The organism is Myxococcus sp. CA005 (assembly GCF_006518205.1).
Classification (GTDB): domain Bacteria; phylum Myxococcota; class Myxococcia; order Myxococcales; family Myxococcaceae; genus Myxococcus; species Myxococcus xanthus.
Window position 1 is genome coordinate 1 of record NZ_SRLV01000071.1, and the last position, 45588, is coordinate 45588.

Here is a 45588-nt window from a genome sequence, read left to right on the forward strand (position 1 = left end):
CTCTCCCCGGGGGGCGCCGTCCCCCGTCATTGCCGAGCCCTCGCGCTTGTTTACGTTTCCAGAGGGCCCCGCAGGGTCTCCGGAAACGAGGCGGCCATGGCGCTCAATTCTTCCCACGATACGGCCCGCGCCGGCGCGGACCGGCCAGCACTGCACGGCGGAGGCGGTTGGCACCGGTTGGGCAATACGCTCAAGACGACCGTGCTGCTGGCCGGGCTCACGGCCCTGGTGCTCGTCATCGGCGACCGGCTGGGCGGCCCGCAAGGCCTGCTCTTCGCCGGCCTTTTCGCGGTGGTGATGAACTTCGGCTCCTACTGGTTCAGCGACCGGATTGCCTTGGCCATCCACGGCGCCAGGCCGTTGCCCTACGAGCAGGCGCCCTGGCTGCACGACATGGTGGCGCGGCTGGCCTCCCGCGCGGGCATGCCGAAGCCCAAGGTCTACATCCTCCCCACGGCGGCGCCCAACGCGTTCGCCACGGGCCGCAACCCGAGCCACGCCGCCATCGCGGTGACGGCGGGCCTGATGGAGCTGCTCGACCGGCGCGAGCTGGAAGGCGTGCTGGCCCATGAACTGGGGCACGTTCGCAACCGGGACACCCTCATCGGCACGGTGGCGGCGACCCTGGCCGGCATCATCAGCTACGCCGCGCAGATGCTCTTCTGGTTCGGCGGCTCCATGCTCAGCCGGGGCGACAACGACGAGCGCGGCGGACTGGGCAGCGCCTTCGCCAACCTGGGTCTGCTGCTGGTGGCCCCCATCGCCGCCACGCTGCTCCAGCTCGCCGTCAGCCGCTCACGGGAGTACGGAGCGGACCAGACGGGCGCCGAGCTGGCGGGCGACCCGGACGCGCTCGCCAATGCCCTGCTGAAGTTGGAACGCAGCGCGGAGGCCATTCCCTACGACAAGGCCCCGGCCACCTCCCACCTCTTCATCGTCAACCCGCTCCACCGAGGCGGAGTCATGGCCCTGTTCTCCACCCACCCGCCCATCCCCGAGCGGGTCCGCCGGCTGCGGGAGCTGGGCGCCCGCCTGGGAGCCCGCACCGGTGGGCGCGGCGGCTGGGAGTACGCGTACTGAGGCGACGGACGGCGCCCCGGACGCTCGCCGGGCCGCTGGCCGGGGCGACGCAGGGAGTGAACCGAAGCACGTCTAGCAGTGGACCCTTGACGCCCCGGGGGCTGACGGTAGGCTGCCCCGCTTTTTGCATTTCCCCGTGGAGGTCGTTCCCGTGCTGGTCCTGGTCCTCGCCCTTGCTGTCGGGCTCGCCATCTCGCTCTATTTCAATCTCTTCGCCGGCCCCAAGCACGCCGCGCTTCCGTCGTCGTCCACGTCGTCGTCGGCGCCCCGCGCCGAGCTGGTGACGGACACCCAGGCGCGTGCCAAGGCCGAGGCGGAGCTGCAGCGCAAGCAGAAGGAGCTGGACGAGCAGCGCACTCAACTTCAGGACGTGAAGGAGCAGCTGAAGCAGGCCAAGCGCAAGCTCTACGAGCAGAAGGAGTCCGACAAGAGCGCGCAGGACCTGGCCAAGGCGCGCGCCGAGGTGGAGCGCAACGCCTCCACGCAGCTCGAGCGGACCCGTGAGGAGCTGTCCCACGCGCTGGTGGAGAACCAGCGGCTGAAGGCGGAGATGGAGTCCAAGGGCCGCCGCCCGCAGCCCGCGCCGGCCGCCCCCATCGCAGCGCCCGCCACGCAGGTCGCCGCGCCCGCCCAGGAGGGCGAGGCCGTCATCGCCGCGGTGGTGCCGGTGGTGCCCACGGCGACGGAGACGGTGCCGCAGGAGCGTGGCCAGCGCCGCTACCGCGAGCTGAACGACGCCGACCGCGAGAAGATGGAGCGGCTGGAGCAGGCGGCGAACAAGGACCGCCTCCGCGCAGTGGAGCTGGAGAAGGAGCTGCGCCGGGTGAAGGGCCGCAACGAGACGCAGCAGCGCGTCTATGCCGCCACCAAGCACGACCTGGACCTGAGCCGCGACAAGTACAAGGCCCTGGAGAAGCGCCTCAACCGCACGCTCCTGGAGCGCGACCTGATTCGCCGGGCCATCAAGGACCTGGAAAAGAAGACGGGCATGCTCGCAGACCGCACGGAGCTGACGCCCGAGGAGGTCGCCGCCAGCGACCAGCGCACCGAGGAGACGTCGCGCGTGCGCGCCGAGGCCGAGGCCCAGGCCACGCCCAAGACGGAGGCCCCGGCCGACACCGAGCAGCAGGCGCCCGAGAGCGCTCCGGCCGACGCGGAGTCCAAGCCCGCGCAGGCCTGACGCACCCGCCCTCCCATGGGCACATTGAAGGGCTCGGCATCCTGGAGGACCTCCAGGGCCGGGCCCTTCGTCATTTCCACATCAGGTGTCGGACGGGCCGCAGCCGCCTTCCAGCGGCACCGGCCCCCGGGCCTGGAGGAGGCCCGTCAGGAGCTTGACCGTGAGGCGCTTGAACTCCGCCATCTCCTGCACCGTGAGGTAGCGAAGCAGCTCCACGTCCGTCCAGATGAGCGCGTCGCGCAGCAGGTTCAGCTCCGTCTGCCCGGCCGGGGACAGCTCCAGGCGCGCGCACCGGCGATCTTCCGCGATGCTTCGCTTCACCAGGCCGTCCTCCTCCAGGCGCGCGACGAGCCGGCTCACCGAGGGTGCGTCCACGAGCATCCGCTCCGCGATGGCGGACTGGCTGCGCACACCGTCGGCGATGGATTTCAGCGCCAACAACTGCATGAAGGGTCTGCTGGTCTGCTCGCCTAGCCGCTCGGTGAGGAGGCGACGGATGGCGCGCCGCAGCGAGGCCATTTGCTCCGGGACAGTCATCTCCCCCTAAAGATGGTTGCAGACATCAACCATTGTCAATTACATCGACGCGACGCGTTTGGTCACAACGGGGGGGAAGTTTTCAGCCCACACGCAGTTCCCTCATTTCTTCCTCCTCGTATGGCATCCCCTTCCGTCATTCTCTTGGCGCTCGTCGCAGCGTCGACGCTGACCGAGCCGTCACCGTCCATTCCTGCGCCCGTCCCCTTCCAGCCGAAGGTGGAGGACGCGATGCTCACCCCCGTTGCCCCCGCCCAGCGGCAGGTAACGACCTGGGACGAGGCGCTCGCGCTCGTCCGGGAGCGATCCACCAACCTCCGAAGCGCCGAAGCCGGCGTGGAACGCGCCGCGGGCCGCTCCCGGCAGGCCCTGGCCGCGCTGCTCCCCAATGCACGTCTGTCGTCCAGTGTCGGTGTGGACCTCCTCAACCCCGACCTCCCCGTGGGCGCTGGCGGTACGCCGCTGGTGGGCATTGGTGGCGGCGACACCCGCGGTCCCTCCACGCCGCTGCTCACCGCCACGGCGAACGTGACGCAATCCCTGGTGGACGTCAGCGCCTGGCGCGGGCGCGCCTCGGCCGTGGCCGCCGAGGAAGGCGCGGCGGCGACGCTGGGCGAGACGCGGCGGCTGCTCACGCGGGGGCTGGCCCAGGTGCTGGTGTCCACGGTGGCGGCGGAGCGGGCGGCGGAGATCAACCGCGTGGGCCTGCGGCAGGCCTTGGAGCGCTTCGCGCTCGCGCAGCGCACCTATGAACTGGGCGCGGGCAACCAGTTGGACGTGGTGCGCGTGGAGCAGGACGTGGCGGTGGCACGCAGCGCCCTCGTCGCGGGAGACGAGCAGTTGCGGCGCAGCCGTGAGGCCCTGGGTCTGGCGGTGGGCTTCGGCAACGCCGTTGGCGTCAGCCGGGACTTCAACCTCCAGGGGCTGGTGAACGAGACGCAGCGGGCCTGCACGCCCTTGAAGGACATGAACGAGCGGACGGACCTCGTGGCCTCGCGCGCGCAGTTGGAGTCCGCGCGTGACAGCCGCCAACAAGCCACCGCCGGATACCTGCCCACGCTGGGCCTGTCGAGCACCGCAGTGGGCCTCACCACGGACCCCGGCTTCGGCCGCGTGGCCATCTGGAGTGTGTCCGCGGTGCTCTCCGTCCCCATCTGGGAAGGTGGCCTGCGCGGCGGCTTGATTCGCGAGCGAGAGGGGCTCGAGCGCCAGGCGGCGGAGGCGCTGGAGAGCACCCGCCGCGACGTGTCGATTCAGGTGGCCCAGGCCCGGCGCGCCGTGGAGGTGGCCGAGGCCCTGGTGACGACGGCGGTGGCGTCCCGCGACCTCGCGGACCGGACCGACCGCCTCACCCGCCGTTCTTTTGAAGTGGGCCGCGGCAGCAGCCTCGAGCTGGTGCAGAGCGGAGCGGCCCTGCGCCAGGCGGAGCTGACCCTGGTGCTGCGTGAATTCGAGCTCGTCCAGGCGCGCCTGGACGCATTCCTGACGGAGGCGCGGTGCGACTGGTGAATCAGATGAAGGCGATGTGGGGTGTCACCCTGCTGGCGGTGGTGGCGGGCTGTTCGGCCCAGAAGGCCGCCCCGCCGGCCCCTCCGCCCCGCGAGGTGGAAATCGTGACGCTCACCCCGCGCGAGGTGCGCGAAACGGGGGAGTACCTGGGCTCGCTGATGTCGCGGCAGAGCGTCAACGTGCTGCCCCAGGTCGCGGGCTACGTGCGCAAGATTCACGTGCGTCCCGGTGACAAGGTGGAGGCCGGCGCCGCGCTCATCGAGGTGGACTCGCGCGAAGGCACCGCCGCGCTCGACAGCGCGCAGGCGCAGCTCAGCTCCACCCAGGTGAGCCTGGAGCTGGCGCGCCGCACGCTGGAGCGCACCGAGGCGCTCTACAAGGAAGGGCTCGCGAGCGCGCAGGAGCTGGAGCAGGGCCGCGCGCAGGTGGAGGCAGCCCAGGCCGCGGCGCGTTCATCCGCCGCGCAGGTGACGCAGCGCCAGGTGCAGCTCCAGTACCACGTGGTGCGCGCGCCCTTCGCCGGCACGATGGGCGACGTGCTGGTGCGGCTGGGTGACTACGTGGGCATGACGACGCCGCTCACCAGCGTGGCGCAGTCGGACGTGCTCGAGGTGAGCGTGTCGGTGCCGTCGCCGCGCGCCCGGTCGATGAAGCCCGACACCGCGCTCGAAATCCTCGACAGCACGGGCAAGGTGCTGATCACCAGCAACGTCTTCTACATCGCGCCCCAGGCGGACCCCCGTACCCAGTTGGTGGAGGTGAAGGCCGCCTTCCGCAACACCGTGGGCCTGCGGCCCAGCGAGCTGGTGCGCGCGCGGCTCGTGTACTCGGCCCGGGATGCGCTGCAGATTCCCGCGCTCGCCATCGTGCGGCAGAGCGGTCAGCCCTTCGCGCTGGTGGTCCTGGCGAAGGACGGGAAGACGGTGGTGGAGCGCCGCCCCATCACGCTCGGCGCGCTGGGCGAGATGGCCTACGTGGTGGAGAGCGGGCTCCAGTCGGGCGACCAGGTCGCCGTGTCCTCGCTGCAAGCGCTGCGTGACGGCATGGCGGTGAAACCCAAGCAGGCCAACGCCCCCAACGCCCCCACTGGCAGCGGCCCGCCCCGGGCCTCTGGCAATGGTGGCGGCACTGTCGGCGGGAGCCGCTGAACGAAGGGCCGGATAGAGCACCATGTTCGTCGATTTCTTCATCCGTAGGCCCGTCTTCGCCATCGTCTGCTCCATCCTGCTGACGCTGGTGGGGCTGATTGCCATCCCCACGCTGCCCATCGCCCAGTACCCGGACCTGGCGCCGCCACAAGTCACCGTGACGAGCACCTACGTGGGTGCGAGCGCCGAGGTGGTGGAGAGCGCCGTCACCATCCCGCTGGAGCAGGAGCTCAACGGCGTGGAGGGCATGCGCTACATCACCTCCACCAGCAGCAACGACGGCACCAGCCAGATCACCATCACCTTCGAGGCCACGCGCGACATCGAGGTGGCCGCCGTCGACGTGCAGAACCGCGTCAGCCGCGCCGCGGCGCGCCTGCCCTCGCAGGTGAACCAGACGGGCATCGTCGTCAACAAGGCCTCCAGCCAGATGCTGCTGACGGTGGGCCTGTTCAGCGAGGACAACCGCTACGACGCCAAGTTCCTCAGCAACTACGCCGACGTGAGCCTGAAGGACGCCATCAAGCGCGTGCCCGGCGTGGGTGACGTCCGCATCTTCGGCGAGCGCAAGTTCTCCATGCGCCTGTGGCTGGACCCCACGGAGCTGGCGCGGCGCAAGCTCACGCCCCAGGACGTGACGCGCGCGCTCCAGGAGCAGAACCTCCAGGTGGCCGCGGGTCAGATTGGCCAGCCGCCGTCCACCGAGGACCAGCCCTACCAGATCGCGGTGCGGGCCCGGGGCCGACTGGTGGAGCCGGCGGAGTTCGGCGACATCGTCCTGATGCGGGACACGGATGGCACGAGCATCCGGGTGAAGGACGTGGGCCGCGTGGAGCTGGGCGCGGAGAACTACGGCTCCGTCCTGCGCTTCAACGGCAAGACGGGCGTGGGCCTGGGCATCTTCCAGTTGCCCACCGCCAACGCGCTGGACGTGCGCGACGGCGTGTACGCGGAGCTCGAGCGGCTGTCGAAGCAGTTCCCGCCCGGCATGCAGTTCCAGACGGGCACCGACACCACCCTGGCCGTCCGCGCCTCCATCAACGAGGTCATCAAAACGCTGGTGGAAGCCATCGTCCTCGTCATCCTCGTCATCTTCCTGTTCCTGCACGGCTGGCGCAGCGTGCTCATCACCGCCTTCACCCTCCCCGTCTCACTGATTGGCACCTTCGCCTTCGTCCACCTGATGGGCTTCTCCATCAACACCCTCACCCTCTTCGGCCTCACGCTGGCCACGGGCCTGGTGGTGGACGACGCCATCGTCGTCATCGAGAACATCGAGCGGTTGATGGTGGAGCGGCGCCTGTCCCCCGTACAGGCCGCGCGCGAGGGCATGAAGGAGGTGACCGGCGCGGTCATCGCCATCTCCGTGGTGCTGGTGGCGGTGTTTGTCCCGGTGGCGCTCTTCCCGGGCACCACTGGCGCCATCTACCGGCAGTTCGCGCTGACCATCGCCGCCTCCGTGGCGCTGTCCACCTTCTGCGCCCTCACCCTCACCCCGGCGCTCAGCGCGAAGATGCTGAAGCACCACGAGGGACCGAAGTGGGTCTTCTTCCGCTGGGTGGACACGGTGCTGGACGGGACAAAGGCGCTCTACGGCCGGGGCCTGCGCAAGCTGCTGAAGCATCCGGTCCTGGTCCTGCTCGCCTTCCTGGCGTGCATCGGCGGCACGGCGCTGCTGTTCCGCGCCGCGCCCACGGGCTTCATCCCCGACGAGGACCAGGGCTATCTCATCATCTCCATCCAGGGCCCCGAGGGCATGTCGCTCGCCCAGACGGAGAAGGTGCTGGCAGAGGCGGAGGCCGTCCTACAGGCGCAGCCCGAGGTGCGCGCCATGTTCGCCATTGGCGGCTTCTCCATGATGGGCAGCGGCCCCAACATGGGCACCATCTTCTCGTCGCTGACGTCCTGGGAGGAGCGCAAGGGCAAGGACCAGTCGGTGGCCGCGCTGGTGGAGCGGCTGCGTGCCCCGCTGAGCCGCATCGGCGGAGCGCGCGTGATGCCCTTCCAGCCGCCCGCCATCCGAGGCGTCGGCAGCGTGGGCGGCTTCCAGTACATCGTCGAGGACATCGACGGCACCAGCTCGCTGGATGACCTGGCCGCGGCCACGCAGATGCTGGTGGCGAAGGCCAACGAGCACGAGCAACTGCGCGGTGCCTTCAGCACCTTCAACGCGGACACGCCGCTGCTCGACGTGGAGGTGGACCGGCAGAAGGCGAAGGCGCTCGGCGTGCCGATTGAGCAGGTGTTCGGCACCATGCAGGTCTACATGGGCAGCCAGTACGTCAACGACTTCAACTACGCCAACCGCACCTACCGGGTGTACGTCCAGGCGGAGCAGCAATTCCGCGACAGCCCGTCGGACATCGGCGCCTTCTACGTGCGCAGCGACACCGGGGACATGATTCCGCTGGAGTCGCTGGTGAAGGTGGAGCCCACCGTGTCCGCCCAGGTCATCCGCCACTACAACCTGTTCCGCTCGGCGGAGATCAACGGGCAGCCGGCGCCGGACGTGTCCTCCGGACAGGCGCTGGAGGCCATGGAAACGCTGGCCACGCAGCACCTGCCTCAGGGCATGAGCGCGGAGTGGACGGGCATCAGCCTGGAACAGAAGGAGAGCGGCGGGCAGACGGCCATCATCTTCGCGCTGGGTCTGCTGTTCGTCTTCCTGGTGCTCGCGGCGCAGTACGAGAGCTTCAGCCTGCCGCTGGTCATCATCTTCTCCGTGCCCCTGGCCATCATGGGCGCGTTGGGGCTGCAGTTGGCGCGCGGGTTCGCCAACGACGTGTTCTGCCAGGTGGGACTGGTGATGCTGGTCGGCCTGGCCAGCAAGAACGCCATCCTCATCGTGGAGTTCGCCGAGCAGCTCCGGGAGGGCGGGAAGAGCGCCATCGACGCGGTGGTGGAGGCGGCGGAGGTCCGCCTGCGCCCCATCCTGATGACGTCCATCGCCTTCCTCCTGGGCGTGGTGCCGCTGATGACGGCCTCCGGCGCCGGCGCGGCGTCCCGCAACTCCCTGGGGACGGCGGTGTTCGGCGGCATGCTGGTGTCCACGGTGGTGAACTTCGTGTTCATCCCCGGGCTCTACGTGCTGATGCAGAAGCTCCGCGGCGACGCGAAGCGGGCCACCGGTGAGGACGAAGCGGTGCCCACGCCCGCCGCGTCCCACTGAGGTCCGCGGGCGCTGGAAGAAAAACGGCCCGGCTCCTCACATGAGGGGCCGGGCCGAATGCTATCTGGGCATCAAGCGAACAGTGGCGCTAGCGCCTCCCCGTCGCGGATGAGCCGCGCCTCAGGTCTCGGAGATGGGATACCCGCCACCGCACCCGCACGTCCTGGCGCGATCAAACCGGAATTCCGTGCAGGTTCCACCCTGCGAGTTGGAGCACACGCGATAGCTGTTGCGATCCTGGTACTCGGTACCAGTCGTCACCAACTGCCCGTCGACGCGCGTCTTGCAGATAGGGTTCAGCGGGTCGCAAGCCGTCTTCGGTGCGCACTCGTATTGAGCAGACCAGTCAGTACAGACCAGGTAGCCAGCGCCAATGCAGTTCCCTTCGCTCGCGGGCTGGCATGAACTCGTCAGCGCCTGCAACATCTCCGCATCGGGAACCGGAATGACGGAGCTCAACTCAATGCTGCTTGAGGAGAGTTCACCATCGCCAGAAAGCTGCTCTTCCGCAGGACCACACGCGGACAGCATCACCAGCACCGCCGCTCCAACAAAACCCCTGAGCTTCGTCATATGCAACACCATCAAGCTTCCGCCGCCAGAAGCCAGTTTGACGACCCGTCGCCATCTGCCTTCAGGTCATAGTTGTCGTGACAGAGGATGCGGCAATTTGCTCCAACCGGAGATCCCAGACACGACATAGCACAATCCACATCAAGCAACTCAAACTACCCTCCAAACAAGAACCTACACAAAGACAGACACAAACACCTTGACACCCACCGAAAAGCCAAACAAGGCCATGCGAAATTGAAATTTCCACCACCCCTGCAATCACCTATACAAATCCACACGCCATCTGTTTGGAGTTTGTACCGAGAAACCAGTCCGACGTCCCGGTGGACAAGATCTCGCACAAACCAAGCTCTTGACCTTCCCGAGCCCCGGGTCCTGGAAGACCGAGTCAGCACAGTCGAGACGTGTCGGGATGCTCCCCCTGGAGTACGCTGAGGCCCACTGGAGGTAGCCCCTCCCCCTCGGCGGCCCCCGAGCAGGCGCCTGCGCCCCCTGGAGACGAGACTTGCGGTTGGACGGCCCGCCACGTAGCGAGGAATGCCCGTGAAGCTCTCTCTCGCGACACGCATCTTCCTGGGCTACGCCGTGGTGCTCGGCACCTTCGGGCTGGTGTCCCTGTTCAGCGTGACGGAGCTCCACCGCAACCGGCTGGAAATCCGGCTGGTGAGCCAGGGCTACCTCCAGCTCTCCCAGGACGCCGCGGAGCTGGAGACCTTCCACGCCACCCAGGAGAAGGACACCGAGCGCCTGATTCAAGAAGGCAACGTCGAAATCCGCCGCGCCTTCATCCGGCTGGCCCGGACCTACAACTCGCCCCTCATGACCCAGCGGCTCGCCGCCGCCCAGGCCAAGGCGCATGAGGTGCTGGCCTCCGCCCCCGACAGCGAGGGGCCCTTCATCCGGGGCCTGGAGGACCGCTTCGGCGAGCTCCAGGCCCGCTACCGCGACTACGGCCGCGCCGCGGAGGCCGTCTTCGCCGTCCTGTCCACCGAGAATCCGAACCGGGAACAGGTCGCCGTCGCCACCGCCGAGCTGCGGCAGGAGGAGAACGCCATCGGCCGAGAGATTCGCGTGCTGCGCGCCGCCCTGTCCAACCGCATCCGCGAGCGCGTGGACGGCGCCGAGGAGCGCGAGCGCACCACCGGCCTCTTCATCATCGGCTTCTCCGTGGCCGCCATCGCCGTGGGCGTGGGCGCCACTGCATGGTCCGCCCGCACGCTGCGCCCCATGCGCAACCTCATCCGGGGCGTGTCCCGCATCGGCCGTGGTGACTACAACGCCCAGCTCGGCGTGCGCGGCGACGACGAGGTGGCCGTCCTGGCCCGGGAGTTCGACCAGATGGCCCGCTCGCTCCAGGCGCGTGAGGCCCAGCTCAAGGCCCAGGCCGAGGCCCTCATGCGCGCGGAGCAACTGGCCGCCGTGGGCCGCATCTCCGCGCAAATCGTCCACGAGGTGCGCAACCCCCTGTCCTCCATTGGCCTCAACGTGGAGTTGCTCCAGGACGGGTTCGAAACCGCCCGCTTCGCGACCCCCGAGGACGCGGCCGAGGTGAAGGACCTCATCTCCGCCGTCACCCAGGAGGTGGACCGCCTGGCGGATGTCACCGAGCAGTACCTGCGCATGGCCCGCCCGCCCCGGCCCGACCTGGACCCGCGCGACGTCACCGCCGTGCTGGACACCGTGCTCGACTTCACCCGAGAGGAGTTGGAGCGCGCCGGCGTGGAAGTGGTGCGCGACTTCGCCCTGGATACCCCGCATGTGCTCGCCGACGAGGGCCAGTTGCGGCAGGTCTTCCTCAACCTGCTGCGCAACAGCCGCGAGGCCATGCCGTCCGGCGGCCGCCTCACCATCGTCACCCGTCCGGCGGAGGACGCCGTGGAAGTCACGGTGCGCGATACCGGACAGGGCATGACGGAGGATATCCGACAGCGCCTCTTCGAGCCCTTCTTCACCACCAAGGAGGGGGGCACGGGCCTGGGCCTGGCCGTCAGCCAGCAAATCCTCCAGGTGCACGGTGGCTCGCTCTCCTGCCAGAGTATTCCCGGCCAGGGGACGGCCTTCGTGTTAAGGCTTCCTCGCGCATGAGCTTCACTACGTACCGGGACGTGCTGCCCTCCGGGCTGCGCGTCGTCACTATCGAGACGCCCCACCTCCACACCGCCCTGCTCGCCGTCTACGTGCGGACGGGCAGCCGCCACGAGACGCTCGTCAGCAATGGCGTCAGCCACTACCTGGAGCACCTCTTCTTCCGCGGCAGCGAGGGCTGGCCGGACACCGTGAAGATGAACGCGGCGGTGGAGGAGGTCGGCGGCAACCTCAACGGCGTCACCACCCGGGACCACGGGTACTACTACACGCCCATCCACCCCGCGCACCTGCGCGTGGGCCTGGACATCATCGGCGACATGCTCACCCGTCCCCGCCTCACCGACATGGAGGTGGAGCGGCAGATCATCCTCGAGGAGATGCTCGACGAGGTGGACGAGAAGGGCCGGGACATCGACCTGGACAACCTGTCCAAGCACCTGCTCTTCCCCGGACACCCGCTGGCCCTGAAGATCGCCGGCACGCGCGAGTCCGTCACGAACATGACCCACACGCAGATTCTGGAGCACTTCGCCCAGCACTACGTCGCGGGGAACATCGTCGTCACCGCCGCCGGCCGGGTGAAGCACTCGGAAGTCCTGGAGATGACCGAGCGAGCCTTCGCCCGGCTCCCGCGCGGCCCGTCCAGCGTCGAGGCGCCGCCGCCCCTCACTCCGCCCGGCCCGCGCCTGCACTTCGTCAGCCATGACGAGTCGCAGACGGAGTTCCGCCTCAACTTCCGCGGCGTCCCCGAGCAGCACGAGGACTACCCCGCGCTGCAGATCATCCGCCGCGTGTTGGATGACGGCCTGTCCTCACGACTGCCGTTCGAAATCGTGGAGAAGCGCGGCCTGGCGTACTCCGTGAGCGCGTCGCTGGACGCGTACCACGACGCGGGGCTCCTCGAGATCGAGGCCGCCAGCGCTCCGGAGAAGGCCGCGACGGTCATCACCGAGGCCTTCCGCGTGCTGTCCACGCTCTGTGAGAACGAGGTGGGCGAAGAGGAGCTGGCGCGCGCCAAGCGCCGGCACCGCATGCTGCTGGAGTTCTCCCAGGACTCGCCGGGCGAGCTGTCCGGCTGGTTCGGCGGCACGGAGCTGTTCCGCACGCCGGAGTCGTTTGGCCACCGCGCCGACCTGGTGGACTCGCAGTCCGCCGCGCGCGTGCGCGAGGTGGCCCGGCGCTACTTCAACCGGGAGAACCTCACGGTGGTGGCGGTGGGCCAGCGCAAGGGCCTCAAGGCCCTGGAGCGCGTGGTGGCGGATGCCCCCGGCCTTCCCGGGCCGGAGGCCGCGCCGCGGGCGGTGGTCAGCGGCGGCCGCGGATGATGATCGGGCCCGAGGACTTCTTCTTGGGCTTCGGCAGCAGCGCGTTCAGCGCCTTCTGGGTGCGGAGGTAGTCCGGGTTCTCCGGCTCCCGCTTCAGGGCCTCGTCGATGAGCTTGAGGCCCTGCGTCACCTTCGTCTGCATCCGCGCATAGAGGGCGGCGAGCTGGGCCTTCTCCTCGATGGTGGCCTCGCTCATGCTGAGCAGCAGCTCCAGTGACGTCTCCGCGTCCGTGATGCGGTCCGCATTCAAGTGGATGCGCCACATCCGGGCGTGAACGGGCGCGAAGCGGGGCTCCGCGGACAGCGCGAAGCGGTAGGCCTCCTCCGCGCCGCGGCGGTCCCCTTGCTCCTCCAGCGAGCGCCCGCGCACGTACTGCGCCCGGGCCAGCCGGGGGTTGAGCTGGAGCGCCTGGTCCACCAGGGACTGCGCATCCGCGCGGCGGCCCTGCACCCGCACCGTCTCCGCCAGCCACGCCAGCGCGTCGGCGTTCTGCGGCTGCGCCTCCACCAGCCCGCGCAGGGCCTCCTCCGCGTCCGCGGCCCGGCCCAAGGCCAGCAGCACCCGTGCGCGCAGCGTCACCACCTCCGGCCGCTCCGCGTCAGCGCCCTTCACGGCGTTCAGGTCGGACTCGGCCAGGTCCGGGAAGCCGCTGACCAGGAAGTAGCGCGCGCGCAGCAGCCGCGCGGAGGCCAGCGCCGGGTCCTGGTTGAGGAGCCGGTCCATGAGGTTGGCGGCCAGGAGCTCGTCGCCCTTGAGCCAGAGCACCTCGGCCTCGACGGACTTGGCCTCGGCGTCGTCCGGGTTCTCCCGCAGGATGTTCTCCAGCGTCTTGAAGGCGGCATCAATCATGCCCTCACGCGCCTGGATACGGGCCAGCCGCAGCACGTCCGCGTCCGGCAGGTTTCCCGCGTCCCGCATGGTGATGAGCGCCGCGAGCGCGTCCTTGGTGAGGCCCTGCTGGAGATAGATGTCGGCCAGTTGGCGCTGGATGGTGGGGTCCGAGCCCGGCAACATGGAGGCGGCCTGCTTCAAGGCCAGGATGGCGGCGCCCTCGTTGCCCGCCATGCGGTGGGCCTGTGCCATGAGCAGGTGCGGCTCCGGATTGTCAGGCGCCGCGGTGGCGGCCCTGCTCAGCGCGGCAAGCGCGGCGTTGGCCTGTCCGCTGGACAGGTGGCCGCGGGCCTCGGTCAATGCTGCCTGGGCCCGCTTGGCCTGGTTCTCCGCGGCGGCAACTTCCGGCTCTTTGCAAGCAAGCAGCGGAAGGAGCGCCAGGGTCCACGGTCTGATTCGAAAAAGACGGTGCATCGCTGAGGCGCAGGGTACCGGATGTTATCCTCCTTCGTCGATGGACCCATTCGTTCGGCGCCTCGTGGAGAGGCTCCATGACCCCAGCAAGCCGCTGTCGCGGAACCGGCACTTCCACACGTTCGAGACCCCCGAGGGGCGAGCGGCGCTGAAGGTCGTCCGACGGCTGCGCAGCCTCCAGAAGGACATCCTCGCGTGCCACGCGGAGGGCTTTCGCGCGCGAATCTTCCGCCACGCGACTGGGAAGGGCGAACACCGCATCGAGCTCCTCATGGAGCGCCTCTCCGGCCGCCGCGTCTCCATGCTCCAGTCCGACGAATTCGAGCTGCTCACCGCGCTGCCCGGCGTGCGTGACGCGCTGGAAGTGTTCGACGAAGCGGCATAGGCTCCTCGCCATGGACTCCTGTCGGCACCTGGCCCCCGTGTCCCTGCGCCGCCTGCGCGGCTGAGCGCGGCAGCAAGCGGACTGCTTTGCGCTGTTCGGACGCCGCAGCACTGCGTCCGTTCCAGGCGATGTGTGCCCTGGTAGGGCCTCCCCGGTCTCTTTGCTGCCTTCGTGCCCGCTTTCCGCGTCGCGGAAGGCCTGGGCGCGATGTGCCGCGCTCCTGTTCCTGAGCCACGGCCTCGCCTGGTGTGCGCCGCGTGCGTGACGAACCTCCGTCATGCGTGCGCGGCGTCCACGCGCGTGCGGGCTGCCGGGCGCTCATGCCAGGGTCCTGACACACCCCGCGCCTGAGGGCCTCCCGCGACTCGTTCCCGGCCATGCGCCGCCACGAGCCTCTGGAGCCCTTTCCGCATGTCAGCGCCCGCTTCGCCCCGCTTTCCGCCGCCCCTTCTTCCACTGCTCTGCTGCCCCATCTGCCAGTCACCGCTTCGCCAGGAAGCAACGGCGCTGCGCTGTGTGGCGCGCCATGGCTTCGACGTCGCCAGACAGGGCTATGTCAACCTCCTGCCGGGCCACCGGGCCCCGGGCAATGCCGACACCCAGTCGATGGTCGCCGCGCGAGAGACATTCCTCGCGCGAGGCCACTACGAACCGTTGGCCGCGCTATTGGCGGAGCATGCCGCGCGGCTCACCGGCGCCGATGCCACAGAGGGCTGCGTGCTCGATGTGGGAGCGGGTACCGGGCACTACCTGGCCCGTGTCCTCGACCGGTGCCCGGCGCTGACGGGGCTCGCCATCGACATCTCCCGCTTCGCTGCCCGCCGGGCCGCTAGGGCCCACGCCCGCGCGGGAGCCCTCATCGCGGACGGCGAGCGGACGTTGCCCATCCGAAATCACAGCGTTGCACTGGCGCTCAGCGTCTTCGCTCCTCGCAACGTCACAGAGCTCCACCGCATCCTGAATCGCCGAGGCGCACTGCTCATCGTGACACCCACGGACCAGCACCTGACACAGCTCATCCAACCCATGGGGCTGCTGAGCGTCGACGCGCGAAAGGAGGAGCGGCTCCACACACGGCTGCGGGCCACGTTCAAGCCAGGCGTCCGGGAAGCGCTGGAGCTGACCTTGCGGCTGACGCGCGACGACGCGTTCCACATCGCGGCCATGGGGCCCAGCGCGTTCCATGCATCCACGGAGGAGCTGCGGCGGCGCGCGGACGTGTTGCCCGAGCTCCTCACCGTCAGCGCGTCCTTCACCGTGGCCAGCTACCACCGCGTGGAGAGGAACGGCTCCGCGCCCGCCTGAGCAGCGCTCGCGCGAGGAGCCCAGACCGCGATGCGCCGCGCGGTCTGGGCCCCTGCCCCGCGCAGGGCATGGGGTTGAAGGCCAGGGAGAAACCCGGCGTCCCACCCCACGGGCTGACGCCGGAACGGCTACTCCGGAGGTCCACGCCGGGGCGGAGGCGCGTTCTTCACCCGTTCGTATTCCTCGTCCGTGAAGACGCGGCTGCGGGTGAGGAAGCGAACGCCCAGCGGGGACTCCAGGCTGAAGCCGGCGCCCCGCCCCTTCACCACGTCCAGGGTGAGGTGCGTGTGCTGCCAGTACTCGAACTGCGCGCCGCCAATGTAGACGGGGCAGCCCTCCACCTCGCCCAGGAAGACGTCTCGCTGGCCCACGCGGAAGTCCCCCACGGGGTAGCACATGGGCGCGCTGCCGTCGCAGCAGCCTCCCGACTGATGGAACATCAAGGGCCCGTGCGTGGCGCGGAGCTGGCGGATGACGGCGGCGGCCTCGGGCGTCACGTCCACCCGGGCCACCGCCGTGGCGCCGTCCTGTCCGCCCGTGCCGGGGCCGGCACCGGCGCCACCCATCAGAAGAAGCCCATGGCCTTGGGGCTGTAGCTGACCAGCAGGTTCTTCGTCTGCTGGTAGTGGTCCAGCATCTTCCGGTGGTTCTCCCGCCCGATGCCGGACTGCTTGTAGCCGCCGAACGCCGCGTGCGCGGGGTAGATGTGGTAGCAGTTGGTCCACACGCGGCCAGCCTCGATGGCGCGCCCCGCGCGGTAGGCGGTGTTCCCGTCACGCGTCCACACGCCGGCGCCCAGGCCGTACAGTGTGTCGTTGGCCTGGCGGATGGCGTCGTCGAAGTCCTTGAAGGTCGCCACGCTCACCACGGGGCCGAAAATCTCCTCCTGGAAGACGCGCATGCGGTTGTGGCCCTGGAACACGGTGGGCGCCACGTAGTAGCCGTCCTTCAGGTCCCCGGACAGCGCCACGCGCTCGCCGCCGATGAGGACCTTGGCGCCCTCCTTCTTGCCGATGTCGATGTAGCTGAGGATCTTCTCCAACTGGTCGTTGGACGCCTGGGCGCCGACCATGGTGTCGGTGTCCAGCGGGTTGCCCGGCTTCACCTTGCGGACGCGGTCGAGCGCCTTCTCCATGAACTGGCTGTAGATGCGCTCGCTGATGAGGGAGCGCGACGGGCAGGTGCAGACCTCGCCCTGGTTGAGCGCGAACATGGCGAAGCCTTCCAACGACTTGTCGAAGAAGTCGTCGTCCTGCGCCATCACATCCTCGAAGAAGATGTTGGGGCTCTTGCCGCCCAGTTCCAGCGTGACGGGGATGAGGTTCTCACTGGCGTACTGCATGATGAGCCGGCCCGTGCTCGTCTCGCCGGTGAAGGCCACCTTCGCGATGCGCGGGCTGCTGGCCAGCGGCTTGCCCGCCTCGACGCCGAAGCCGTTGACGACGTTGAGCACACCTTCGGGCAGCAGGTCCTGGATGAGCTCGGTCCACAGCAGGATGCTGGAGGGCGTCTGCTCCGCGGGCTTGAGGACCACGCAGTTGCCCGCCGCCAGCGCCGGGGCCAGCTTCCAGGCCGCCATCAGGAGCGGGAAGTTCCAGGGGATGATCTGCCCCACGACGCCCAGCGGCTCATGGAAGTGGTAGGCGACGGTGTCGTGGTCCAGCTCGCTCACCCCGCCTTCCTGCGCGCGGATACACCCGGCGAAATAACGGAAGTGGTCGATGGCCAGCGGGATGTCCGCGGCCAGCGTCTCACGCACGGGCTTGCCGTTGTCCCACGTCTCGGCGACCGCGAGCATCTCCCGGTTCTGCTCCATCCGGTCGGCGATCTTGTTGAGGATGTTCGCTCGGGCGGTCGGCGAGGTGCGGCCCCAGGAGAGCCGGGCCGCGTGGGCCGCATCCAGCGCCTTCTCGATGTCCTCGGCCGTGGAGCGGGCCACTTCACAGAAGGGCTTGCCCGTCACGGGGCTGATGTTCTCGAAGTACTGACCACGCGTGGGTTCGACCCAGCGCCCGCCAATGAAGTTCTGGTAGCGGGGCTTGAACTGCACCTTGGAGCCGGGCTGATTGGGGGCGGCGTAGATCACTGCGCTCTCCTGGGGTGGTTTGGTGACCGGGCCCCCCAGAGCAGCGCGCGTGCCAGTGCTCGCGTCCGTCGACGTTGCGGCGCGTCGTGTCCCGCTCTGCGACACCTGTCCGGACACGCATGGCGCGGAGCGCGACAGGTGCGTCGCGCGATGGACACCGTCCTCCAGTGAACGTTCAGGCGCGCGAGGGCAGCGTGATGCCGAAGCGCTCCGCCATCCGGTAGAGCGTGCTCCGTGCGATGCCCAGACGCCGGGCGGCCTGCGCCACGTTGCCGCCACTGAGCGCCAGGGCCTCCTGGATGGCGCGGGCCTCCAGCTCGCGCAACGGACCGCCGGCGGCACCCGCGCTCGGTTGACTCGGCGGACTGGAAACAGGCGGCACGGCGGGCCGTGGTTCTCCTTGGGCCCCGGGCGAGAGCGGGCTTCCCAGGCCTGACGGCAGGGCATCCACGTCCAACACGGGGGCGCCTCCCGCGCGCACCAGCGCCAACCGCAGCACTGTCTTCAGTTCGCGCACGTTGCCGGGCCAGGGGTGGGCTGCGAGCCGGGTGAGCGCAGCGGCGGAGATGCTCGACGTGGCCAGGCCTTCTTCTTCCGACAACCTCCGGAGGAGTGCATGGGCCAGTTCCGGCAGGTCGTTGCGCTCGCGCAGCGGTGGCAGCCGCAGCACCGCGCCCTGGAGGCGGAAATAGAGGTCGGAGCGGAACGTGCCGTTGCGCACGGCCGCGTCCAAATCCCTGCAGGTGGCGCCCACCAGGCGGAAGCGCGAGCGTCGCACGCGGGACTCTCCCACGCGCGAATAGGCACCGTCCTCCAGCACCCGAAGCAACAACACCTGGAGCGCGGGCGGCATCTCCGCCAGCTCGTCGAGGAAGAGCGTTCCGCCGTCCGCCGCCGCCAGCTTTCCCTCCGCGCCGCCGACGCGCGCGCCGGTGAAGGCACCAGGCGCATGGCCGAACAGTTCACTCTCCAGCAACGCGGGCGACAGCGCGCCGCAGTTCACCGCCACGAAGGGCCCCGTGGCGACCGTACTGGCCGAGTGCAGTGCGCGAGCGAGGAGCTCCTTGCCCGTGCCCGTCTCCGACAGCAGGAGCACCGGCAAGCTCGTGGGCGCGAACCGCTCCGCTTCTCGCAACGTGGCGCGGTGCTGCGGGTCGTTCCCCTTGAGCGCCGCCCACGGTCCAGGTGGCACCACCGTATCCGCCCCCCACAGGTCCCGGGACAGCGCGCGAGGCCCACGGCCCTCAGTGGAAGGCTCCGCCACCGTCGGACGTGAATCCGCGCTCCCAGGGGTCATGCCCAGGGACCGGACACCAGAAGATTCCAGCCGCACCAGCACCGCGAGCGCCGAGCTCGCATCCCCCGTCCCCACCGCCTCCGCATGGATGCGCCAGGCCGGCCCCTGTGAAGCAAGACGCGTCTCCAACGCCGCGCCTCGAAACGCGGCGTCCGTCAGCACCCGCCACGAAACACCGAGCGCCGCCTCCACCGCCATCGGCCCCTGTCCACCGAGCAACGCGCGCGCGGCGGCATTGAAGCGACTCACCCGCCCCATCGGCTCGACGACGAGCACCGGGCCATCCTCACGCGACAGGCGCGACTCCAATCCCCCCCGCGCCGCAGCGGCCACTCGGGCCCAGGCGACCTCGCGCAGCCGCGCCTCGGCGGCATGGGCCACACTGGCCACCGCCACCAGCACCAGCGGATCCGCCGCGCCAGCCGGCCCCGTGACGTCCAGCACGGCCACCAGCTCTCCAAAGGGGTCATGGACCGGCGCCGCGTAGCAGACGAGCCCATGGTGCCGCTGCGCGTAGTGCGCCGGCCCCACCACCGCGACGGCGGAGGACTCCGCCAAGGCAGTGCCAATGGCATTCGTCCCGCGAGAGGTCTCATCCCAGCAGGCCCCCTCCACCAGGCGCACATAATCCGCGTGGTGGGTGAAGTCCCCGCCCGAGCTGCGGGTCGCCAGGATGACGCCCTCGCGGTCCGCGAGCAGCGCCACCCGCCCCGAAGGCAGGGGCGCCGCCGACAACATCTCCAACATGCCGCCCAGCTCGTGCCACACCGGCTCCAGCCGGGCCCGGCGCTCGACCAGCGCCAAGCTGCCCACACGGGGCCCTTCGTCCGGCTGTCCGGTGCTCGGGGCGCCCAGCGACCGTGAGCGCTGCCAGCGGGGGAGGATGGAGCGCAACTCCGGGCGCAACCCGGCCTCCCCGTCGAGTGCCCCCACGAGGAACTGCTCCCACAGGAGCGGTGATGCGCTGAGCGTCAGCGTCCCCAAGGACCTCGAATCTTGGTTGAATCCCGATGGCGGCAACAACCTGGGAACGCCGCAATGTTCCTGTCCCAACCTGATGCGGCGCATCACGAGATATGGGTCGCCCCTCACCCACCTTCGACATCCGGCGCCGGGACCTCACCTGACACGTCATTGACGCGTCAGGCGGCGACGCGACACGGCGCTGACACGTCAACCGCCCCCTCCGGACCCAACCCACTTCACAGGTCCCTCTCACACACCTCTGAGGTCCCCCCCGCAACAAACGTGGCGCGTTGCGTGCAAAACACTCCGCGTCTCAAGTATGGCGGACGCCCGCGTGCGCTTTTCCGGCGCCACGCGAGGGGGAGGAACTCTTGTCTTCACATCCGTATCACCCATGGCTTGGAGGTCTGGCCGTCCTCTGGGCGGTCACGGCTCAGGCCCAGGCGCAGCGCATTCCCGGCATCGAGCTGGAGCGGCTGCAACTCAATCCCGGTGCACGCGACAGTCTGGTGTTGTCCACCGGCGACCTCATGTCCCGCGGCGAGTACCGCCTCGGCTTCACCGGGCACTATGAGAAGGAGCCCTTGGTGCTCGTCTCCGGTGGAGAGCAACAAGGTGTCATCGTCTCCAACCGCGTGACGGTGCACCTCAGTGGTGCCTATGCCATCACCGACTGGTTGGAGCTCGGCGCGCAGGTGCCCATCGTTTCCCAGTGGGGACCGGACACCGCGGCGCTGGGCGTCGCCACGCCGTCCACGAGCGCGCTTGGCACGCCGTGGGTCCAGGCGCGCGCGGGAATCCTCTCCGAGCAGCGCGGAGGGCTGATGGATTTGGGCCTGCACCTCGGCGCGGCCCTGCCCATTGGCAGCACGGAGACGCTCACCCGGGACCAGGGCTTCGTCTTCTCGCCTCGGCTCGGCCTGGGCAAGCAGTTGGGTGGCACGTGGCGCGTGGGCGCCGACCTGGGCGCGCTGGTGCGGACCAAGACGTATGCGCTGTCCCCCAACACGCAGCCGCACCTCGACGAGCAGGGCACGGAGCTGAACGGCGGCGTCAACCTGTCCGCCGGCCTGCTCGGCTTCCGCCAGGAGCTGGTGGTGCGCGGCACCCTGCCCGTCGCGGATGCGCCGGAGTCGATGGAAGTGCTGCTGGGCGTGCGCGTTCCCATGCCCGCGGGCACGGAAGTCTACGCCATGGGTGGCCCTGGCTTCGGCAGCACGCCGGGCACGCCATCGTTCCGGGTGCTCGCCGGCCTCACCTTCGGCACCCCCGCCTCCACGCCCAACGCATGTGTGGAGGGTCAGCCGCATGACCCCGCCCGCTGTCCGGACTTCGACCTGGACGGTGACGGCATCAAGAACGCCGCCGACCACTGCCCCACCGTCGAGGGCCTGTCGGAGCTGAATGGCTGCCCGGACGGGGACGACGACGGCGACGGCCTGCCCAACCTGGCGGACCGCTGCCCGAAGGAGGCGGAGAACTTCAACGGCTTCGAGGACCAGGACGGCTGCCCGGATGACCCGGACACGGACGGGGACGGCATCTCCGACGCCAAGGACCAGTGCCCGGACCAGGCCGAGGACAAGGACGGCTTCCAGGACGAGGACGGCTGCCCCGACCCGGACAACGACAACGACGGCGTGCTCGACACCGCCGACCGCTGCCCCAACGAGGCCGGCCCCAAGGAGAACCGCGGCTGCCCGGACAAGGACACCGACGGTGACGGCATCGTCGACCGGCTCGACAACTGCCCCACCGAGCCTGGCCCGGCGAAGAACCACGGCTGCAAGGAGAAGCAGCTCGCGCAGATTGGCGAGAATCGCATCCAACTGCTCGAGGCCGTCTACTTCGAGAACAACAAGGACATCATCATCGCGCGCAGCAACAAGCTGCTCGACACGGTGGCCAACATCCTCATCGCCCACCCGGAAGTGGAGAAGGTGCGTGTCGAGGGCCACACCGACAACCGCGGCAACCCTGACTACAACCTGGACCTGTCCCAGCGCCGCGCCGACGCCGTCGTTCGCTACCTGGTGAGCAAGGGCGTGGCCCGGGAGCGCCTGGATGCCAAGGGCTTCGGTCCCACCCAGCCCATCGCGGACAACAACACCACCCAGGGCCGCGCGAAGAACCGCCGCGTGGAGTTCAAGATCGTCGGCGACGCAGAGGGCGTGCAGACGCAGCAGGGCGAACCCTCTCCCGACACCCACTGAGAACCGAGGCAGACATCCCCATGAAAACGCGTGTCCTCTTCAAGACGGCGGCGCTCTGTCTCGCGCTGCTCTCATCCCTGACCGGCTGTGATTCGGGCGGTGCCCGGACAGCCGTGCCCCCCACCGAGCCCGTGCTCGTGAGCCGGACCGCCTCCCTCGTCGGAGACGGCCAGCTCGAGCCCGGCGAGCAATGTGACGACGGCAACACCACCAGCGGCGACGGCTGTTCCGCCACCGGCACCATCGAAGAAGGCTACCTGTGCCACGTGCCCGGGCGCCCCTGCTCGCTGGCGAGCCTGTGCGGCAACAACGTCGTCGACTCCGGCGAGGCCTGTGACAGCAACGTCCCCGGCTCCAACTGCACGGCGACCTGTGACCTGGCCCTGTGCGGCAACGGCGTGTTCAACAACCGCGCCCACCCGTCCTACGCGCAGGAAGTCTGCGACGACGGCAACCGCTACGAGGGCGACGGCTGCAACCGCCTGTGCGAGGTGGAGCCTGGTTTCGCCTGCACCGGCAGCCCCAGCCGCTGCGTGCGCGCGGGCGTGACGGTCTTCAACACCGGCGTGGACGAAAACAACCGCCGGCTGGAGGTCGGCCCGGATCCGCACTGGTTCTACAGCGGCACCACCACGGGCGCGGCCACCGGTCCGCGGGCCGCCAGCGACTGGCCCCAGGAAATCCAGACGGCCCGCTTCATGGAGGCGCCGCTGGGCGCCCCCGTCTGCGTGTACCAGGACTTCATGGTGCCCTCGACGACCAACGTCTCGCAGTTCCGTCTGCGGCTGGCCACCTTCAACGACAACGACTTCGCCAGCGCGCGGGTGAACGGGCAGAACTTCACGCCCACCGTCGTCAACCAGCCGGCGGGCATGCCCTGGCAGAAGAACATCTTCCGCGAGTTCGGCGCCAACGCGCCCTGGCGCACGGGCCTCAACCGCATCGAGCTGTGCAACGAGAACGCGGAAAGCGAGCCCAACGCCTTCCGCTACCTGTTCGTGGACGCGTACGACGACCGCTGCGGCGACGGCGCCGTGTCCCTGCGCGAGGAGTGCGACGACGGCAACGTCACCAACGGTGACGGCTGCTCCGCCACCTGCGGCATCGAGGCGGGCTACGGCTGCACCGGCCAGCCCAGCACCTGCGCCCAGACGTGTGGCAACGGCACGCTGAACCCGGGCGAGCAGTGCGACGACGGCAACGCCACGACGGGCGACGGCTGCAACGCGAGCTGCCGCGTGGAGTCCGGCTACGCCTGCCCCACCCCGGGCGAGGCTTGTGTGCCCACCTGCGGCAACGGCACGCTGAACCCCGGCGAGCAGTGTGATGACGGCAATGCCTACGACTCGGACGGTTGCTCCTCGGCGTGCCGCATCGAGCGCGGCTACGAGTGCCAGGGCGCTCCGTCCACCTGCGCCCCCCTGTGCGGCAACGGCCGGATGGATGCGGGTGAGCTGTGCGACGACGGCAACACCACCCTGGGTGATGGCTGCTCCAACGCCTGCACCCTGGAGCTGGGCTACGCCTGCCCCGCTCCGGGCCAGGCCTGTGTGTTCACCTGCGGCAACGGCAACGTCGACCCGGGCGAGCAGTGTGATGACGGCAACCTGAATCCGACGGACGGCTGCAGCACCGAGTGCCGCGTGGAGGATGGCTACGCCTGCAGCACGCCCGAAACCGGTCCTTCCGTCTGTGTCGAGAGCTGTGGCAACGGCGCCCTGGAAGAGAACGAGGCGTGCGATGACGGCAACACCACCGCGGGCGACGGCTGCTCGACGGGCTGCCGCGAGGAGCCGGGCTATACGTGCAGCGGTGAGCCCAGCACCTGCGCCACCTCCTGTGGCGACGGCACCCGCGCGGGCGCCGAGGCGTGTGATGACGGCAACACCACGGCGGGTGACGGCTGCGACGCCACCTGCACCCTGGAGCCGGGCTACGCCTGCCCCACTCCGGGCGAGGCCTGTGTGCCCACCTGCGGCAACGGCACGGTGGACAACGGCGAGCAGTGCGACGACGGCAACACCACGGCGGGCGACGGCTGCAGCGGCAGCTGCCGCGTGGAGAACGGCTATACGTGCAGCGGCGCGCCCAGCACCTGCGCCACCACCTGTGGTGACGGCACCCGCGCGGGCGCCGAGGTGTGTGACGACGGCAACCTCAACAACGGCGACGGCTGCTCCTCGCGCTGCCTCCTGGAGGACGGCCAGCCCTGCAATGCGTCCGGCGTCTGCGAGAGCGGCATCTGCAACCCCAACACCAACACCTGCATCAGCCCCAACGTCTGCGGCAACGGCATCCTCGACGAGGGTGAGCTCTGCGACGACGGCGACACCACGGCGGGCGACGGCTGCTCGGCCACCTGCGCCATCGAGGACGGGTTCGGCTGCACCGGCATCCCGTCGGTGTGCGCCGTGACGTGTGGTGACGGCATCAAGGCGGACAGCGAGGCCTGCGATGACGGCAACACCACCAACGGGGACGGCTGCTCGGCCACGTGCACCGTGGAGAGCGGCGCCGCGTGCCAGACGGCGGACGTGAGCGTGTTCATCACCCACCAGGGCAACGCGAACTGCACGCAGGTGTCGGACATCGACGCCCCCGTGCTGCCCGACGCGGCCATCCAGGCCGGGCTGGACGTGCCGGGCCGCTACCGCATCCGGTACGTGTCCGGCGCGGTGAGCTACTCGGGTGGCGTCAACTGGTACCCCGGCGTCATCGGCGTCAGCGCCAACGCGGGCACGCAGGTGCAGGGCTTCTCGCTGGGCTACACGCCCCGCAGCGGTCCGGGCTCGGCCACGCGCGCCGAGGCCATGCCCCTGGGCTTCCCCCTGTCCCGCGACTTCACGGCGGCCACGGGTGACGTGCGCATCGCGCTGGTCGACACCGACTGCAACCTGGCCAACAACTCCGACACGGCGGTGACCTACCGCGTGGACGCGCTGTCCATCTGCCAGACGGCCCCTGTCGTCACGTCTCCGACGCCGGGCGGCACCGCCGGCGAGGAACTCGAGGGCACCGCCACGCCGGGCGCCACCGTGGACGTGTACCTGGACGGCAACCCCGCGCCGGTGTGCACGGTCGTCGCCGACGCGGAGGGGAACTGGAGCTGCACGCTGCCGACGGACCTGGAGGAAGGGCCGCACACCGCCGTCATCACCTCCACCTTCCCGGGCGCGCCGCAGACCTCCACGACGGTGGACTTCATCGTCGACTACTCGCCGCCGGCGCCTCCGGTCATCACCGGCCCCACGCCGGGCGCCGTGCTGGACACGCAGACGCCCGTGCTGAGCGGCACGGCGACCCCGGGTGACGAGGTGACGGTGTACGAGGGCGGAACCGCCCTCTGCACCACCACGGCCGATGCGGCGGGCAACTAGAGCTGCACGCCCACCACGCCCATGGCCGAAGGCCCGCACACGGTGACGGCCACCGCCACGCCTCCGGGCGGCAACCCCGGCCCCACCTCCACGCCCGTCACCTTCACCATCACCCTGACCGCGACGGAGCCGCCGGTCATCACCGGGCCCGCCGACGGCGCGGTGCTCAACACGTCGACGCCGCCCCTGAGCGGCACGTCGGCTCCGGGCACGGTGGTGACGGTGTACGAGGGCGACACGGTGCTCTGCACCACCACCACCAACGACGTGGGCGCGTGGACCTGCACGCCGGCCCAGCCGCTGGAGGATGGCCCGCACACGGTGACGGCCACCGCCACCGACAGCGAGGGCCGCACCAGCGAGCCCTCCGCGCCCAGCGAGTTCATCATCGACACCCAGGAGCCCGACACGCGCATCTCGCGCACGCCGCCCTCGCGCGGCGGCAACCGGACGGCGACCTTCGAGTACGGCGCCTCCGAGGAGGACGTCACCTACGAGTGCAGCTTGAACGGGGGCCCCTTCGAGCCCTGCCGGGACAGCTATGACGTGGGCGAGGGTCAGCACACCCTGCGCGTGCGGGCCACGGACCGCGCGGGCAACGTGGACAGCACCCCCGCGGCGTACTCGTGGACGGTGGAGCTCACCCGGGCCTTCGCCGGTGGCGGCTGCAGCACGGCGCCCGCCGCGTCCTGGCTGGCGCTCCTGGGCCTGCTCGGCCTCCGCCGGAGGAAGCGCGGCTAAGGGCTGACCGCTACACCTTTCCGCCGGGAGGTCCACACCTCCCTCTGAGGCCAACTCCGCCGGCCTCGTGGGCCTCCCGGCGGATTTTCCCCCCGCCACGCGCCAGCCCGTATGCTGGGGCCGTGCACGTGGCGGGGCGATTGAATGAGACGTACGAGGAGGAGCTCCTCCTCGCGATGGACGAAGGACTGCTCTCCGGCGAGGAGGTGGCGCTCCTGCGTGAGGACGCGCTCCGCCTGCGGCGTGGCCCCCTGGAGCTGCTGCGGGAGCGAGGCCGGCTGTCCGAGGACTCCCTGGTGGCGCTTCGTGGCGAGCTCGCCTCCGAGAGCACGGACCCGAGCGTTGGCCGGCCGCTCGAGGCCGCCACCCTGACGCCCGTCACCCCGGGCGTGTCCCCGCCCCCCGCCGTGGAGCCGGACGGCCCCACCTTCCCGGTGCCGGACTGGGACCGCTACCAGCCCGTGCGCTTCCTGGGCCAGGGTGGAATGGGCCGGGTGTTCCTGGCGTATGACCCCATGCTCCGCCGCAACGTGGCGCTGAAGTTCGTGCGCGGGGACGACCCGGAGCTGGCCCGGCGCTTCCTCTCCGAGGCCCGCGCGCAGGCCCGCGTCCGACACGAGCGGGTGTGCGAGGTGTACGAGGTCGGCGAGGTGCGCGGCCGGGGCTACATCGCCATGCGCTTCGTGGACGGCCAGTCGCTGGGACAGTTGGCGCGCTCGCTCACGCTGGAGCAGAAGGTGCTGGTGCTGCGCCAGGCCGCCGAGGGCGTGCACGCCGCCCATGGCGCGGGCCTCATCCACCGCGACATCAAACCCGGCAACATCCTGGTGGAGCGCACCGAGGACGGCGGGCTGGCCCCCTTCGTCATGGACTTCGGTCTGGCGCGTGACTGGCGCGAGGAAGGCGCCGCGCCCAACGCCGTGCAGGGCACCCCGCATTACATGGCCCCGGAGCAGGCGCGCGGTGAGGTGTCACGTCTGGACCGGCGCGCGGACATCTACGCGCTGGGCGCCACGCTCTATTCGCTCCTCACCGGCCGGCCGCCCTTCACCGGCGCCACCGAGGCGGAGGTCATCACCCGGCTCCAGCACGAAGAGCCGGCGCCGCCGCGCGCGCTCGATGCCGACATTCCATCGGACCTGGAAGCCATCGTCCTCAAGTGCCTGGAGAAGCAACGGCCCGCCCGCTACGACTCGGCGCGGGCGCTGGCGGAGGACCTGGAGCGGTTCCTCGAAGGAGAGCCCGTCCTCGCGCGACAGGGACTGGGCTACCGCCTGCGCCGCAAGGCCCGCAAGCACCGGGTGGCGCTGACGCTGGGCTCCGCGGCCCTGACGATGGTGTTGCTGGCGCTCATCCAGGCGGGCATCGCCCGCGGCGAGGTGGCCGAGCGCGAACGCCTCACGCGCCGCTTCACCGAACGGGTGGAGCGCATCGAGGCCTCCGCGCGCTACTCCGCCCTGTCCCGCCTGCACGACACCCGTGAAGACCGGCGCGAGCTGCGCGCCAGCATGGACGCGCTGGAGGCCGAGGTGCGCGAGGCGGGCCCTCACGCACTGGGCCCCGGCCAGTACGCCCTGGGCCGCGCGTTGCTCGTGTTGGATGAGCGGGACTCCGCGCGCAAGCGCCTGGAGGCCGCGTGGGCCCAGGGCTACCGCGAGCCCCGGGTGGCCTGGGCGTTGGCGCAGGTGCTGGGAGACCTCTACCAGGAGCGGCTGCTGCTGGACGTGGAGCGCCGCAGCCCGGAGCAGCGCGAGGTCCGCCGCAAGGAGCTGGAGCAGAACTACCGGGACCCGGCCCTGGCCTACCTGCGCCAGGCCGAAGGCCCCGACGTCCCTGTCCCACCGCTGTATGTGAAGGCGCTGTTCGCCTTCTACGAGGGCCGCCACGAAGAGGCCCTGACCCACCTGGAAGCCATGGGCCGCGCGCAGCCCTGGTTCTACGAAGCGCCTCTGCTGCAAGGCGACGTGCTGCTGGCGCGGGCCACGCAGCGCTGGCACCAGGGCGACAAGGCCGGCTCGCAGGAGGACCTGGACGCGGGCCGCCGCGCCTATGCCTCCGCCGTCGCCACCGCGGAGAGCCAACCCATGGGCCACTACGTCCTGGCGCGCCTGGAGCTGGCCGCGCTGGTGATGGAACTGTACGGCGAAGGCAACGTGCTGCCTCACTATGAGCGCGGCGTGGAAGCGGCGACCCGCGCGCTCACCACCGCGCCGGATCACCACCGCTCGCTGGTCGTCCTCTCCCGCCTGCACCGCCGTCTCGCCGAGCAGCGCACCAGCCAGGGACGCGAGGACGCCGAGCCGCTGCTGGAGAAGTCCATCCACGCCGCGCGCGAGGCCCTGGCCCTGGCGCCGCCCAGCGACCGTGTCGCGCTGGAGCTCGCCATCACCCACCGGCTGTGGGCCCGCTACCGCCAGGAGCGTGGGCAGGACCCGAGCGAGCAGCTCCGCCTGTCCATCGAGGCCTTCGAGCGCCTGCGCCCCGAGGAGCGCGACTATGCCTTCCACGCCAACCTGGGTCTGACCTATCAGGTGTGGGCGGACGCGGAAGCCGAGCGCGGCGTGGACCCGCTGGAGCACCAGGGCAAGGCGATTGACGCGTACCTGGAGGCCATCCGCGTGCGGGAGAACCAGGCCGACGCGTGGATCAACCTGGGCAACGCCCTGCGCCGCCGCGCTTCGAATCCACGCGCCACCGACGCCGCGGGAGATTTGACGCGGGCTCGTGACGCACTGGCGAAGGCACTGGCGCTCAATCCCGGCAACGTCGTGGCCAGCTTCCGCGGCGCGGAAATTTCCGAGCAGTTGGCGCGCTGGCGCTGGAGCCACGGCGAGCCCTTCGAGGCGGACCTGGAGCAGGCGCTGGCCCTGTTCCGGCAGGGGCTGGGAATCAACGCAAAGCTCCCCCCGCTCCACAACGGGCTGGGCGCGGCGCTGCTGTGGCAGGCCGAGCAACGCTGGGAGGAAGGCGGCGACCCCGAGCCCCTGCTCCAGCAGGCGCAGGCGGCCTTCGAGGAAGCCCGGACGCTGGCGCCCAGACAGGTGTACGCCCACAACAACCTGGGCGAGGTGTGGACCCTGAGCGCCACCTTCCAGTCCGCGCGCAGGGAGAATCCAGGGCCGAGTGGCCGCGCCGCCGTGGAAGCCTACCGTCAGGCACTCTCACTCCAGCCCCAGGACGCCGACCTCTGGGCCAACCTCGGCCGCGTGCAGACACTGCTGGCGACGTGGAGCTTGGAGACCGGCGGCGACCCACGGGCGGAGCTGGCGAAGGCCGAGGAGTCCCTCGCGCGGGCCACCACGCTGAATCCCCGCCAGGGCCACACGTGGCGCAATATGGGCGAGGCCCGCGCGCTCAAGGCCCGCTGGCTGGCGCACCGGGGCGCCGCTCAGGAATCGGACTTCGAGCTCGCGTCGCAGGCCTTCCAGCAAGCCCTGTCGCTGGAGCCCCGCCGGCATGACTACCGGCTGGCCACCGCGCGATTCCAGCTCGCCTGGGCCGCGTGGCGTCAGCAGCGGAACGAGGACGCCGCGCCGCTGCTGAACCAGGGGCTCGCGCTCGTGGCGGAAGTCCTGGCGGACCGGCCCAGGTGGGCGCGGGCCCAGGCGCTTCGTGGCGGCGGGCTGCTCGCCCTGGCGGAGACGCGCGCCTCCTCGGAGCAACGGCAGGCCTGGCGCATCGAGGGCCAGGAGGTGTTGCGGCAAGCACTGGCCCGCAACCCTCACCTGGAATCCGAATGGAGAGGCCGGCTCGGCGCGGCTCGCGAGCCGCTGGCCGGCCCTCCTACGCCCTGACGTGGCTCAGTACTCCTTGGGCGGGTCCGTCGTCACGTCCAGGTTGCCGTTCTTCGTCTCCAACTCGAGCCCGTGGCTGCGCGCCTCGGGGGAGCCGCCAGTCACCACCGTGAACGGGTACGAGCCGACCGCGGCCCCGTCGGAAACGGGGTCCTCGCGCTGGGCTGCGGCCAGAGAGGTGTTGTTCAAGTTGAACGACGCCGTCGAATCCAGGCACGCGGGGGGATTCACCGTCACGTCCGATGCGGCGCCAATCATTTCAATGGAGAAGCGGACCGTGTCTCCGTGCCGGACCTTGTTGTTGGGGATGTAGCTCAGGTTCCCGGACTTGTTGATGAGAACAGTGATGATGGCCATGGGCCGTGGCTCCTGTGCCCCACTGGGGCGTGTGATGAACTGCTGCCGGTTGTGACCTGCATGCACCATACCAGATGGGTCTGGTTCACGGCGTCCTCAATGACTCACAACCGCAGCACGCCCTCAGCGGAATCTGGACGCGTCACCCCACCCATAAGGTCTGGCCTGACACGTCAGGGCGGCTCAGAGCTCCGGCGGATCCGTCGTCACGTCCAGGTTGCCGTTCTTCGTCTCCGCCTCGCCTCCGAGGTGCGGCTTCTCCGGCACGGGAGGGACCTCCACGGTGAACCCATACGTCATGAACGCGGCCGATTCGGAGACCGGGTCCTCGTAGATGGGGGGCGCCGCGGAGGTCCGGTCCAAGGTGACGGGATTCGTTGCGACCAGGCACGCGGGCGGATTCACCTTCGCCCACAAAGGGCCGTTGATTTGGTCGAGCACGAAGCGGACGGGTTGCCCACGCCGGACCTTGTTGTTGGGCTCGTAGACCAGATTCCCCGACTTCATGATGGTGACGGTGACAACGGTCATGGGCGCGGCTCCCGTGCCCCCAATGGGGCAATGAGAAGGATTGCTGCGGGCTGTGAGTTGCAGACACCGTACCAGTCAGGAATGGCGCGAGGCCCCCCTCGACAATCGACACCCGCGCCGCCCCTGAAAGGCAAATGGACGCGTCAACCGAACCCACCAGGTCCGGGTTGACGCGTCAGCCAACACTACCCACCACTGAGGCCCAGCTCCCGGACCCGCCGCTGGAGCGCGCGCTTGGAGACCTCCAGCCGCTGCACCATCCGGTCGAGGTCGCCCTCGCACTCGTGGAAGCAGCGCGTGATTTCCTCGGGGCTCAAATCGCGCGCGGTGCGCAGGAGCGAGCTCTTGTCGATGAGGACGTAGACGGACGGCCGGGGAATGCCCAGCCAGTCCGCGGTGGCCTTGAGGTCCCAGGAGCTGGCGCGAAGGGCCTCCAGCAACTCCTGCTCGCCCACGTCCGCGGGCTTTCGCCGCGGTGCCTTCGCGCCATCGCCCGCCTCCTCACCCGTGCGCACGGTCAACGGACGCCCGGGGACTGGCTGCGCGTCCGCGTCCAGCACCTGCTCCAGCCGTGCATCGGCGCGCAGCCCCGGCGTGCCCCGGCTGCCGATGACGAGCTGACGGGTGACGTTGCGCAACTGGCGGATGTTGCCGGACCACGCGTGGCGCACCAACTGGACGGCCAGGGCCGCGGGCAGCCAGGGCTCGGCGCGCGGGTCCGAAGTCGTCAGTTGACCGCCCTCCCCCATGGCCTCCAGCTCCTGGCGAGAGAAGTGGAGGAAGAGCAGGCCCACGTCCTCGCGGCGCTCACGCAGCGGAGGCACCAGGATTTCAAAGCCGGCCAGCCGGTGCAGCAGCGGGGCCTTGAAGGTGCGCTCCTGGATGCGGGCCTCCAGATGCGCGTCCGTGGCGGAGACCAGCCGGACGTCGACAGGCACCGGCGTATGGCCGCCCACCGGATAGATTTCGCCTGTCTCCAGCACGCGAAGCAGCGCGGCCTGCACCTCGGGCGGCGCCTCGCCAACCTCATCGAGGAAGAGCGTCCCGCCCTCGGCCGCGCGGAAGAAGCCTTCCCGGTCGCGGCTGGCGCCCGTATAGGCCCCGCGCTGCGCGCCAAAGAGCTCCGCGGCAACCAGCTCCTTGGCGAGCGCTCCCAGGTTGACGCTGACGAAGGGACCGGCGCGGCGGGGACCACTGGTGTGGATGGCGCGCGCCACCAGCTCCTTGCCCGTGCCCGTCTCGCCGCGGATGAGCACCGGCACGGCGAGGTCGGCCACCCGGATGATGTCCTCGCGCACGCGGTGGATGCCCTCACCGTGGCCAACGATGCCCAGGTCCAACACGCCCGGCTGGCGGAAGGACGAGGCCAGGTGGAGCAACAGCACCACGCGGTCGGCCAGCACCAGCGGCACTCCATCGGACAGCTCCTCGCGAGAGAACTCCCGGCCGCCCACGACGGGCTCGTTCGCCACGCGCACCTGGGTGCCGTCCTCCGGCACCAACATCCGGAGGCCGCCTCGTGGGCCGGGCTCGAACTCCACCGGCTTGCGGCTGAGGAATGGGTCTCCCAGCGGGAGGGCCATGAGCCCCCCGGGCCGGGAGAAGTCCGGCGCGTTGCGAGACAGGGCCGCTGTGCGCCCCTGGGACGCGAGCACCTCCAGCAATAGCCGCTCGCCAATGCGCTGCGGCTGGGGATGGGACACAATCGTCAAGGCAGGCACGGAGAGCGCCACCGGGCTCTGCCCGGCCTGTGCGCGGCCCGCGGTGGTCGACATGTCTGCGGCGAGTTTCTGCTGCATGGGTATTCGTGTGAGTCCTGGGATACCCGCTGAGCCTACACTTCCAGAAGCCCGAGCGCTGGCTTCATCCACCGAGGAAACGACGTGAGAATCCCGTGAGTTGGGCGAAGTGGTCGGTGCCGGGGCCGCGACCTATCCGCATCCGCTGCCTCCAACCTCCGGACCTCCTGGGATACGTCCACATCCTCCGAGACTTCGCGTCCCCGCCTGAGGGGCGCACACGCACTGTCCGCATCTACACACCCGGTACGTATGACGCCTCACCTGACAGGTCCTTTCCTGTCCTCTCCATACAGTCCGAGTCCGCGCTCTTCGATACTTGGTGCGCCAACCACCGTGGGACGAGCCCCGAAGCAACGTGGCGGCCCGGGCCGAGCACTCCGTGCGCTTCGTCATTGAAACACTGAAGCCATACATCGAACGCACGTAGCGCGCCCGCAAGGGGCCCTGGACTGGGCTACGCGGACCACGCGCGGGACTTGCAACGGCGGCTGCCGGAGGCCATGCGCTGGCTGCTGGGATGACGGCCGACGGCCCCGGCCAGCGCGTCGCGGGAGAATGGTAGGGTTTCCGCCAGATGGACGCCCTGCTCCCCGTCACTCCGACCGAGGTTTTCGTCACCCTCCTCTTCGGCGCCATCTTTCTCTATGCCACCTGGGTCATCGGGAGCTTCACCCGTGACGCGATGGTGGAGCGAGATGTGCTCAAGCATGGCGAGGACGCCGAGGCCACGGTGCTCGAGCTGAGGGACACGGGCTTGCGCGTCAACCGCCGTCCCGTCTTCGAACTGCTCCTGGAGGTCCGTCAGAGGGGACGCGCGTCGTATCAGGCGCGAGTGAGGAAGCGGCTGGGTCCACACCAGAGCGTCGGGTCGCTGGGCGTGGGGATGCGCCTGAACGTCAAGGTCGACCGGGCCGAACCGAGCAAGGTCGCCATCGTCGGCGCGGCCATGACGGCGCCTGTCGGGGCCTTCGTGCTCCAGGGCATGCCTTCCGCGGGGGACCCGGTGAAGGCGATGCAGGACCTTCAGTCGCTGATGGACAAGGGGCTCATCACCCCGGAAGAGTTCGAGGTGAAGAAGGCGCAGATTCTCGCGCGTATCTGAGAACGCGCATCGAGGTGATGGGTGCTGACCGCGGTCCTGGCGATGTTGCCCTTCCTGCTCTTCTCGCTCGTCGGCCTCGGCGCTGCGGGGTACTTCTTCTATTCGCACGCGCAGACGCAGCGCCTCCGCGAGCACGGGACCGCTGGCGAGGCCACCATCCTCCGGATGGACCGCACGTCGATGCAGATCAACAGGAGTTACGTCTACGACTTCCTGCTGGAGTTCAAGGTGCCGGGCCTCCCCACGTACAGGCGGCAGCACCGCAGCCGGGCGCATGATTGGAAGGCCTTCATCCTGGAGCCCGGCGTGCGCCTCAAGGTGAAGATCGACCCGAACGACCCTCAGCGGTTCGTCGTCCTGGGGCCCGTCGATCAGCAGCGTCCCCAGAGCATCCAGGCCCTCGTCGCGGCGGCCACTGGCTTCACCGAGGTCAGGACCCTGGCGGCTCCGGACCCGGTGAAGGCCTTGAAGGACCTCCAGTCGATGCTCGACAACGAGCTCATCACGCAGGACGAATACGCGCAGAAGAAGGCGGAGATTCTCGCGCGGCTGTGAAGCGGCCTCGCCCTACACGATGGACGCGGCGGCCCGCTGCACCTGGGGCACGCCGGGCAGCGTGGGCGCGGGATTGAGCGCCTGGACCAACAGTGAGCGCAGCGCGTCCGCCAGGTCATCCGTCGCGCCCAGGGCTCCCGCGGGAGCCCCCTGCAACGCCGCGGGGACCTCCGCGCCCACCACCACCACCGGCATCCGGACCTCCCAGGCCAGGTAGTGCGCGAGCCGCACGGAGGGCTCGGCCACATCCATCAGCAGCGCGCCCATGGCGCCCGCCGTGAAGGGACGCCACAGCGGCCGCGCCGCCTCCGCGGGAGGCAGCACGCAGAAGTCCAGGCGCAGCACCTCGCTGAGCACCAGGCGCCCCAGCGTGCCGAAACCACTCTTCACCGCGGTGGGCTCGGCCGACAGCGCTTCCATGCCGGGCATGCGGGAGAGGACCCGCCGGGCCGCGCTCGCGCCACTGCCGCACACGAAGATTTTCGCGGTGGCCACCTTCGCGGGCGCTCGCGTGCGGAGAATCCGGCCGCGCAGCGCGTGCACCTCCGCCGCGCCCAGCAGCTCGCCGGACGCAGCCTCCACGCCGTCCCCGTCCGCGGCTCTCGCCACGCCCCGCTGCATGAGCGTGGTGAGGACGTTGAGCACCTCCAGGTCGGTGGCCGGCGCCAGGTCCAGCACCTCGCCCAGGGCGCGTGGCTGGCGAAGCAGGTCCACCACCTGCTGCGTCACCGGATGCTGGTCTCCTTGCAGGTCCGCGTCCGGCGCCAGCATCAGCCGCGTGTGGCGCGGCGGCAGGCCGGGCATCAGCCGGTTCACCTCGTCCGACTGACGCATGCCCTCCAGCAGCGCGTCATCCATGCCGCGGTTGATGCGCGGCCGTGCCGTGTTGCCTCCGGGCGAGAAGGTGAACGTCCCGTCCACCCACGCCAGCAGGCGGAACAGGGCCTTCTCCCCTTCCACGCGCCCCAGCTTCGCATTCACCGGGCGGCCTTCGACGACGGAAATCTCGCCCCGGTCGTTGCCGCGCTCCAGCGTCAGCCGGCCGCTGCGCCGGTTCATGCCCAACAACTGCATCAGGTCCGGGATGCTGAGCTGGCTGAGCGAGCCTTCGATTTCCTGCTGCTCGCTCTTGAGGTCCTTGGCCGCCTCGCTGCGCCGGAAGATGTGCTCGATGCGGCTGAGCACCTCGTCCAGGTTGAAGGGCTTGCGCAGATAGCCGTCCCGCAGGCCGCGCAGCCGGTCCGACTCGAAGCTCGCGGTGGTGAGCACCACCGGGATGTCCTCGGTGCGCGGGTTGGTGCGCAGAATCTGGATGAAGGTGCGCGCGTCCAGCAGCCGGCAGGCCTCGTCGAACAGCGTGAGGTCCGGGTGGCGCAGCACGGCCACCTCCAGGGCCCGCGAGCCATCCGGCGCGTAGTGCACCTGATAGCCCTTGGTGCGCAGCGCCCGCGACAGCGAGCGCACCGACTCGAGGTCAGGGTCGGCGATGAGGATTTTCCGGACCGGGGCCACGGTGGCGCTCCGCTTCGTGTCAGTAGGGCTGCAGGTCGTATTCGGCCTGCAGCTTGGAGATGAGCCCGTCCACCACCGCGGTGTCCGAGGTGTGGAACCCCCACGTCGCTCCGTGGCCCCGCCGCTGGATGAGCGCGTAGGCCGCGTTCTCGGAGAGCCAGAGGATGAACTCGTGCCGCGCGATGCGGTCGTCGCCTTCCAGGAACACAGGCGTCAGCGCGGGGTGTGACTCCAGGTCGACGCGGCGGCCCAGCAGGTAGATGCGCGACGCCAAATCTGGAGGCGCGGACTCCAGCCCGGCGGCGATGTTCAGGTCCGTGCGAATCTCCGGCCCGCCCACGTACAGCAGGCCGCGCGAGCCTGGGTCCCGCATCATCTCCCGGGCAATCTCCGCCTGGAGTTCGTCGAAGAGGACGTCGGACACCTTGCCCCGGCGGCTCGGCTCGGAGCGCTCGTCCACCGGCAGCCGGGGGCTGTTCGGCGTGCCCAGGAGCAGGTCCACCTCGTCCCAGAAGGGCAGCCCGTCCAGCATCAGCCGGCGCTGCAACGACGCGCGCCGCTCGTCCATGCGGCGGCGGCAGCGGTGCACCAGCTCGTCGAAGTCCTCGCCGTCCTTGGGGAAGGTGCTGGCCCCGCCCACCATCGCCAGCGGGAGGCGCTGGTCCACCTCCATGGCCTCGGGCTCCTCGCGCACGGCGGCCACGGCGCGGCGCACGAACATCAACGCCCCGAAGAAGTCCGTCTCAGGCAGCAGGAGGTAGAACTCCTGGTCGCTCGCCTTCGCGATGACATCCGAGTCGCGGATGATCTTGCTGAGCGCCTTGATGATGCCGCGCACCGCCTTCTTCGCGTCCGCCGCGCCCTGGCGCACGCGCACCAGCGGCAGGTTGTCGATGGAGAAGGTCAGCAGGGAGAACGTCCGCCCGTAGCGCCGGGCCTTGTAGATTTCCTTGGACGCGTAGTCGGTGAAGTAGCTGAGGTTGTACGCCGCCGTCTCGCGGTCTCTCAGGCCCAGGCGCTGGAGCGCGAGCATCTTCCGGCCGTTCTTCAGGCCCACCGCCGCGAAGTCACCCAGCAGGCGGGCATCGCGCGAATGCTCGGGCCGGAAGTCTCCTGACAGCGGGTCGGAGAGTTGCGCCAACCCGACGACTTCCCCCGACGCCACCAGGGGCACGTACATCACCGACGAGCGCTCGTCGCGGGCCAGCCACGGCTGGGCCTCTCTCAGGCGTCCGGACAGCGGCCCTTCCGGGCTCATCTTCTCCGCGAGAAACTGCCGGTCCAGCAGCCCGCGGTAGGCCCGCAGCACCAGGTCTCCCCGGTCGTCCACCACCCACAGCGCGGCGCTCTGCGCGTCGCAGATGGCCGCCAGCTCCGAGGTGAGCCGCTCCTGGAGCCACTCCAGGTCGGGATGGGACAGGAGCTCCAGGCAGCGCTGGTGCAGGTTGTGGAAGCGGGCGAACTCCAGGTTCTCGTCACGAAGCTGCGTCCGCTCGCGGCGCAGGGACGCGCGCTCCAGCGCCCGGTCCACGGCGAGCAGCATGTCGTTGGCGTTCACCGGCTTGGAGAGGCAGTCCGCCGCGCCCGAGCGCAGCGCCACCTCCGAGCCCCGGATGTCGGTGCGCTGGCTGACGAGGATGACCTCCTGGTCGGGGTCCCGCTCGCGCAGGCGCGCGGTGAGAGCGAAGCCGTCCACGCCTGGCATCACCACATCGGTGATGACCAGGTCGAACGACGTGCGTGCCGCCTCTTCGAGCGCGAGCGTTGCGTTCTCCACGGCCACCACGCGATGCCCGTTATGCGTGAGCAAGTCGCTGGCGAGCTGACGGAAGAACATGTCGTCGTCGACGACGAGGATGGGTCCGGCCACGGCGCGTTCTGACCTGGGAGCGAGAGGAACGCGGGAGGTTACCGGCCCGAGGGAGTCGCGACAACGCCCTCGAAGACGAAGGCCACCGGTCCACGGAGGCGGATGTCGGACAGGTCGGCGGGGACGCGGATGCTCAGGTCTCCCCCTGGCAGGGTGACGCGCAGCCAGGCATCGGCCGGGAGCCGTTTGGCCAGCACGGCGGCCACGGCGGACGCGCAGGCGCCCGTCCCACAGGCCTGGGTGAGGCCGCAGCCTCGCTCCCAGACCACCACGGTGAGGCCGTCCGAGTCCACACGGACGAACTCCACGTTGGTGCGGTCCGGAAAGGACGGGTGGTGCTCCAGCAGGGGCCCCAGGCGCGAGGCATCCTCCAGCGGCTGGTCCAGGAGGACCATGTGGGGATTGCCCATGCTCACCGCGTAGGCGCGCAGGGGCGGATGGCCCGGCACCAAGGCATCCAGAAAGGGCTGCCCCGTGGCGCCCGAAGGCAGGTTGGGGGCCACCAGCCGGGCGGGCCCCATGGAGATGTCCACGGCCACCACGCCGCCCTCGCCATACGAGGGGTAGCAGGTGAGCACGCCCGCCCCGGTCTCCACGTTGATGTGGCCTGGCGTCTGGCCCGAATCATCCACCAGGAACTTCACCGCGCAGCGCAGTCCGTTGCCACACATCTCCGCGATGCTGCCGTCGGCGTTGTGCACGACCATGCGGGCAATGCCACGCTCGGAGGGCAGCAGCGCCAGCACCCCGTCCCCGCCAATGCCCAGGCGCCGGTCGCACATCCACCGCGACGTGGCGGCGTCGATGTCCTCGCCGGAGCCGCGCCGGTCCAGCACGACGAAGTCATTGCCCAGGCCCTGATACTTGAAGATGCGCTCGCGAGCTTCCACGAGCGCAATCCTAGTCGCGAGCGGCTATTCGCGCTCGTCCGGCTTCGTGGGCGATGTCTGGGGCGGCAGGTCCAGCGCGGGCACCGCGCCTCGGGGGCGCCGCGCCGGGGCCTTGGCGCCCTGCTCCGTCCCGGCTGGGGGGACCAGCTCATTCCTGGCCGGCTCGGGCGCGTCCAACAGGGCGAAGCTGTCCGCGCGGGACGCCGGCCGCTTTGCCGCGGCCAGTTCGGCCTCGCGGTCCGCGAGCTTCTGCTGGAGGTCCTCCACCAGGGACTGGAGGAGCTCCATCTCCGCGGCCATCTCCAGGACGTCTTCGGGCTGGGAGGACACCTTGAGGGACTCCACGGTGGACAGGAGTTCGGTCCGCTCCGCCTCCAACGCGTCCACGCGGGCCTTCTGGGACTGGAGCTGGGTTTCGAGCCCCCGGAGCTGTTCATCGAGCTGGGAGCGCTCGGTCTGGAGCAATGCGAGCTGCCCGGCCGCGCTGCCGTCGTGCTGCTGGAGCTGCTGCCTGGCCACTTCGAGCGCCTGGGACAGGCGGGTGCGCTCGGCGCGCTCGGCGTCGAGGATCCGGACGGCGTCGGTGGACGCGGCTTCCAGGGCGGTGACGCGGCCTTCGAGGCGGACCCGTGCGGCGCGGGCGACGGACAGGTCGGACTGGAGGCGCTCGCGGTCGGAGTCCGCACGGGCGAGGCGCTCCTGGGCGGACTGAAGCGTGGCCGCCCGCTCCGTGGCGGCGGTCAGGTCGGCGCGGAGCACATCGAGCTGGGACGTGAGCTCGGCGACGTGGGATTCCAGTGTGGCCCTGTCGGCTTGGGCACGGTCAGCGGTGTCGGAGAGCCGGGCCGCGCGGTCGCTGGCCTCCGCCAGTTGCGCATTGAGATTCGCGGAGGCCTCGGCGAGCCGCGATTCCAGCTCGGCTTGCTGTGCCTCGAACCGGGCGTTGAGGTCCGCAAGCCGGGTCTCCGACTCGGCGCGCTGTGCCTCTGCGTGGGCCACGGCCTCCGCGAGCCGGGCCTCCAGTTCGCCACGCTGCGCCTCGGAGCCGGCCACGGCGTCCGCCAACTGAGCCTCCAGCGCGCCGCGCTGTGCATCTGCGTTGACCGCGACTTCCGCCAGCCGGGCCTCCAGCGCCGTGCGTTCGGCCTCGGTGCGAGCAGCAGCCTCCGCGAACTGCTGCGCCGCCTCCACACGTAGCGCATCGGAACGAGAGACAGCTTCCGCGAGCTGCGCCTCGAGTTCGGAGCGCTGGGCGTTGGAACGCGCGACGGCTTCCGCGAGCTGCGCTTCAAGTTCGGCGCGCTGAGCATCAGAACGCGAGACGGCGTCCGACAGCTTTCCTTCGATTTCGGCGCGCTGGGCCTCCAGCTCGCTACGGGCCCGCGTCAGTCCATCGGCGGAGTCCATGAGCTGGGCCTCCAGCGCGTTCGCCCGCGCCTGCTCCGTGGCGGTGGCCTCGGTCGCGCGGGCCAGCTCGGCCCGCAGCGTCTCCAGCGCGGCGCGCTCGGCTTCGAGCGAGTTCTCCATCGCGGTGGCCTTGCCCGCGAAGCGCCGCGCCGTCTCGAGCTGCACCATGAGCAACTCGGCGTTCTCCCGCTGCGCCGCGAGCCGGTCCTGCGCATCCACCAACTCTGCATCGAGCCGAGCGATGTGCATGCCCCGCTCGTGCAGGGTCGCCATGGCGTGCTGGAGCTGTGCCCCCAGACGCATGCTCTCCTGCCGCGCGGCGCCCAAATGCGCCAGTTCCTGCTGCGCCGCGGCCAAGGCCGTCCGTTCGCGGTCTCGCTCCGCCGCCAGCGCTTCGATTTCGCCCTGCTGCCGCTCCGCCCGAGCAAGCGCATCGTCCAGCGCACGCTCGACCGCGGAGAGTCGCTCCTGCGCGGCGGCTTCCTGCCGGGTCAGCGCCTCGCGAGCCTCGGTGGCGGCCTCACCGACACGGCCCGCCTCCGCCTCACGCTCCGCGACCTGCTCACGCAGTTGGGCGACCTGCGTCTCCAGCGCCTCGATGGTTCCCGCACGCTCGGCGAGCTGGGCATCCGCCGCGCTTCGGGCCGACTCAAGGTCCGCCAGGGACTGAGCCAACGCGACCGCACGCGCCGCGTCCGACTCCTGCGCCGCGCGCGCCTCCGAGAGCCGCGACTCCAACGCCGAGCGCTGTTCCTTCGCCGTGTCCTCCGCCCACGCCCGCTCCGACTCCAGGCGCGTCACGGTATCGCGCAGCTCCTGCTCGCGAGCCTCGGCCGCCAGGCGCTGCGCTTCGAGCGCGCGCTCCTGCTCAGCCATGACACGTTCGGCGGCAGCCAGCCGCTCCTGCCGGGCCTGGTCGCGCTCGGACGTCTCCGTGCGCAGCGTTTGCAGCGCGGACTCCGCATCGGTTCGCGTGCGTTGCTCCGCTTCGAGCACCGCGCGGACCTGCGCCAACGCGGCTTCGGCCTCGGCGCGGCCCTGCTGCTCGGACTCCAGTGCCGAGCGAGTCTGTCCAAGCGCGGCACCGGTATCGGCGCGAGTCTGCTGCTCCGCTTCGAGCGTCGCACGCGACTGCGCCAGTGCAGACTCAGCCTGTGCGCGAGCCTGCTGCTCCGCGGCAAGTGCCTCACGGGCCTGGGACAGGGCAGCCTCGATGGCCGCGCGAGCCTGCTGCTCCGCCGTGAGCGTCTCTCGAGACCGCGACAGTGCGGTCTCAAGCTCGATAAGCGTCTGCTGTTCCGCCGTCAGCGACTCACGCGACTGCGACAGGGCTGTCTCAAGCTCGGCACGAGCCTGCTGCTCCGCCTCGAGTGCCGCGCGAGCCTGTGCGAGAACGGACTCGGTCTCTGAGCGAGCCTGCTGTTCCGCAGCGAACGCCTCGCGAGACTGCGCCAGCACGGCCTCGGTCTCGGCGCGAGCCTGTTGCTCCGACGCGAACGCCTCGCGAGACTGCGCCAGCACGGCCTCGGTCTCGGCGCGAGCCTCTTGCTCCGCCGCGAACGCATCGCGCGACTGCGCCAGTACGGCCTCGGTCTCGGCGCGCGTCTGCTGTTCCGCAGTCAGCGCAGCACGTGCCTCGGCCAGGGAAGCTTCGGCATCGGCCAGCGACTGCTGTTCCGCCCCGAGCGTCGCACGGAGCTGAGCCAGCGCGGCCTCCGCCCCCGAGCGAGCCTGCTGCTCCCCCCCGAGCACCCCCTGCACGCGAGCCAGCTCGGCCTCGCCATCGCCGCGCCCCTGGCGTTCGACGTCCAGGTCCACACGAACCTGGGCGAGCGCCTCACGCTCCGCTGCGAGCGCCTCCTCGGCCCGAGCACGCGCCTCGCGCTCGGAAGCCGCCTCGGTCTGGAGCCGGGTGACGACCTCGTCCGCGCCGAAGGCACGCTCCCGCATCGCGGCGAGCTCCGCGGCCAGCCGTTCACGCTCCTCACGTTCGGAAGCGAGCGCCGTCTGGCCCCGAGCCTCGTGCCGGACCAGCGCCTCCTGGGCCGAGACCAGCTCCGCCTCGGTCCGCGCGCGCAACGCCAGCGCCTCATCCAGGCGAGCCTGAACCCCTACAAGCGAGTCCTCCGCCTGAGCCCGTCGCTCCGCCTCCGCGGTGAGCGCCACCTCCAACCGCGCGCGCTCTTGTCCCTCCACTTGGAGCAGCGCCTGCGCATCCCCGAGCGCCGCTTCCCACCGAGCGCGCCGCTCCTCCTCGGAAGCAAGCGCGTCCCGAACCTGGGTCAGCGACTGGCGAGCCTCATCCAGTCCAGCCCGAGTCTCAGCGAGCGTCGCCTCGGCATCGCTGCGCCGCGCCTGCTCGGCCTCGAGCTGCGCACGCAGCGCCTCCAACGCAAGGGCCCGCCCCTCCTGTTCGGAGTCCAGCGAGTCCCGGACCTCCGCCAGGGAGTTCTCCAGCGCCGTGCGCCGAGCAACCTCCGCGTCCAACGCCTCACGGGTCCGCGAGAGCGTGGCCTCGGCGTCCGTCAGCCGCTGCGCCGCGCCCTCCAGCTTCCCACGCGCCAGCCGCAGCGCCTCTTCCACCGCGGCCCGGGCCTCCCGCTCCGAGTCCAGTTCCCCGCGAACGCGCCCGAGCTGCTCCTCCGACGCCTGCCACTCCAGGTGCGCGGACTCCAGCTCCTCTCGGGCGGTCCGCAGCGCGGACTCCAGCTCCTCCGCGCGCTCCGAGGACTGCCGCCCCGTACGAGCGTGCGAGGAAGCCTCGGCCTCCAGCTCCACCACGCGCCGGACCAGGGCCGCGCGCTCCTCCGCCAGCTCCTGCCGCCGGGCTTCGACCTCTCCCTTCGCGGAGACCTCATCAAGGACCTGCTGCTCCAGCGCCGTCGCCCGAGCCCGCTCGTCCTCCAGCTCGCGCTCCAGCGACGTCAGCCGGGACTGGAGCGCGTCCCGCTCCGTCTCCAGCGCCTGCCCCAGGCGCTCCTCGGTCCGAGCGCGCTCCGCCTCCAGCGCCTCCAACCGCTGCGAGGCGTGATGAAGCGACTCCTCCCACTTCTGCGCCGTGGCCCGCGCGGAAGCCTCCGCGTGCGTCAGGGCCTCCACCTCCTGGCCCAGGCGGGACTGCGACTCGCGAGCGGCGGTCAGCTCCGTCTCCAGGCCCCGGACCTCCGCCTGGAGCGACTCCAGCCGCGACTCCGCGTCCTTCTGAGCTCCCTCCGCCGAGGCCGTCCGCTGCCGCGCGTCCACCAGCTCCCGAGCCGTGCGCGCCAGCTCCGCATCCTTCACGGAGACGGCGGCGCCCGCGTCCCGGGACGTCTCCGCCGCCTGAGCCGCCTCGGCCTTCAGGTGCTCCACGGCCGCCAGTGCCGCCGAGTACTGCTCCGCGATGCGCAGCTCCCGCTCGCGCGCGGCCTCCGCGGCACGCCGACGGTCCTCGGACTGCTCCACGGCGCGCTCGGCCGCCAGCCGGTCCCGCTCGCGCTCGATGCGCAGCGTGGCCTGCTCCTCCTGGAGGTCCCGCACCTGCGTATACGCCTGCGTCAGCCGCTCGCGGGCCTCCTCTAGAGAAGCAGCCGTCTCCTCACGACGAGCACGCTCCAGCCGCAGCGACTCCTGGGCCGCCAACACCTGCACGCCCGCGTCCGCCTGAGCACGCTGCGCGGCCTCCACCTCCAGCCGCTGCGCCGCCAGCCGCCGGTCCGCGTCGGCCAGCCGCTCCTGCGCCACCTGGAGCTCCAGCTCGCGGCGCCGCAGCTTCCCGGACAGGTCGTCCCGCTCGCGCTGTGCTTCCTGGCTCCCCCGCGCCTGATCCAACTGCGCGGTGAGCCGGGCCACCTCATCACGAGCCGTCTCCAAGGAGGGCCGCAGCGACGCCGCCTCCGCCTCGCGGTCCGTCAGCTCCGCGCGGAGCTTCGTCAGCGACTCCTTCAGCCGGCCGCTGCGCTCCTCCCAGGACTTCGCGCGCGCCACCACTTCATCGAGCTTGCCCCGCGTGAAGGCCAGCGGCTCGGGAGGCAGTTGCACCCAGGTCGGGTCCACCACGCGCGCCGGGTCCTGCCCCGCCACCACCAGGAAGTAGGCGGCCTCGCTGTGATTCACCAGGGTGCCGTCCACCTGGAGCCCTTCGCCCCGCTCGAAGGCGAGCTGGTAGCCCAGCACCGGGGACTGCGTGGCCACCTCCACAGAGGCGAAGTGGACCGACAGGGCGTCCAGCAGTTGACCATAGGTGGGCGGCACGCCCTCCTCGGCCTCCAGCAACTGGGGCAACGCGAGCCCCGCGACGTTGCGCAGGCCGCCCACGAGGAAGCCCTGCTTCGTCACCAGCCGCGCCAGCTCCGCCAGCAGCTCCGGCGCCTTCACGTACGGCGCCAGGTCCGCGACCAGCACCACATCGAAGCTGCCCGACTCGAAGTCGTCGTAGACGTTGGCCCTGAAGCGCAAGGCGGGACCGCCGTGCGCCTTTTGCGCGGCCTCGACCGCCGCTACATCCCTGTCGCACGACACGACCGCGCGCGCGCCTCTCTCCACGAGGAAGCGTGCGCTCTCGCCCCCGGTGGAGGCGACCGCATCGACTTCCAGGACCCGTCGACGGGCGAAGAGGCTCTCCGCGAAAATGTAGCGGGGCAGCAGCTCGCTGGGCCCCAAGCGGCGGAATGTGTGGTGCATCGGTGTGTTCGGGAGTGGGAGTATACCCCCGGGCAGGCGCGCCCCAAGTTAAGCGCCGGGGCTGGAAATGGGCCTCGCGCTCGTACGTCAGGAGGGCAGGCGACATGAACGGAACGGCACAACAGGGATTCGGCTATCGGGCGCGGCGTACCTTCACGCGGCTCCTCGTCTTCACTCTCATCCTGGGCCTGGGCGGCGTGGTCGTCTTCCTCCTCTCCCAGCTCAACGCGCGCACCTTCACCCTGGCCCTCCAGGACGGACAGTTGGTGGTGATGAAGGGTCGCAACGCCCCCATGGGCGCGGTCCCCTACCGGACCGGGGACCCGCGGCTGGCGGACGCCTATGCGCCCGTCGCCATCGAAGGCCAGGACGTCTCGGCCCTCCTGACGCGCAAGTTCACCGACCGGGACGAGCTGGACCAGGCCCTGTTCCCCGTCCTGGAGGGCCTGGCCCGGCCGCGCATCGCGTCGGACGAGCCGGCCCGGGTCGACCAGGGCCTCTACTACCTCCGGCGCGCGGAGAAGCTCTCCGGCATCACCGAGGAGCAGCGCCTGTCGCTCCAGAAGCACATGGTGGACGTGGCCTACTACCAGGCCCGGCAGAAGCTGGAGGACGCCCGCCGGCTGGTCAGCGAGGCCCTCACCCAGCTCAAGCTGGCCGCGGAGAGTCAGAGCCGCCACGCGCGCAGCGCCAACCAGATGCTCTCCGCCGTGGCCCCGCCGGCCCGCGATTTGGAGGAGTCGCTGCGGCGCGCCGTGCACACCCTCAGCGGCCCCCAGGCGGCCCCCCAGGCGCCGTCCCAGCCCGCGCCGCAGCCC

Annotated in this window: 29 protein-coding genes; 16 read left to right on the top strand and 13 right to left on the bottom strand. The window is 70.4% G+C overall.

Features of this window, described 5'->3' with window-relative positions; genetic code table 11:
- Window positions 1-96 precede the first annotated feature (96 nt).
- Both FMQ63_RS26610 and FMQ63_RS26615 read left to right on the top strand, forming a co-directional pair.
- Complete coding sequence (locus tag FMQ63_RS26610) at window positions 97-1080, top strand: zinc metalloprotease HtpX (RefSeq protein ID WP_020478669.1); 984 nt, start codon at window positions 97-99, stop codon at window positions 1078-1080.
- 151 nt (window positions 1081-1231) lie between these two features.
- Window positions 1232-2260 (top strand): hypothetical protein, encoded by a 1029-nt coding sequence (locus tag FMQ63_RS26615; protein WP_011555004.1) that lies wholly within the window; start codon window positions 1232-1234, stop codon window positions 2258-2260.
- An 81-nt stretch (window positions 2261-2341) separates the two neighbouring features.
- Here FMQ63_RS26615 and FMQ63_RS26620 read toward each other — a convergent pair whose 3' ends face one another.
- Window positions 2342-2779: a MarR family winged helix-turn-helix transcriptional regulator gene (locus FMQ63_RS26620; RefSeq protein WP_225909386.1), complete on the bottom strand. Its 438-nt coding sequence runs from the start codon at window positions 2777-2779 to the stop codon at window positions 2342-2344.
- 138 nt (window positions 2780-2917) lie between these two features.
- Here FMQ63_RS26620 and FMQ63_RS26625 point away from each other — a divergent pair, with 138 nt between their 5' ends.
- Genes FMQ63_RS26625 through FMQ63_RS26635 form a run of 3 tightly spaced genes read left to right on the top strand, consistent with a single transcriptional unit; the run spans window position 2918 to window position 8623 of the window.
- The gene (locus FMQ63_RS26625; protein WP_011555006.1) at window positions 2918-4306 is read left to right on the top strand and encodes a TolC family protein; all 1389 of its coding nucleotides are present in this window, start codon (window positions 2918-2920) and stop codon (window positions 4304-4306) included.
- A complete protein-coding gene (locus tag FMQ63_RS26630) occupies window positions 4294-5454 on the top strand; it encodes an efflux RND transporter periplasmic adaptor subunit (protein ID WP_020478667.1) in 1161 nt (386 codons plus the stop codon). The genes FMQ63_RS26625 and FMQ63_RS26630 overlap by 13 nt, the downstream gene beginning before the upstream one ends.
- Before the next feature lie 22 nt (window positions 5455-5476).
- Entirely contained in the window at window positions 5477-8623 is a 3147-nt protein-coding gene (locus FMQ63_RS26635; RefSeq protein WP_011555008.1) for an efflux RND transporter permease subunit, read from the top strand.
- Between the two features lie 120 nt (window positions 8624-8743).
- Here FMQ63_RS26635 and FMQ63_RS26640 read toward each other — a convergent pair whose 3' ends face one another.
- A complete protein-coding gene (locus FMQ63_RS26640) occupies window positions 8744-9196 on the bottom strand; it encodes a hypothetical protein (RefSeq protein ID WP_225909388.1) in 453 nt (150 codons plus the stop codon).
- A 540-nt stretch (window positions 9197-9736) separates the two neighbouring features.
- On the opposite strand from FMQ63_RS26640, the gene FMQ63_RS26645 reads away from it, so the two are divergent.
- Entirely contained in the window at window positions 9737-11284 is a 1548-nt protein-coding gene (locus tag FMQ63_RS26645; protein ID WP_011555010.1) for a HAMP domain-containing sensor histidine kinase, read from the top strand.
- Window positions 11281-12612 carry a pitrilysin family protein gene (locus FMQ63_RS26650; RefSeq protein ID WP_011555011.1) on the top strand — a complete coding sequence of 444 codons (1332 nt, stop codon included), beginning with the start codon at window positions 11281-11283 and terminating at the stop codon, window positions 12610-12612. Before FMQ63_RS26645 ends, FMQ63_RS26650 begins: the two co-directional genes overlap by 4 nt.
- Here FMQ63_RS26650 and FMQ63_RS26655 read toward each other — a convergent pair.
- On the bottom strand, window positions 12593-13918 hold the full coding sequence (locus FMQ63_RS26655) for a lipopolysaccharide assembly protein LapB (RefSeq protein WP_011555012.1): 1326 nt from the start codon (window positions 13916-13918) through the stop codon (window positions 12593-12595). The two genes, FMQ63_RS26650 and FMQ63_RS26655, sit on opposite strands and share 20 nt — an antisense overlap.
- 40 nt (window positions 13919-13958) lie before the next feature.
- On the opposite strand from FMQ63_RS26655, the gene FMQ63_RS26660 reads away from it, so the two are divergent.
- Window positions 13959-14303: a hypothetical protein gene (locus FMQ63_RS26660; RefSeq protein ID WP_011555013.1), complete on the top strand. Its 345-nt coding sequence runs from the start codon at window positions 13959-13961 to the stop codon at window positions 14301-14303.
- A 411-nt stretch (window positions 14304-14714) separates the two neighbouring features.
- Window positions 14715-15608: a putative RNA methyltransferase gene (locus FMQ63_RS26665; RefSeq protein ID WP_011555014.1), complete on the top strand. Its 894-nt coding sequence runs from the start codon at window positions 14715-14717 to the stop codon at window positions 15606-15608.
- 128 nt (window positions 15609-15736) lie between these two features.
- Here FMQ63_RS26665 and FMQ63_RS26670 read toward each other — a convergent pair whose 3' ends face one another.
- From FMQ63_RS26670 to FMQ63_RS26680, 3 genes are all read right to left on the bottom strand, one after another.
- Window positions 15737-16174, bottom strand: coding sequence for a DUF779 domain-containing protein (locus tag FMQ63_RS26670; protein ID WP_011555015.1), 438 nt, complete (start codon window positions 16172-16174; stop codon window positions 15737-15739).
- The gene (adh, locus tag FMQ63_RS26675; protein ID WP_011555016.1) at window positions 16174-17694 is read right to left on the bottom strand and encodes an aldehyde dehydrogenase; all 1521 of its coding nucleotides are present in this window, start codon (window positions 17692-17694) and stop codon (window positions 16174-16176) included. Before adh ends, FMQ63_RS26670 begins: the two co-directional genes overlap by 1 nt.
- A 175-nt stretch (window positions 17695-17869) precedes the next feature.
- Window positions 17870-19975 (bottom strand): sigma-54-dependent Fis family transcriptional regulator, encoded by a 2106-nt coding sequence (locus tag FMQ63_RS26680; protein ID WP_020478664.1) that lies wholly within the window; start codon window positions 19973-19975, stop codon window positions 17870-17872.
- A gap of 272 nt (window positions 19976-20247) precedes the next feature.
- Here FMQ63_RS26680 and FMQ63_RS26685 point away from each other — a divergent pair, with 272 nt between their 5' ends.
- From FMQ63_RS26685 to FMQ63_RS26700, 4 genes are all read left to right on the top strand, one after another.
- Window positions 20248-22170, top strand: a complete 1923-nt coding sequence (locus tag FMQ63_RS26685; protein WP_011555018.1) for an OmpA family protein — start codon at window positions 20248-20250, stop codon at window positions 22168-22170.
- Between the two features lie 20 nt (window positions 22171-22190).
- Window positions 22191-25547: a DUF4215 domain-containing protein gene (locus FMQ63_RS26690; protein ID WP_011555019.1), complete on the top strand. Its 3357-nt coding sequence runs from the start codon at window positions 22191-22193 to the stop codon at window positions 25545-25547.
- Between the two features lie 21 nt (window positions 25548-25568).
- Window positions 25569-26288 (top strand): Ig-like domain-containing protein, encoded by a 720-nt coding sequence (locus tag FMQ63_RS26695; protein WP_011555020.1) that lies wholly within the window; start codon window positions 25569-25571, stop codon window positions 26286-26288.
- A 122-nt stretch (window positions 26289-26410) separates the two neighbouring features.
- Window positions 26411-30082, top strand: a complete 3672-nt coding sequence (locus tag FMQ63_RS26700; RefSeq protein WP_011555021.1) for a serine/threonine-protein kinase — start codon at window positions 26411-26413, stop codon at window positions 30080-30082.
- Between the two features lie 6 nt (window positions 30083-30088).
- Here FMQ63_RS26700 and FMQ63_RS26705 read toward each other — a convergent pair whose 3' ends face one another.
- From FMQ63_RS26705 to FMQ63_RS26715, 3 genes are all read right to left on the bottom strand, one after another.
- Entirely contained in the window at window positions 30089-30508 is a 420-nt protein-coding gene (locus FMQ63_RS26705) for a hypothetical protein (protein WP_011555022.1), read from the bottom strand.
- A 114-nt stretch (window positions 30509-30622) separates the two neighbouring features.
- The gene (locus FMQ63_RS26710; protein WP_011555023.1) at window positions 30623-30970 is read right to left on the bottom strand and encodes a hypothetical protein; all 348 of its coding nucleotides are present in this window, start codon (window positions 30968-30970) and stop codon (window positions 30623-30625) included.
- 185 nt (window positions 30971-31155) lie between these two features.
- Window positions 31156-32769 carry a sigma 54-interacting transcriptional regulator gene (locus tag FMQ63_RS26715; RefSeq protein ID WP_020478701.1) on the bottom strand — a complete coding sequence of 538 codons (1614 nt, stop codon included), beginning with the start codon at window positions 32767-32769 and terminating at the stop codon, window positions 31156-31158.
- A 577-nt stretch (window positions 32770-33346) separates the two neighbouring features.
- Here FMQ63_RS26715 and FMQ63_RS26720 point away from each other — a divergent pair.
- Window positions 33347-33874 (top strand): SHOCT domain-containing protein, encoded by a 528-nt coding sequence (locus tag FMQ63_RS26720; RefSeq protein WP_011555026.1) that lies wholly within the window; start codon window positions 33347-33349, stop codon window positions 33872-33874.
- 21 nt (window positions 33875-33895) lie between these two features.
- Window positions 33896-34429, top strand: coding sequence for a DUF3592 domain-containing protein (locus FMQ63_RS26725; protein WP_011555027.1), 534 nt, complete (start codon window positions 33896-33898; stop codon window positions 34427-34429).
- A gap of 12 nt (window positions 34430-34441) precedes the next feature.
- Here the strand turns inward: FMQ63_RS26725 and FMQ63_RS26730 are convergent, their stop codons facing one another.
- The 4 genes from FMQ63_RS26730 to FMQ63_RS26745 are packed head-to-tail and all read right to left on the bottom strand — an operon-like array spanning window position 34442 to window position 44770.
- Entirely contained in the window at window positions 34442-35941 is a 1500-nt protein-coding gene (locus tag FMQ63_RS26730) for a DUF4388 domain-containing protein (RefSeq protein ID WP_011555028.1), read from the bottom strand.
- Window positions 35942-35960: 19 nt separating this feature from the next.
- Window positions 35961-37811 (bottom strand): response regulator, encoded by a 1851-nt coding sequence (locus tag FMQ63_RS26735; RefSeq protein WP_011555029.1) that lies wholly within the window; start codon window positions 37809-37811, stop codon window positions 35961-35963.
- 38 nt (window positions 37812-37849) lie between these two features.
- Window positions 37850-38701 carry a diaminopimelate epimerase gene (gene dapF, locus FMQ63_RS26740; RefSeq protein ID WP_011555030.1) on the bottom strand — a complete coding sequence of 284 codons (852 nt, stop codon included), beginning with the start codon at window positions 38699-38701 and terminating at the stop codon, window positions 37850-37852.
- A 24-nt stretch (window positions 38702-38725) separates the two neighbouring features.
- Window positions 38726-44770, bottom strand: coding sequence for a methyltransferase domain-containing protein (locus tag FMQ63_RS26745; RefSeq protein ID WP_011555031.1), 6045 nt, complete (start codon window positions 44768-44770; stop codon window positions 38726-38728).
- Between the two features lie 104 nt (window positions 44771-44874).
- Here FMQ63_RS26745 and FMQ63_RS26750 point away from each other — a divergent pair.
- Window positions 44875-45588: IF-2 protein (locus FMQ63_RS26750; protein WP_228556501.1), on the top strand; the 714-nt coding region annotated here is incomplete at its 3' end.

What these genes read in the sequence shown, in the direction of transcription:
- FMQ63_RS26610 (WP_020478669.1), top strand. Translation starts at nt 97, where the DNA reads ATGGCGCTCAATTCTTCCCACGATACGGCCCGCGCCGGCGCGGACCGG.
- FMQ63_RS26620 (WP_225909386.1), bottom strand. Translation starts at nt 2,779, where the DNA reads ATGGCCTCGCTGCGGCGCGCCATCCGTCGCCTCCTCACCGAGCGGCTA.
- FMQ63_RS26625 (WP_011555006.1), top strand. Translation starts at nt 2,918, where the DNA reads ATGGCATCCCCTTCCGTCATTCTCTTGGCGCTCGTCGCAGCGTCGACG.
- FMQ63_RS26635 (WP_011555008.1), top strand. Translation starts at nt 5,477, where the DNA reads ATGTTCGTCGATTTCTTCATCCGTAGGCCCGTCTTCGCCATCGTCTGC.
- FMQ63_RS26640 (WP_225909388.1), bottom strand. Translation starts at nt 9,196, where the DNA reads ATGACGAAGCTCAGGGGTTTTGTTGGAGCGGCGGTGCTGGTGATGCTG.
- FMQ63_RS26645 (WP_011555010.1), top strand. Translation starts at nt 9,737, where the DNA reads ATGCCCGTGAAGCTCTCTCTCGCGACACGCATCTTCCTGGGCTACGCC.
- FMQ63_RS26650 (WP_011555011.1), top strand. Translation starts at nt 11,281, where the DNA reads ATGAGCTTCACTACGTACCGGGACGTGCTGCCCTCCGGGCTGCGCGTC.
- FMQ63_RS26655 (WP_011555012.1), bottom strand. Translation starts at nt 13,918, where the DNA reads ATGCACCGTCTTTTTCGAATCAGACCGTGGACCCTGGCGCTCCTTCCG.
- FMQ63_RS26660 (WP_011555013.1), top strand. Translation starts at nt 13,959, where the DNA reads ATGGACCCATTCGTTCGGCGCCTCGTGGAGAGGCTCCATGACCCCAGC.
- FMQ63_RS26665 (WP_011555014.1), top strand. Translation starts at nt 14,715, where the DNA reads ATGTCAGCGCCCGCTTCGCCCCGCTTTCCGCCGCCCCTTCTTCCACTG.
- FMQ63_RS26670 (WP_011555015.1), bottom strand. Translation starts at nt 16,174, where the DNA reads ATGGGTGGCGCCGGTGCCGGCCCCGGCACGGGCGGACAGGACGGCGCC.
- FMQ63_RS26690 (WP_011555019.1), top strand. Translation starts at nt 22,191, where the DNA reads ATGAAAACGCGTGTCCTCTTCAAGACGGCGGCGCTCTGTCTCGCGCTG.
- FMQ63_RS26695 (WP_011555020.1), top strand. Translation starts at nt 25,569, where the DNA reads ATGGCCGAAGGCCCGCACACGGTGACGGCCACCGCCACGCCTCCGGGC.
- FMQ63_RS26705 (WP_011555022.1), bottom strand. Translation starts at nt 30,508, where the DNA reads ATGGTGCATGCAGGTCACAACCGGCAGCAGTTCATCACACGCCCCAGT.
- FMQ63_RS26710 (WP_011555023.1), bottom strand. Translation starts at nt 30,970, where the DNA reads ATGACCGTTGTCACCGTCACCATCATGAAGTCGGGGAATCTGGTCTAC.
- FMQ63_RS26715 (WP_020478701.1), bottom strand. Translation starts at nt 32,769, where the DNA reads ATGCAGCAGAAACTCGCCGCAGACATGTCGACCACCGCGGGCCGCGCA.
- FMQ63_RS26720 (WP_011555026.1), top strand. Translation starts at nt 33,347, where the DNA reads ATGGACGCCCTGCTCCCCGTCACTCCGACCGAGGTTTTCGTCACCCTC.
- FMQ63_RS26745 (WP_011555031.1), bottom strand. Translation starts at nt 44,770, where the DNA reads ATGCACCACACATTCCGCCGCTTGGGGCCCAGCGAGCTGCTGCCCCGC.